General features: G+C 71.8%; 50 protein-coding genes (2 of these 50 running past the window's edge). 22 read left to right on the forward strand and 28 right to left on the reverse strand.

The genetic code is table 11. From position 1 onward, the window contains the following. The 3 genes in view from QLQ12_RS15360 to glgA are tightly spaced (at most 48 nt apart) and all read right to left on the reverse strand, a layout consistent with a single transcriptional unit that may run on beyond the window. Positions 1-40: the 5' portion of a hypothetical protein gene (locus QLQ12_RS15360; protein ID WP_282760506.1), read on the reverse strand. 698 nt of this gene lie to the left of the window's left edge; 40 of the gene's 738 nt are visible here — the first part of the coding sequence; it begins with the start codon at positions 38-40; its stop codon lies beyond the left edge, outside the window. A gap of 48 nt (positions 41-88) precedes the next feature. Continuing rightward, positions 89-1,702, reverse strand: coding sequence for a glycoside hydrolase family 10 protein (locus QLQ12_RS15365; protein WP_282760508.1), 1,614 nt, complete (start codon positions 1,700-1,702; stop codon positions 89-91). Further along, positions 1,699-2,898, reverse strand: coding sequence for a glycogen synthase (glgA, locus tag QLQ12_RS15370; protein WP_282760812.1), 1,200 nt, complete (start codon positions 2,896-2,898; stop codon positions 1,699-1,701). Before glgA ends, QLQ12_RS15365 begins: the two co-directional genes overlap by 4 nt. A 127-nt stretch (positions 2,899-3,025) precedes the next feature. Here glgA and QLQ12_RS15375 point away from each other — a divergent pair, with 127 nt between their 5' ends. Continuing rightward, on the forward strand, positions 3,026-5,239 hold the full coding sequence (locus tag QLQ12_RS15375; protein ID WP_282760510.1) for a putative bifunctional diguanylate cyclase/phosphodiesterase: 2,214 nt from the start codon (positions 3,026-3,028) through the stop codon (positions 5,237-5,239). A gap of 98 nt (positions 5,240-5,337) precedes the next feature. Next, on the forward strand, positions 5,338-6,570 hold the full coding sequence (glgC, locus tag QLQ12_RS15380; protein WP_282760511.1) for a glucose-1-phosphate adenylyltransferase: 1,233 nt from the start codon (positions 5,338-5,340) through the stop codon (positions 6,568-6,570). A gap of 426 nt (positions 6,571-6,996) precedes the next feature. Here the strand turns inward: glgC and QLQ12_RS15385 are convergent, their stop codons facing one another. From QLQ12_RS15385 to QLQ12_RS15405, 5 genes are all read right to left on the reverse strand, one after another. Next, a complete protein-coding gene (locus QLQ12_RS15385; protein ID WP_282760512.1) occupies positions 6,997-8,010 on the reverse strand; it encodes an AraC family transcriptional regulator in 1,014 nt (337 codons plus the stop codon). Positions 8,011-8,020: 10 nt separating this feature from the next. Then, positions 8,021-8,395 carry a phospholipase gene (locus QLQ12_RS15390; protein ID WP_282760513.1) on the reverse strand — a complete coding sequence of 125 codons (375 nt, stop codon included), beginning with the start codon at positions 8,393-8,395 and terminating at the stop codon, positions 8,021-8,023. A gap of 49 nt (positions 8,396-8,444) precedes the next feature. Beyond that, the gene (locus QLQ12_RS15395) at positions 8,445-9,836 is read right to left on the reverse strand and encodes a DUF4331 domain-containing protein (RefSeq protein WP_282760514.1); all 1,392 of its coding nucleotides are present in this window, start codon (positions 9,834-9,836) and stop codon (positions 8,445-8,447) included. Between the two features lie 52 nt (positions 9,837-9,888). Then, positions 9,889-10,164, reverse strand: a complete 276-nt coding sequence (locus QLQ12_RS15400; RefSeq protein ID WP_282760516.1) for a hypothetical protein — start codon at positions 10,162-10,164, stop codon at positions 9,889-9,891. Between the two features lie 130 nt (positions 10,165-10,294). Next, a complete protein-coding gene (locus tag QLQ12_RS15405) occupies positions 10,295-11,209 on the reverse strand; it encodes a lytic polysaccharide monooxygenase (protein WP_282760518.1) in 915 nt (304 codons plus the stop codon). Positions 11,210-11,341: 132 nt separating this feature from the next. Here QLQ12_RS15405 and QLQ12_RS15410 point away from each other — a divergent pair, with 132 nt between their 5' ends. Beyond that, complete coding sequence (locus tag QLQ12_RS15410; RefSeq protein WP_282760519.1) at positions 11,342-11,710, forward strand: FKBP-type peptidyl-prolyl cis-trans isomerase; 369 nt, start codon at positions 11,342-11,344, stop codon at positions 11,708-11,710. Positions 11,711-11,803: 93 nt separating this feature from the next. Here the strand turns inward: QLQ12_RS15410 and QLQ12_RS15415 are convergent, their stop codons facing one another. The 4 genes from QLQ12_RS15415 to QLQ12_RS15430 form a co-directional block, all read right to left on the reverse strand. Next, positions 11,804-12,367: a TetR/AcrR family transcriptional regulator gene (locus tag QLQ12_RS15415; RefSeq protein ID WP_282760520.1), complete on the reverse strand. Its 564-nt coding sequence runs from the start codon at positions 12,365-12,367 to the stop codon at positions 11,804-11,806. A gap of 2 nt (positions 12,368-12,369) precedes the next feature. Further along, a complete protein-coding gene (locus QLQ12_RS15420) occupies positions 12,370-12,987 on the reverse strand; it encodes a hypothetical protein (protein ID WP_282760521.1) in 618 nt (205 codons plus the stop codon). Positions 12,988-13,053: 66 nt separating this feature from the next. Further along, positions 13,054-13,956: a hypothetical protein gene (locus QLQ12_RS15425; protein ID WP_282760522.1), complete on the reverse strand. Its 903-nt coding sequence runs from the start codon at positions 13,954-13,956 to the stop codon at positions 13,054-13,056. 51 nt (positions 13,957-14,007) lie between these two features. After that, positions 14,008-14,220, reverse strand: coding sequence for an RNA-binding S4 domain-containing protein (locus QLQ12_RS15430; RefSeq protein WP_282760525.1), 213 nt, complete (start codon positions 14,218-14,220; stop codon positions 14,008-14,010). A gap of 98 nt (positions 14,221-14,318) precedes the next feature. On the opposite strand from QLQ12_RS15430, the gene QLQ12_RS15435 reads away from it, so the two are divergent. Further along, positions 14,319-15,104, forward strand: a complete 786-nt coding sequence (locus QLQ12_RS15435; protein ID WP_282760527.1) for a DUF1775 domain-containing protein — start codon at positions 14,319-14,321, stop codon at positions 15,102-15,104. Positions 15,105-15,416: 312 nt separating this feature from the next. Here the strand turns inward: QLQ12_RS15435 and QLQ12_RS15440 are convergent, their stop codons facing one another. Continuing rightward, positions 15,417-16,355, reverse strand: a complete 939-nt coding sequence (locus tag QLQ12_RS15440) for a DHH family phosphoesterase (RefSeq protein ID WP_282760529.1) — start codon at positions 16,353-16,355, stop codon at positions 15,417-15,419. Positions 16,356-16,546: 191 nt separating this feature from the next. Between QLQ12_RS15440 and zwf the strand changes: the two genes are divergently transcribed. After that, positions 16,547-18,040, forward strand: a complete 1,494-nt coding sequence (zwf, locus tag QLQ12_RS15445; RefSeq protein WP_282760531.1) for a glucose-6-phosphate dehydrogenase — start codon at positions 16,547-16,549, stop codon at positions 18,038-18,040. Positions 18,041-18,283: 243 nt separating this feature from the next. Here the strand turns inward: zwf and QLQ12_RS15450 are convergent, their stop codons facing one another. Both QLQ12_RS15450 and QLQ12_RS15455 read right to left on the reverse strand, forming a co-directional pair. Further along, complete coding sequence (locus QLQ12_RS15450; protein WP_282760533.1) at positions 18,284-18,685, reverse strand: VOC family protein; 402 nt, start codon at positions 18,683-18,685, stop codon at positions 18,284-18,286. After that, positions 18,682-19,449, reverse strand: a complete 768-nt coding sequence (locus tag QLQ12_RS15455; protein WP_282760535.1) for an arsenate reductase/protein-tyrosine-phosphatase family protein — start codon at positions 19,447-19,449, stop codon at positions 18,682-18,684. Before QLQ12_RS15455 ends, QLQ12_RS15450 begins: the two co-directional genes overlap by 4 nt. Before the next feature lie 165 nt (positions 19,450-19,614). Here QLQ12_RS15455 and QLQ12_RS15460 point away from each other — a divergent pair, with 165 nt between their 5' ends. From QLQ12_RS15460 to QLQ12_RS15470, 3 genes are all read left to right on the forward strand, one after another. Beyond that, entirely contained in the window at positions 19,615-20,874 is a 1,260-nt protein-coding gene (locus QLQ12_RS15460) for an APC family permease (RefSeq protein WP_282760538.1), read from the forward strand. A 63-nt stretch (positions 20,875-20,937) separates the two neighbouring features. Next, positions 20,938-21,516 carry a DedA family protein gene (locus tag QLQ12_RS15465; RefSeq protein ID WP_282760540.1) on the forward strand — a complete coding sequence of 193 codons (579 nt, stop codon included), beginning with the start codon at positions 20,938-20,940 and terminating at the stop codon, positions 21,514-21,516. 316 nt (positions 21,517-21,832) lie between these two features. Further along, entirely contained in the window at positions 21,833-22,171 is a 339-nt protein-coding gene (locus QLQ12_RS15470) for an STAS domain-containing protein (protein WP_282760542.1), read from the forward strand. Here the strand turns inward: QLQ12_RS15470 and QLQ12_RS15475 are convergent. Further along, on the reverse strand, positions 22,168-23,211 hold the full coding sequence (locus tag QLQ12_RS15475) for an ROK family protein (protein WP_282760544.1): 1,044 nt from the start codon (positions 23,209-23,211) through the stop codon (positions 22,168-22,170). The two genes, QLQ12_RS15470 and QLQ12_RS15475, sit on opposite strands and share 4 nt — an antisense overlap. 115 nt (positions 23,212-23,326) lie before the next feature. Between QLQ12_RS15475 and QLQ12_RS15480 the strand changes: the two genes are divergently transcribed. Next, a complete protein-coding gene (locus tag QLQ12_RS15480; protein WP_282760546.1) occupies positions 23,327-24,856 on the forward strand; it encodes a DUF1800 domain-containing protein in 1,530 nt (509 codons plus the stop codon). A 70-nt stretch (positions 24,857-24,926) separates the two neighbouring features. Beyond that, positions 24,927-26,195 carry a DUF1501 domain-containing protein gene (locus QLQ12_RS15485; RefSeq protein ID WP_282760548.1) on the forward strand — a complete coding sequence of 423 codons (1,269 nt, stop codon included), beginning with the start codon at positions 24,927-24,929 and terminating at the stop codon, positions 26,193-26,195. Between the two features lie 154 nt (positions 26,196-26,349). On the opposite strand, the gene mmsB is transcribed toward QLQ12_RS15485, so the two are convergent. The 6 genes from mmsB to QLQ12_RS15515 all read right to left on the reverse strand — a co-directional run bounded on the left by mmsB (position 26,350) and on the right by QLQ12_RS15515 (position 34,641). Further along, positions 26,350-27,603 carry a multiple monosaccharide ABC transporter permease gene (gene mmsB, locus QLQ12_RS15490; RefSeq protein WP_282760550.1) on the reverse strand — a complete coding sequence of 418 codons (1,254 nt, stop codon included), beginning with the start codon at positions 27,601-27,603 and terminating at the stop codon, positions 26,350-26,352. Continuing rightward, a complete protein-coding gene (gene mmsA, locus QLQ12_RS15495) occupies positions 27,600-29,135 on the reverse strand; it encodes a multiple monosaccharide ABC transporter ATP-binding protein (RefSeq protein WP_282760552.1) in 1,536 nt (511 codons plus the stop codon). Before mmsA ends, mmsB begins: the two co-directional genes overlap by 4 nt. 75 nt (positions 29,136-29,210) lie before the next feature. Next, the gene (chvE, locus tag QLQ12_RS15500) at positions 29,211-30,338 is read right to left on the reverse strand and encodes a multiple monosaccharide ABC transporter substrate-binding protein (RefSeq protein WP_282760554.1); all 1,128 of its coding nucleotides are present in this window, start codon (positions 30,336-30,338) and stop codon (positions 29,211-29,213) included. 26 nt (positions 30,339-30,364) lie between these two features. Beyond that, the gene (araA, locus tag QLQ12_RS15505) at positions 30,365-31,849 is read right to left on the reverse strand and encodes an L-arabinose isomerase (RefSeq protein WP_282760556.1); all 1,485 of its coding nucleotides are present in this window, start codon (positions 31,847-31,849) and stop codon (positions 30,365-30,367) included. Between the two features lie 22 nt (positions 31,850-31,871). Then, a complete protein-coding gene (gene araB / locus QLQ12_RS15510) occupies positions 31,872-33,509 on the reverse strand; it encodes a ribulokinase (protein ID WP_282760557.1) in 1,638 nt (545 codons plus the stop codon). 148 nt (positions 33,510-33,657) lie between these two features. Continuing rightward, positions 33,658-34,641, reverse strand: a complete 984-nt coding sequence (locus tag QLQ12_RS15515) for a LacI family DNA-binding transcriptional regulator (protein WP_282760813.1) — start codon at positions 34,639-34,641, stop codon at positions 33,658-33,660. A gap of 261 nt (positions 34,642-34,902) precedes the next feature. On the opposite strand from QLQ12_RS15515, the gene QLQ12_RS15520 reads away from it, so the two are divergent. From QLQ12_RS15520 to QLQ12_RS47075, 7 genes are all read left to right on the forward strand, one after another. Continuing rightward, positions 34,903-36,324, forward strand: coding sequence for a DUF2252 domain-containing protein (locus QLQ12_RS15520; protein ID WP_282760558.1), 1,422 nt, complete (start codon positions 34,903-34,905; stop codon positions 36,322-36,324). Positions 36,325-36,357: 33 nt separating this feature from the next. Beyond that, positions 36,358-36,771, forward strand: coding sequence for a PPOX class F420-dependent oxidoreductase (locus QLQ12_RS15525; protein ID WP_282760559.1), 414 nt, complete (start codon positions 36,358-36,360; stop codon positions 36,769-36,771). Next, entirely contained in the window at positions 36,768-37,700 is a 933-nt protein-coding gene (locus tag QLQ12_RS15530; protein ID WP_282760561.1) for a pirin family protein, read from the forward strand. Before QLQ12_RS15525 ends, QLQ12_RS15530 begins: the two co-directional genes overlap by 4 nt. Before the next feature lie 39 nt (positions 37,701-37,739). Then, positions 37,740-38,243 (forward strand): hypothetical protein, encoded by a 504-nt coding sequence (locus tag QLQ12_RS15535; RefSeq protein ID WP_282760563.1) that lies wholly within the window; start codon positions 37,740-37,742, stop codon positions 38,241-38,243. Positions 38,244-38,251: 8 nt separating this feature from the next. Further along, the gene (locus QLQ12_RS15540; RefSeq protein ID WP_282760564.1) at positions 38,252-38,758 is read left to right on the forward strand and encodes a DUF6292 family protein; all 507 of its coding nucleotides are present in this window, start codon (positions 38,252-38,254) and stop codon (positions 38,756-38,758) included. Between the two features lie 30 nt (positions 38,759-38,788). Beyond that, the gene (locus tag QLQ12_RS15545; RefSeq protein ID WP_282760566.1) at positions 38,789-39,226 is read left to right on the forward strand and encodes a hypothetical protein; all 438 of its coding nucleotides are present in this window, start codon (positions 38,789-38,791) and stop codon (positions 39,224-39,226) included. 4,288 nt (positions 39,227-43,514) lie between these two features. Then, positions 43,515-44,270, forward strand: a complete 756-nt coding sequence (locus QLQ12_RS47075) for a pentapeptide repeat-containing protein (RefSeq protein ID WP_407651492.1) — start codon at positions 43,515-43,517, stop codon at positions 44,268-44,270. 2,415 nt (positions 44,271-46,685) lie between these two features. Here the strand turns inward: QLQ12_RS47075 and QLQ12_RS15555 are convergent. The 6 genes from QLQ12_RS15555 to QLQ12_RS15580 form a co-directional block, all read right to left on the reverse strand. After that, the gene (locus QLQ12_RS15555; RefSeq protein ID WP_282760569.1) at positions 46,686-47,774 is read right to left on the reverse strand and encodes a GGDEF domain-containing protein; all 1,089 of its coding nucleotides are present in this window, start codon (positions 47,772-47,774) and stop codon (positions 46,686-46,688) included. 114 nt (positions 47,775-47,888) lie between these two features. Continuing rightward, positions 47,889-49,073 carry an ABC transporter permease gene (locus QLQ12_RS15560; RefSeq protein WP_282760571.1) on the reverse strand — a complete coding sequence of 395 codons (1,185 nt, stop codon included), beginning with the start codon at positions 49,071-49,073 and terminating at the stop codon, positions 47,889-47,891. Further along, a complete protein-coding gene (locus QLQ12_RS15565) occupies positions 49,070-49,738 on the reverse strand; it encodes an ABC transporter ATP-binding protein (protein WP_282760573.1) in 669 nt (222 codons plus the stop codon). The genes QLQ12_RS15560 and QLQ12_RS15565 overlap by 4 nt, the downstream gene beginning before the upstream one ends. Then, a complete protein-coding gene (locus tag QLQ12_RS15570; RefSeq protein ID WP_282760574.1) occupies positions 49,735-51,066 on the reverse strand; it encodes an efflux RND transporter periplasmic adaptor subunit in 1,332 nt (443 codons plus the stop codon). Before QLQ12_RS15570 ends, QLQ12_RS15565 begins: the two co-directional genes overlap by 4 nt. A gap of 210 nt (positions 51,067-51,276) precedes the next feature. Beyond that, entirely contained in the window at positions 51,277-51,990 is a 714-nt protein-coding gene (locus tag QLQ12_RS15575) for a L,D-transpeptidase family protein (RefSeq protein ID WP_282760814.1), read from the reverse strand. Positions 51,991-52,180: 190 nt separating this feature from the next. Beyond that, entirely contained in the window at positions 52,181-52,969 is a 789-nt protein-coding gene (locus tag QLQ12_RS15580; protein WP_282760577.1) for a CAP domain-containing protein, read from the reverse strand. A 439-nt stretch (positions 52,970-53,408) separates the two neighbouring features. On the opposite strand from QLQ12_RS15580, the gene QLQ12_RS15585 reads away from it, so the two are divergent. The 5 genes in view from QLQ12_RS15585 to QLQ12_RS15605 are tightly spaced (each overlapping or abutting the next) and all read left to right on the forward strand, a layout consistent with a single transcriptional unit that may run on beyond the window. Next, positions 53,409-53,906, forward strand: a complete 498-nt coding sequence (locus QLQ12_RS15585; RefSeq protein ID WP_282760578.1) for a chemotaxis protein CheW — start codon at positions 53,409-53,411, stop codon at positions 53,904-53,906. Next, positions 53,903-55,261 (forward strand): CheR family methyltransferase, encoded by a 1,359-nt coding sequence (locus QLQ12_RS15590; protein ID WP_282760579.1) that lies wholly within the window; start codon positions 53,903-53,905, stop codon positions 55,259-55,261. Before QLQ12_RS15585 ends, QLQ12_RS15590 begins: the two co-directional genes overlap by 4 nt. After that, positions 55,258-55,803, forward strand: a complete 546-nt coding sequence (locus tag QLQ12_RS15595) for a chemotaxis protein CheW (protein ID WP_282760581.1) — start codon at positions 55,258-55,260, stop codon at positions 55,801-55,803. The genes QLQ12_RS15590 and QLQ12_RS15595 overlap by 4 nt, the downstream gene beginning before the upstream one ends. Beyond that, positions 55,800-57,269 carry a methyl-accepting chemotaxis protein gene (locus tag QLQ12_RS15600; RefSeq protein WP_282760583.1) on the forward strand — a complete coding sequence of 490 codons (1,470 nt, stop codon included), beginning with the start codon at positions 55,800-55,802 and terminating at the stop codon, positions 57,267-57,269. The genes QLQ12_RS15595 and QLQ12_RS15600 overlap by 4 nt, the downstream gene beginning before the upstream one ends. After that, positions 57,269-57,671, forward strand: the 5' portion of a protein-coding gene (locus tag QLQ12_RS15605; protein ID WP_282760585.1) for a hybrid sensor histidine kinase/response regulator. 1,673 nt of this gene lie beyond the right edge of the window; only the first 403 of its 2,076 coding nucleotides appear in the window; its start codon is at positions 57,269-57,271; its stop codon lies off the right edge, out of view. Before QLQ12_RS15600 ends, QLQ12_RS15605 begins: the two co-directional genes overlap by 1 nt.

The following is a 57,671-nucleotide window of genomic DNA, read 5'->3' on the forward strand; positions in this document are numbered from 1 at the left end:
GCAGGGTCAAGGCCGCGGCGAAGGAGAAGATTCGGGACACACCTCACGCTAGCGCCGCAAACGCCTCAGTCGTGATGAAACGGGATAGTCACCCAGCGGTGGTGAACGGGCTGCTCGGCGGCCCCTCGTTGGCGGAGCGGTCCAGGCCGGCCAGACAATACGTGGCGGGGCCGGGCGGCGGGCTCGGGTCGGTCACGGCGGAGCCGGCACGACCGGTCGCCACCAGGGTCGCCTCGCGCTCCCCCACACGGTAGAGGGCCCAGCTCGTGCCCCCGCCGTCGGCGACCGTCAGGGTGACCGCGCCGGAGGCGGACCTGGTTCCCGCGGTGATCCGCGGCGCCGCCGGCGGCGAGGCTGGCAGGCGTGCCATCCGCGGTGGCAGCGCCGGTGAGGCGTAGTGCTTCCCGGCGTAGCGGGTGACCGAGCCGAGCCGGTCCTCGCGGACCTGCTTGGCGGAGAAGTGGACCTGGCCCTGGACGCCGTACTTGTCGTTCAGCGCCATCTGCCGGTCGAGCTGGGCCGGGTCGCTCCAGTCGCCCTTCTCGCCGACCCGGTAGTCGGCCATGCCGATGTAGAGCTGCACCGGGCTGCCCTTCATCATCGTGATCCACCAGGGCAGCACCTTGGCGTAGTCGGCCTTGTCGAACCCGATGGTCCAGTAGAGCTGCGGGACGATGTAGTCGAGCCAGCCCTCGCGGACCCATTTGCGGGTGTCGGCGTAGATGGCGCTGTAGCTCTCCAGCCCGCTGGTGTCGGAGCCCTCGCCGCCGTTGCGCCAGATGCCGAACGGGCTGATGCCGTACTTCACCCACGGCTTGATCTCGGCGATCCGCTCCTTCATCTCGCGGACCAGGGTGTCCACGTTGTCGCGGCGCCAGTCGGCCCGTGACTTGCCGGCGCCGTACTTCGCGAACGACGCCCCGTCGGGGAAGTCCTCGCCCTTCTCCGGGTACGGGTAGAAGAAGTCGTCGAAGTGGACGCCGTCGACGTCGTACTTGCGCACCGCCTCCAGCATGGCGTCCTCAACGAACCGGCGGGCCTCCGGGTTGCCCGGGTCGAAGTACAGGCGGCCGGTCGTGCCGGTCGGATAGGCGATCCGCCAGTCCGGGTGGGCGAGCAGCGGATGGCCGGGCGCCAGCTTGGTCAGGTCGGTTCCGGCGCCGGACGGCGCCGGCTGGGTGCCCCGGTACGGGTTGAACCACGCGTGGAACTCGAGGTTGCGTTTGTGGGCCTCGTCGACCATGAACGCCATCGGGTCCCAGCCCGGGTCGGTGCCGTCCAGTTTCCCGGTCAGCCAGTTCGACCACGGCGCGTAGTCGGATTTCCAGAACGCGTCACCGCTCGGCCGCACGTGCACGAAGATCGCGTTGTGCCGCTGGGCGACCGCCACGTCCAGCCACTTCAGGTACTCCGCTCGCACCTGCTCCTGCGGCAGTCCCGGCTTGCTCGGCCAGTCGATGTTGTAGACCGTGGTCAGCCACATGCCGCGCAACTCACGGGTCGCCTTGATCGGCTGGACTCCGCACATCCCCTGCGACACGGTCTGCGCCGGCCCGAAGGGCTCCGTCAACTCGGCGGCGGTCGGCGCCGGCGGCTTGTAGAACGCGGCCCGCATCAGGCCGACCCCCAGCACCGCCCCGGTGAACAACACCACGGCGAGCAGCAGGGCGACCCAGACCGGCGGCCGGCGCAGCACCGTCACAGCACCGACCGGTAGATCTCGAGGGTGTCCTCGGCGATCCTCGACCAGCTGAACTTCTCCACGGCGCGGCGGCGGCCGGCCTTACCCATCCGCTCGGCGAGCTGCGGGTCGGAGAGCACACGCGTCAGGGTGGCGGTCAGGTCGGCGACGAACTTCTCCGGGTCGACGGGCGTGCCCGTACCGTCCTGGATCTGCTCGATCGGGACCAGCAGGCCGGTCTCGCCGTCGGCGACGACCTCGGGGATGCCGCCGGTCGCGGTCGCGACCACCGCGGTCTCGCACGCCATCGCCTCGAGGTTGACGATGCCCATCGGCTCGTAGACCGACGGGCAGACGAACACCGTGGCGTGCGTGAGGACCTGGATGACCTCCTGCTTGGGCAGCATCTCCTGCACCCAGATCACGCCCCGTGGGTCACGCGTCTCACGCAGCTCGACCGCCAGCTCGGCGACCTCGGCGGCGATCTCGGGCGTGTCCGGGGCGCCGGCCAGCAGGACGATCTGCGCCTCGGCGGGCAGGCCCTGGCAGGCGCGCATCAGGTAGGGCAGGCCCTTCTGCCGGGTGATCCGGCCGACGAACACGACGCTGGGCCGGTTGCGGTCGATGCCGAGCCGGTCCACCACGTCGGTGCCGTGATCGGGCGAGTACAACGCGGTGTCGATGCCGTTGTAGACGACCTGGATCCGGTCCGGGTTCACCGACGGGTACGCCTTGAGCACGTCCCGCCGCATCCCGCCGGAGACGGCGATGATCGCGTCGGCGCTCTCGATCGCGGTGCGCTCGCAGAACGAGGAGAGCGCGTAACCGCCGCCGAGCTGCTCGGCCTTCCACGGGCGCAGCGGCTCCAGGCTGTGCGTGGTCAGCACGTGCGGCACCCCGTGCAGCAGTTTCGCGGTGTGGCCGGCGAAGTTCGCGTACCAGGTGTGGCTGTGCACCACGTCGGCGCCCGCGCAGCCCTGGGCGATCGCCAGGTTCACCCCCATGGTGCGCAGCGCGGGGTTGGCGCCGGCCAGCTCGGCGGGTTCCGGGTACGCCGTGACACCGGGCTCGTCCCGCGGCGCGCCGAAGCAGTGCACCCGCACGTCGGCGAGACCGCGCAGGTCACGGGCCAGGTATTCGAGGTGGACTCCGGCGCCGCCGTAGACCTCCGGCGGGTACTCACGGGAGATCAGGTCGGCGCGCAGTCGAGAGTCCATCACGATGGGAGCTTAGCCGCCGGCCGCCGGACCGGTCCGCACGGTGACCGCGGATGCGGCACGGCACGCTACCCGAAGCGACCGGCACGGCACCCGTAACGCAACCGGGACGCGGTGACATGACCCCGTGCACATCCATCGGTTACCGGCCTGGCAGGCCACCCTCGCGGGTGGCACTGTGGCGGTGCTCGGCGCCTACGCGCTGGACAGCACGGTCCTCTGGCTGGCCCTCCCGGCGGCCGGGACCGCGATCCTGCTGCGGACCGCCGTCCGCCACCGGTGCAGCTGGTGGCTGCACTTCGCGGCGGCCCTCGCCGGGCTGATCGCCGCCGTCTGGTGGAGCACTCGCACGGGCGTGCCGTCGAACACCCCGGCCGGGCTGTCCCTGGCCGTCCAGTACGCCCTCGCCGCGGCGGCGGCCTTCCAGTTCGGCCGGCTCAAGCAGCCGGGCTCGGCGGCCGAGGCGGGCGCGGTGGTGCTCTGCGTGGCGATGCTGGCCTGGTCGTTCGTCGTCCTGCCGTACCTGGGCGAACCCGGCCACCAGCAGGCCGACATCGCGCTGGCCGCCCTCTACGCCGTGCTGGACCTGGCGCTGCTGGCGACCGTGCTGCGCAACCTGGCCGACTCCCGACACGGCCCGGCCCGGCTGCTGGCCACCGCCGGCGCGGTCCTGCTGGCCGCGCATCTGGTCCACGTCGTCGCCGGCGGCGTGGGCGGCACGCCGTTCCTGCCCGGGGGCCTGTCCCACCTCATGGTCCAGTTCTGGTGGGTGCTGGTGGCGGCCGCCGCGCTGCACCCCGGTTCCGGCCGGTACCGCACCGGCGACGCCCAGACCGGCCGGACCGCGCTGATCGCCATGTACACCGCCGCGGTCGCCAGCCCGCTACTGCCGGCGATCGCCCACCCCATCCCGGCCGTGATCGTCCCGGCGCTGCTCACGTCCGCGCTCTGCGGGCTGCTGCTCCTGCGCATCGTCCTGCTCGCCCGGCTCGCCGGGCACCGGGCCGGGCAGGCCCGCCAGGCCCTGGACGAGCAGCGGACGCTGCAACGGCGGCTGGCGTACCGGGCCGGGCACGACGGGCTCACCGGGCTGGCCAACCGCGACCTGCTGCTGGAGCATCTGGGGCGGGCCGTCGCCGGGGACCGGCCGTACGCGCTGGTCCTCTGCGCGCTGGACGGATTCAAGGAGGTCAACGACACCTACGGGCACACCGTCGGCGACACCGTGCTGCGCCAGCTGGCCGGCCGTCTGCTGCTGTTCGCGCCCGAGGTGGAACTGGTGGCCCGGCTCGGCGGCGACGAGTTCGGCATTCTGATCACCGCCGGCGACATCACCGGCGGTGACGCCGCGGAGCTGGCCGAGCGCGTGGTGGCGGCGGTCGCGGCGGCGCCGTTCGCGGTGGACGAGCGGCGGATCCCGCTGACCGCACGGGCCGGGCTCGCGGACGGCGTGCCCGGCAACGACGCCGTGCTCGGTGACGCCGACCTGGCCCTGCGGGCCGCGAAGCAGGCCGGCGGCGCCCGGGTCGCCCGGTTCGACGAGTCGCTGCGCGCCGACCAGTCCGAGCGCGCCCGGATCGCCGCCGGGCTGCGGGAGGCGCTCGCCGACGGCACCCTGTTCATGCACTACCAGCCGGTGGTGGACACCGCGACCGGCCGGATCACCGGGGTCGAGGCGCTGATGCGCTGGCGCCGCGACGGCGAGCTCGTGCCGCCGGCCGTGTTCATCCCGGTGGCCGAGCAGACCGGGCTGATCGGGCTGCTCGGCCACCGGGCGCTGCGGCTGGCGTGCGAACAGGCCGCCGCCTGGCACCGCGAGCACGGCCTCTACCTGACCGTCAACGTCTCCACCCACCAGCTGCGCGATCCCGGCTTCGGCGACTCGGTGCTGGAGGTCCTGGCGCAGACCGGGCTGCCCGCCGGCGCCCTGGTGCTGGAGATCACCGAATCGGTGCTCATCGACGCAGCGGACACCCCGGTGCTCGGAACCCTGCGAGCACACGGCGTCCGGATCGCCATCGACGACTTCGGCACCGGGTACTCGTCACTGGCGTACCTGCACACCCTGCCGGTCGACATCCTGAAGATCGACCAGTCGTTCATCCGCCGCCACCAGGACCCGCCGCGGCCTCAGGACGTGAGTCTGACCAGGGCGATCCTGGAGCTGGCCCGCAGCCAGGATCTGCTCGCGGTGGCCGAGGGGGTGGAGACGGCCGGGCAGGCGGACCTGCTCCGGGAGCTGAACTGCCCGCTCGTGCAGGGCTATCACTTCGGCCGGCCGGCGCCCGCGGAGGCGATCGGGGCGCTGTTGCGCGAGGCGGCCCTTCGCGCCGCCGCCTGAGCGTCACCATGCCGGTAAGAGGACGGCAGGGGCAGCAAGATATTTCGAACCGCCCTTTCGGGTGGCGCGGGGGCGGCCGGAATATTAGCGTCCTCCCCATGGCTGTCAAGGTGCTTGCGATCGTTCTGGCTGGTGGGGAAGGCAAGCGCCTGATGCCGTTGACGGCTGACCGGGCCAAACCCGGTGTTCCGTTCGGCGGCATCTATCGCATGATCGATTTCGTGCTGTCGAACCTGGCGAACGCGGGCTTCCTGAAGATCGTCGTCCTGACGCAGTACAAGTCGCACTCCCTCGACCGGCACATCTCCAAGACGTGGCGCATGTCGACGCTGCTCGGCAACTACGTCACCCCGGTCCCCGCGCAGCAGCGGCTCGGGCCGCGCTGGTTCGCCGGTTCCGCCGACGCGATCTACCAGAGCCTTAACCTGATCAACGACGAGTCTCCGGACTACGTGATCGTGTTCGGCGCCGACCACATCTACCGCATGGACCCGAAGCAGATGGTCAACGACCACATCGCGTCGGGCGCCGCGGTCACCGTCGCCGGCATCCGCCAGCCGCTGTCGCTCGCCGACCAGTTCGGCGTCATCGACGTCGGCCCCGACGGCAAGAAGATCAAGGCGTTCCGCGAGAAGCCGAAGGACGCGGTCGGCCTGCCCGACTCGCCCGGCGAGGTCTACGCGTCGATGGGCAACTACGTCTTCACCACCCGGGCGCTGTGCGAGGCGGTCAGCGCCGACGCGCAGAACCCCGACAGCAAGCACGACATGGGCGGCAACATCATCCCGATGCTGGTGGAGAAGGGCGAGGCGAACGTCTACGACTTCCGCGACAACGAGCTGCCCGGCGCCACCGAGCGCGACCGCGGCTACTGGCGCGACGTGGGCACGCTCGACTCGTTCTACGAGGCCCACATGGACCTCATCGCCACCCTGCCGATCTTCAACCTCTACAACCACGACTGGCCGATCTTCACCAACTACGGCTCGTGGCCGCCGGCGAAGTTCGTGCACGGCTACGACGACCGCCAGGGCCGCGCCATCGACTCGATGATCTCCCCCGGCGTCGTGGTCTCCGGCGCGCTGGTCGAGCGCTCGGTGATCTCCCCGAACGTCCGGGTGAACTCCTGGGCCCACGTCGACGGCGCGGTGATCATGGAGGGCGTCTCGGTCGGGCGGCGCGCGGTCATCCGCAACGCCATCATCGACAAGAACGTCATCATCCCCGAGGGCGCCCAGATCGGCGTCGACCTCGACCGCGACCGCAAGCTCTACACCGTCAGCGACAACGGCGTGGTCGTCATCGGCAAGGGCCAGCGGGTGGAGCTCTGAACCCCTTTCCCCCCTTCGGGTACGGGACCGGCCGCCCCCAACCGCACCGGTCCCGTCCCGGACCACGACGCGACGAAGGCGCCACCACCGGGCCGCCCCGCGACCACCGGGCTGTTGCCCACCTCACGGCCACCCCAGCCCCGGCCGTAGCCCGGACACGCCACCCAGCCGCCGTGACACGCCCGAACGACGGCCGGCCCCGGTCCCAGCCCCGCCAGCCGTAGCCCACACACCCCACCCAGCCGCCGTGACACGCCCGAACGACGGCCGCCGTGGGTTGGCGGGTGCGCCGCGGCGCTTTCGTAGGCGCGCGACTGGTGAAGCGGCCGGCGTTGCGGGTGGAGGCGGGCCGGCGGAGGGGTAGGACGGGGACGGCGATGGTGCGGTCGGGGGCGGGCTGGGCGTACCAGGGAATGGGTGAAAAGGTCAGGCGCGGTCGCGGAGGGTCTGGGACGGGGTGACGCCGAAGCGGACGCGGTAGGCGCCCGCGAAGCGGCCCAGATGGGTGAAGCCCCAGCGGTAGGCGATCTCGCTGACGCTCGCCTGGCCGGGATCCGAGCGGGACAGTTCGGCGTGGACGCCGTCGAGGCGCAGCCGGCGCAGATAGGTCAGCGGCGGCATGCCGACGTGCTGGCGGAACGACTCCTGCAGGACGCGGACGCCGACGCCGGCCACGGCCGCCAGGTCGTGGATCGTGTAGGGGCGCCACGGCTCGGTGTGCATGGCGTCGAGGGCGCGTTTGACGGTGCGCGGGCGGTGCGGGCCCTGCAGGCCGGCCGGTTCCTCGCCGTAGGGATGCTCGACGGTCAGTGCCAGGCCGCTGACCACCATGTCGCGCCAGCGGGCCGCCATGCGGGGCTGGCTGGCCAGGCCGTCGGGGCCGCACAGCTCGTGCAGCAGCAGGCGGACCAGGGCGGCCCAGGTGCGGCCGGGGCCGTCGACCAGGTCGAACGTGGCGCCGAGCGGCAGCGGCGACACCAGGCGGTGGTCGAGGGCGGCGTCGAGTTCGCGTTCCAGGGCGGCGCGTTCCACCTTGACGCTGAGCAGGCGGCAGGAGCCGGGCCACTCCAGCTCGATGGCGCCGGTGGGCCGGTAGACCACGGCGCGGGTGGGATCGGCGAGGACCACCGCGCCCCGATGCTGGGAGCGGACCATGCCGTTGAGCGGGACCAACACGTGGTACGCCGTCTCCAGCGCGCCGATCGTGATGCGGATGTCGGTCCCGTACATCACCTCGCCGAGGGTGATCGGGCCGAGCAGCACCACGTCGGCGCTGAAACGGAACCCGCCGGGGTCGCCGACGGGTTCGATCTGGAGCGGTCCGTAGTACAGCTTGCGACAGAACTCCCGGGCCTCGTCCATGTCGGTGGTGCGCAGACCGACATGGACCGGGACGTCCGCGCCCGGCGCTGCCGGGCCCGGGAGCCGACCGCCTGCCATGGCGTCCAGACTAGACCGAGACCGGCGCCCGTCCGGGAACCACATTCGCCGGCCAGGTGACCTCCGCGACGGCGCCGCCACGCACGTCGACCTGGGCGATCGGGGTGTCCTCGTCCTGCCAGACCACGTAGCGGCCTTCGGGAAGGCTGTCGATGACCACGCAGAAGGTGACACCGGAACGGACGTAACGGGCGCGGACCGCCGCGTGCGTACGCCGTCCGGTGTCCTCCACCGGGGACACCTCGATCTCGTGGCCGAGCAGCTGGGACGGCGTGGTGATGATGATCGCGCCGATCGAGCCACCGATGTTCAGCATCACCGTGCCCTGCCCCGACGGGGCGAACGTGTGGTGGTGGTGACCGTGATCAAGATGCCCGTGGCTCATGCCACCCCTCCGCTTCGCTCCGCACTGTCATGGTTGGTGACGCCGAACCTCATGAGGGGTTTCCGAATCCGTCGAACGGGGTGCCGAGGAACGGGAACTTCTTCAGGAGCTTGGCACTGGCGTCGTTGATGCTGAGGCCCTGCTCGACCAGGCCGGCCGCGGCGTCCGCCTTGAAGTCCTTGTTGACCAGCGGGACGGTGGCGCCGGCGATGGCCCGCAGCGAGATGGAGACCACGTCGTCGGCGATGCGCCGCCCGTTCGGGAAACCGGCGATGTCACCGCCGACCACGCCGAACTTGTTCTCCTTGTCGGCCGGGGGAATGGCCGTGTTGAGCCGCAGCATGTCGGCCTGCAGCGCGCCGGTGTTGTTCTGGAAGCCGTCGATCAGACCGTCCGGGATGCCGGTGAGCAGGATCGCCAGCAGGTCGGCGCGGGGCTCCTTGGTCTTGTTGAGAGCGGCCAGGTTGTCGAACAGCCCCGGGTAGAGCACCGGGAGCAGCGCACCCAGCTCGGGCGTGGCGACGAACTCGGCGAACCGCTTGTCCTCGCTCGGCGGCAGGCTGTTCCACTTGTCCTTCTGCGCCATCGGGACGATGACCTCGTTGAACAGCGGGTTGCCGAGCCGGGAGACCTGCACGGCGGGGCCGACGACCACGTCGCCGTCGCCCTTGTTGCCGCGGACCTCGACCTGGCGGCGGCTCGCGGAGGTCCAGACACCGATGACGGCGCCGGCGTCCTTGGCGCGGACCCGCTTCTTGCCGTCCCGGCGGACCATGTGCAGCGGGATCTGGATCGCGATGCTGTGCACGTTGGTCTTGTCGGTGGCGTTGACCGCCTTGCCGGCGTAGTTGAACAGGTTCTTGCCGACCAGGTGCTTGTCCTGGAACGGGCGCAGCGTGCCGAGGTCGAAGATGGCGCCCAGGTCGACGAAGAACGCGTCGGCCCGCTGGCCGGCGAAGACCTTCTCGCCGGACTTCAGGTGCTTCACGGCGTCCGCGGCGAGCTTGTCGTAGTCCGGGATGCTGATCTTGCCGACATTGCACGGCGGGCACGGCAGCTTCGAGGCGAGCACGGTGCTCTTGCCGTGGCTGTCCACCTTGGTGACCGAGTAGAACTGGCGGCGGTTCCAGTTCTCGCTGTCCAGCGACTCGATCGGGCCGGTGTTGTAGAGGAAGGTCCGGTCGTTGCGCAGTTCGGTCCGGAACCGGAACTGGTACGTGATGTCCGGACGGGCGTCCCCGTTGGCGTCGATGTGGATCTCGTACAGCACGTCGTCGCCGAACTCGAAGAAGTTCGGGCCGCTGGCGGGAATCTGCAGCGGCACGTAGTTGGCGATGATCGTTACGGTTTCCGGATCGTCCGGGCTGACGAAGGCGTACAGGTCGGAACTGTCAGCAACGGGGTCCTTGCTGATTTCCGGCGCTTCGCGGTGGGAAGACATGTTCGGGGGATCTCCTGTCGAGAACGGCGGAAGGTCGAGACGTGGGCGAAGGTCAGCGGCCGGCGGCTTTGAGCAGGCTGGCTACGAGCTTCTTGTCGGTGATCGTCTTGACCTTCTCACCGGAGAAGACATCGATCGTGCCCTTCTTGACGTCGCGCAGCGAGATCACCAGCGGCGCACCGTCGTCGTCGCTTTCCTGCTCACCGGCGAGGCTCAGCCCGGCCACCGAGGCAGCGGAGACACCGACACCGGTCGCGGCGAGGGCCAGCACGCGGCGGCGGGACAGCCACGAGGAGCGACCCTGTGCGCGATAACGAACACGACTCATGCTTGGCCTTTCGTCGTTGAGGGGAGGGGCCTGACAGGCAATTCATCGTCGACGCCCGTCAGTACGAGATCCACAGTCCGGCGGTTCAACAAATTTCTGAAAGCCGCCTGATGAGTTTCGGACGCGGCGGCTACGGGGTATCCCGGCGGCGGCGCAGTCGGGCGGCGCCGGCGGCGATCGCGGTCAGCGCGGCGACCACCACGGCCCCGCCGACCAGCCAATGTCCGAGAGTAACCGTCCCACCGTCGGCCGCGGCGAGTTGCGCAGTGACACTGCGCGCCGGCTCGGGTTCGTCCGGCGCGGAAGCGGACGGGGAAATCGCCGCGAGCGCGGAGGCGGCGGCGGGCGAGGGCGCGGCCGGGGAGGCGGTGGCCGCGGGCGTCGTGGGCGTGGGGAGCGCGGAAGGCGCTGTGGGCGCCGTCGTCGCCTCCACCGCGGCGAAGACCAGGTCCGAGCACGAGTAGTAGGTGTCCGGGGTGCTGGACGTCTGCCACACGACGTAGAGGATGTGCCGCCCGGTCCGCTGCGGCAGTCGCACCGCCATCTTGTACGCCCCACCGGTCAGCGGCGGATCCTTGATCTCGTCGAGTCGCCCGAGGTCGCCCCAGGCCAGTTCACCGGTGGGCGAGAAGCCCTCCTTGGTGAGGTAGAGCCGGAACGACCCCTGATGCGGGATCGTCCCCCGGTAGGAGATCTTCAGGTTCTGCCCGGACCGTACCGTCGTCGACGGGAAGTCGTCGCGCGGCAGGTCGAGGCCCCGGTAGGCGTCGAGGCCACCGCTGCAGAGTTTCCCGTCCGGCACGCGGGCCCGGTCGTCGCCGTTCACGTTCGCGAGCCGCAGGTTGTCGTACGCCCCCAGGAATCCGCCGGTGGCCTTGAGCGCGGCCTCGCAGGCCGCCGTGGCCCGGCGCGTGCCGTTGCCCGCGCAGGCCGTGTTGCGGCTGATCGGTGTCGTCGGTGACCCGTGCGCCGACGCGGGTGCGGGAACGGCGGGCACAGCGGCGGCGGCCAGCAGACCGGCGGCGGCGAGACGGCGGACGAGCATGGGATCTCCCGGTGCGGCGAGGTTTGGCGCGTACTGCGGACCACCCGGAGGTACGGAGTTCAGGCACCGCTCGTTCACCCGCCATCGGCCTGTGGTTGCATGGCCGAGTCAGGTAAGAAACCAGGAGGATTCATGAGCAAGCCCGATGTCGGCCCCATTCCCGACGCCCCCGCCACCGAACTGGTGATCGAGGACATCCTCGAGGGCGAAGGCCAGGAGGCGAAGGCCGGTGACTTCGTGAGTGTCCACTACGTGGGTGTCGCCCAGTCCACGGGCAAGGAGTTCGACGCCTCCTACAACCGTGGCGAGCCGTTCGGCTTCCGGGTCGCCGGCGAGCAGGTCATCGCCGGCTGGGACCAGGGCGTCGCCGGGATGAAGGTGGGCGGCCGCCGCAAGCTGGTCATCCCGCCGCACCTGGGCTACGGCTCGCGCGGCGCGGCCGGCGCGATCAAGCCGAACGAGACCCTGGTCTTCGTGGTGGACCTGCTTCAGGTCCACTGATCGTCGCCGGTGGGGCGGCCTGCCGGACGGGCCGCCTCACGGTGGGCGCGAGGAACCCTGACGTGCGACTGGCGCGAGAGCGACGTCCGGTGATCAGCGGCCGGCGTTCCACAGTCGCTCCAGCAGGAGTCTGAGCGCGGGGGTGACGTCGTCGCCGGGACGGTCCAGCGCCAGGCCGTCGGCCACCCCGATCACCGCGGCGGTCGCCGCGGTGACGAACGCGATGCCGGGCGCCGGGTCGATCAACCCGATCCGTACCCCGTTGGCCACCATCGCCGTGATCCACGGATCCTCCGCTCCGGCGGGCCGGTCGGCGGCGGCGAGGACGGCCCGGTCGCCGGGGTGGTTCCGCAGGTGCGCCCGCAGGCGCGCGCTGCCCTCGGTGAGCCGTTTCCACAGTTCGTCCGCGGTCGCGGCCTCCGGCCAGGCTCCCAGCACCGCGACGGTACGGGCGGCGACGTCCCCGGCCACCGCGCCGAACAGGTCCTCCTTGCCGTCGAAGTAGTGATAGGCGCTGGTCTTCGAGATCCCGGCGTCGGCGATGATCCGGTTGAAGGAGGCGCCGTCCCGGCCGTCGCGCGCGAAGTGCTCGCGGGCCACGGCGAGGATGGCGGCCCGGGCCTCGGGCGCCAGCCGGTCGAATCGGGGCAGCGGCATGGTCAGCTCACCTCTCGCCGGTCCGCCCGCACGCCCGGGAACGGGCCGGCGGCCAGGGCGCGGTTGACACGGACGGTCAGCCACCAGTGGGCGGCCCACACCGGCAACGCGGCGGCTCCCCCGGCCAGCCCGGCCGGCCCGGGGACCAGCGACACGATCTGCAGCACGCACCAGCCGTAGCCGAGCACCGTCCAGCGCCGCACCGTCCGGGCCCCGGCGCCGTCGGCCGTGAGGGAGGCGGCGACCGCCCGGACGATGAAGAAGTCCTCGATGAAGTTGTGCGGGATCGCGAACATCCACCACACCGACCGTGGGCCGGCCCGCCGTGCCCCGGGCCGGACCAGGGTCAGGGTCCGTTGGAGGGCACGGCAGTAGAGCGCGACCAGCCCGAGGAACCCGGTGACGATCGCGGCGCTAGCCCAGAGGGGCCGCCCGGCTATCTCCCCCAGCAGACCGCTCCCCCACCGCGGCGCCCAGACCGGATGGCTCAGCAGGACCACCACGCCGGCCGTCCCCACGATCCGCACCGCCGTCCTCGGGTCGCGCAGCGCCGGGAGACGTGGCCGGCTGACCGGCTTCGGTGAAGGGGGTTTCAGGGACGGTGTCGGGCCCGGCTTCATGACCGGGAAGTGTACTGCCAGTGTGTACCACTGGTACACCCTCGAAGAGGGCCTCGCCGATGGGCCTCACGCCTGCCTCTTGAGCGAGTCGCAGCCGGTCTCCTCGGGGAGCAGCGGGCGGAACACCACCTGCCACTTCTTCCCGGCGGACTCCCACGGCGTCCGCTGGTTGGCCTTGGCCGCGGCCGACCAGACGGCGTCCTTCGCGGCGCCCTCGACGATCAAGCAGTTGATCTTCAGTTGCTCGTTGAGGTGGCCCCCGGGCAGATCGGCGGCGGGCCACTTGACCGGGTCACCGCCGAAACCGTCGCCGGTCTCCTGGTAGGGCTGAGCGAGCACCGCGATCTTCGCCGGCTGGTAGGCGACCGCGGGCGGGCTGGCCGCGTCGGCGAACATCTTGGTCAGCGAGGCGAGCCAGGCGCTGAGCCGCTTACGGGCGGCGTGCTGCGCCGGGGTGAGCGCGGTGTCGTCGGGGCTGGCCTCGTTGAGCGCCATCACGTCCACGACCTGTTCGCCCTGGTCGGTGCGGACGCTGATCCTGGTGCTGGGGGTGTCGGCGACCCCGGGGACGCCGAAGTCGCCACCGGGCTTGACGCCCGCCGTGACCGCGGAGGCGGCCAGCTCCCGGACCCGCTCCTGGCTGATCCTGATCTCCTGCAGGTTCGGCAGCGCCGGGCCGGGATAGATGGTGGGCACCGGGCCCTCGCTCAACGCCCGCCCGTCGGCGTAGACGCTGACCAGCGGGATGCGCGAGGGGATGCTCTCGGCGGGGACGAAGCCGCCGCGGTACTCCACGCGCAACGCGAGGGTGCTGGAGTCCGCCGCGGCCGGAGCGGTGGTGGCTCTCTCGGTGACCGGCGCGGCGGAACCCGGAGCACCCGGGTCGCCCGCGGCGCCGGGCTGGGCGCAGGCGCCCAGCAGCAGAAGGGGAACGGCGGCGGCGGTCATCAGGCCGCGGTTTCTGGTCATGATGGGTACGACGAGACAGGTCCCGCCCAGGTTCCGGCCGTTTCGCGGACTTTATTCGGCGACCACCCGCGCCCGGCGCCCGAGAACCTCGACGACGTCACCCGGATGGAGTTGCCGGCCCCGCCGCAGGTCGACCTCGCCGTTGACGGCGACGTCGCCGGAGGCGATCAGAATCTTGCCCTCTCCGCCGGTGTCGATGAGATCGGCGAGTTTGAGGAACTGGCCGAGCCGGATCATGTCGCCGTCGATGGGCACGTCACGCATGGGTTCATCATCCGGCACGAGATCCGGCGGAAATCTTCCGGGCTGGTTTGAACCATCGGGGCCGGTGATCCGAACTACATGTCGTGAGGCATCTGGGGATGGCCCGCCGTGCGGGCGTGATGACCGCGGTGACCGCTGCCGGCGTTTTCTTCGCCGCCGGCCCTGCCGCGGCGGACGTGACGGTGAGCCCGGCGAGCGCGCCGCAGGGCAGTGGAGCGAACCTGAGCTTCCACGTGACCAACGAGGGCACCGCGCCGATCACCGAGGTGACGCTGCGAATTCCGGCGGACACCCCGGTGGCCGAGGCGTACCCGTTGTCCGTGGACTCCTGGGCTCCGAGGATCACTTATCGGAAGCTGACGGTACCGCTGGGCACCATTCACGGTGGCACTCCGGCGACCGAGGCCGCCGACTCGATCATCTGGCTCGCGGTGAACGGCGCGGCGATCCAGCCCGGACAGTCGGCCGATCTGACCGTCGCGCTGGGACCGCTGCCGACACTGAGTTCGATGCGGTTCACCGTGGACACGAAGTACGCCGACGGCCGGGCCGGGCCGGCGATGCCGGCGACGGTGACGCTGACCCCGTCGAACGGCGCGGCGCCCGCCACCCATCACGGTGGCTCCGCCACCGGCGCCGCCGCGGCCGCCGAGAACGTCGTGTTCGCCAATCTCGTGGGGTCTGTCGACGACGGCCCGACGTGGGCCTCGATGTCCGGCTGGCTGGTGGCCGCGCTGGCCATGCTCGCCGCCGGCTGGGTGGTGCTGCGTGGCCGGCACCGCGCGACGGAGGAGCCCGAGCCCGACGAGTCGCCCACCGGGGACGACGGCGGCGACAAGGAACCCGTGGCCGCGGGCAGCAGCAAATGGGCCTACAAGGGCTGAGACTCCCACTGCAGGCCGGGTCCTGCGATTGGGAAGATGAGGATCGTTCACGACAGCGGAGGTTGTGCGGCGCCCTCGCGGGGCCGCGCGATGCGAGGCAGGCCGTGAACGGCCCTCACCTCACGCGGGTGGGCGTGAGGACGTCGTGGCAAGCGCGTGGGGCGCACAGCCACGACCGGCGGGTGGGGCCCGGGCAAGGCCCGTGATCCGCGTGCCGTGGGGGGGGGGCAGATCAGCCCCGCCCGCACGGTCAAAGCAGCGGCCGGAAGAGCAGTCGAAGCAGTGGTCGACGCGGCAGCGCCGGAGCGGCGCTCAGACCGGAACCACCCGCTCGGTGCGCAGCGCGTCGATGATCTCGCGTTCCACCCGGTCCGACTCGTCGTGCGGAACCTGGCAGGTGCCGGCCGCGAGGTGGCCGCCGCCGCCGTAGCGCAGCATCACCTCGCCGATGTCCACCGGCGAGGTGCGGTCCAGGATCGACTTGCCGCAGGCGAAGACCGTGTTGAGCTTCTGCCGGCCCCAGATGATGTGCACCGACACCCGGGCCTCGGGAAACAGCGCGTAGACCATGAACCGGTTGCCGGCCTCGATCACCTCCTCGTCGCGGAGGTCGACGATCACCACGTCGCCGTCGAGCCGGCAGACCCGGTGCAACTGGTCGACGAACCGGGCCGAGCAGTCGTGGAACAGCTGGGAGCGCTCGATGACGTCGGGCAGGGCGAGGATCTCGTGTACGTCGTTGTGCTCGATGCACGCGTCGATGAGCTGCATCATCAGCTGGTAGTTGGAGATCCGGAAGTTGCGGAACCGGCCCAGGCCGGTGCGGCTGTCCATCAGGAAGTTGAGCAGTGTCCAGCCGGTCGGGCTGAGGATGTCGGTGAGCGAGTAGTCGGCCGAGTCGGCCTGGTCGACGGCCTCCATCAGCTCGTCGGAGACCTTCGGAAAGCGGTCCCGCCCGCCGAAGTGCTCGTAGATCACCCGGGCGGCCGACGGCGCGTCGGGGTCGATGACGTGGTTGCTGCGGTCGCCGTCGTTGCGCAGCGTCTCCGAGTGGTGGTGGTCGAACACCATGTTGGCGCGGCCGTCGTACGGCAGATTGGTGAGGATGTCCCGGTCGGTGACGTCGACGACGCCGTCCTGCACGTCTTTCGGGTGCACGAAGAGGATGTCGTCGATCATGTCGAGATGGCGCAGGAGCACGGCACACACGAGACCGTCGAAGTCGCTTCGGGTCACGAGCCGGTACTTCACGGGGTCCCCCTCGGTTGCCAGACCTTTGAACCCAGTTTGCCACTTTTTTCGTAATGGTCCGGCCCGCATCGGCGGATGGACGTGTCCACCGCCACTTCGTCCCGCTTTCCAGGAAGCGGATGAACTCTGCGAGGGCCCTCGGCCGTAAGGTTCAGACGACGGTCACAACCCGCTCGGAGGACTCGCAGAAGATGGACCACGCACCTCAGCTCATCCAGGAGCGCAGCGCTCCACCGGCCACGCTGGTGATCTTCGGCGCCTCCGGTGACCTGACCCGCCGGAAACTGCTGCCGGCGGTCGAGAACCTGGCCCGCCACGGCCGCCTGCCCGACCAGTTCGCGCTGGTGGGTGTCGCCCGGACGCCGATGACCGACGACCAGTTCGCCGAGAGCGCCCTGGGCGGCCGCAGCCTCTCCGAGAAACGCCAGCTGGCGGGCGGCGTGCGCTATGTGGCCGGCGGCTACGACGACCCGGACACCTTCAAGCGCCTCGCCGAGACCCTCGACGAGCTGGACGCCGCCCGCGGCACCTCGGGCAACCGGCTGTTCTACCTCTCCACCCCCGCCGGCGCGTTCGAGCCGGTGATCAACGGGCTGGCCGGCGCCGGCCTCAACCAGCCGCGCGAGGGCTCCTTCTCCCGGCTGGTGATCGAGAAGCCGTACGGGCGCGATCTCGCCACCGCCCGCGAGCTCGACGGCATCGTGCACGGCGCGTTCGAGGAGCACCAGGTCTTCCGGATCGACCACTACCTGGGCAAGGACACCGTCCAGAACGTGCTGGCGCTGCGCTTCGCCAACTCGATCTTCCAGCCCATCTGGGACCGCTCATGGGTCGACCACGTGCAGATCACCGTGGCCGAGACGCTCGGCGTCGGCACCCGCGGCGGCTTCTACGAGAACGCCGGCGCGATGCGTGACATCGTGCAGAACCACGTGCTCCAGGTCCTCGCGCTCGCGCTGATGGAGCCGCCGGCCTCGTTCGAGTCCGAGGGCCTGCGCAACGAGAAGGTGAAACTCCTCCAGGCGATCCGGCTCCCCACCGACCGGGACATCGCCGACGCCGCGGTCCGCGGTCAGTACACCCGCGGCGGCACCCGTGAGGAACTGATGGCCGGCTACCGCGAGGAGGTCGGCGTCGACCCGCTGTCGCGCACCGAGACCTACGCCGCCATGCGGCTCAACGTGGACAACTGGCGCTGGGCCGGAGTGCCGTTCTACGTGCGCACCGGCAAGCGCTTGCCGGCCCGGCTCACCGAGGTGGCGCTGCAGTTCCAGCGCCCGCCGCACCTGCCGATCCCGACCGACCAGCTCACCGGCCTCGAAGCCGACGCGCTGATCCTGCGGATCCAGCCCAACGAGGGCATCTCGCTGCGCTTCGGCGCCAAGGTGCCCGGCCACTCCTTCCGGGTGCGCACGGCCACCATGGAGTTCTCGTACGACCAGACGTTCGTCGAGGAGTCCCCGGAGGCTTACGAACGTCTGCTCCTGGACGCGCTGATCGGTGACGCGTCGCTGTTCATCCGCAGCGACGAGGTGCAGCACAGCTGGCGGATCGTCGACCCGATCATCGAGAACTGGAACAAGGACCCGTCGCCGATCCCGACCTACGAGGCCGCCTCGTGGGGTCCCACCGACGCCGACCGGTTGATCGGCCGCAACGGCCGTAAGTGGCGCAACGCCGCCTGACTGTCGAAACCGTTGGCGGGGCGCACGAATCTCGTGAGCCCCGCCCAACTGTTCGGCTCGTGGGAGGTTCCGCCGCAGGCGTGGTGCTGTCGCGGGTACACGCCGAGACAGCGCCGGTGGGTGGAGTCGAACCTGAACGGGGAGACCACCGACGCCCCGGTAGCCCGGCGGGCCGTGCCGTGGCCGAATTCTCAGAATGGCCGCGGAGCCGGACCGCGGACCGGCTTGGCTCCGCAGTCCGCGTCAACTGCTGGCGGGGACGGCCTCGCGGGCCGGTTGGAACAGTTCGACGAGGTTGCCGGCAGGGTCGGCGAGCAGGATCTGACGGCCGCCGGGCCCGGAGACCAGCTCGCTGCGGAACGTCAGGCCGGCGCCGCGGAGCCGGCCGATCTCGGTGTCCAGGTCGTCGACGATGAGGTGGATGCGGTTGCGGCCGGGGCTGGTGGCGTCGTCCGGGGTGGCGCGGGCACCGGAGCTGGCGGGTCCGGACAGCAGCAGCCGTAGGCGGCCGCGGACCACGTCGGCGAAGGCGGGGGCGGCGCTGCTGTGAAGGTGGAAACCGAGGTGGGTGGTGTAGAAGCCGACGGCGGCGTGAACATCGTCGACGAGGTAGCGGACGCTGACGTACTGCTCGGGTGTGCTCACGGTTTGGTCTCCTGGGGTTCGGTGGCGAGGACGGGCAGCAGATGCCGCACGCGGGTGTCGATGTCGGCGGCAATCCGGAGGAAGGCGGGGTAGTCGTCTCGGGTGCCGAGTGCGGCGGGGTCGGGGATGCTCCAGTGCCGCCGGCCGGCCGGGTTACCGAAGTCGGGGCAGACTTCTCGGGCCTTGTCGCACAGGGTGATCACGTAGTCGAAGCGGCGGCCGGTGAGCGTGTCCAGATGTCGCGGGTGCCGGCCCGCGACGTCGACGCCGAAGTGATCGTGCAGCGCCCGCACGGCATGGCGATGTAGTTGCGGCCGGGGGCGGCTTCCCGCGCTTGTCACCTGCACGTGGCCGGCCGTGTAGCGGCGGAGCTGGGCTTCAGCGATGGGTGAGCGTGCGCTGTTGCCCGTGCACACGAACAGCACGGTTCGCGGCTGGTGTACCGGCGAGGCCGGTGGAGTGCTGTCCCACCGCAGGGCGGGATGCAGAGCGGTGCCGGTGCCCGCCAGCGCGTGGGCGCACCTGTCGAGGTCGAGATGGTAGTAGCTGTCGCGGCCGTCGAAGCTGCTGCGGGTGGCGGTGACCAGGCCGCCGTCGCGCAGCAGCCGCAGGTGGTAGGAGACCAGGTTTTGCGGCTGGCCCAGGAGGCTGACCAGTTCCCGGACCCGCAGGTCACTGTGGGCGAGTGCGGTCAGGAGCTGCCAGCGCAGCGGGTGTGCGGCCAGCCGGACGAACGGCGGCGCGGGGTGACCCGGTGGCCCCATGACCATGAAGATACATCAAAACAGATTGATCGGTCCGCACCGAGGCAGGAATCCCGCCGGTCGCTGGATGTTCACTGCACCGGCGGAGCCGAAAGCCCATCGGCTGCCGTATCGTCGGCCGATATCGGCCGGCGTAACAGCGCCGGGCTCATCGGAAGGTTGGTTGTGAGCGCGACATCCACGGCGGCCGGGGGCCAACTGGCGAGGCGGCTGGGGGTGTTCGACGCCGTGGTCATCGGCCTGGGGTCGATGGTCGGTGCGGGCATCTTCGCAGCCCTCGCGCCCGCGGCCGCGGCTGCCGGTTCGGGGTTGCTGCTGGGTCTGGCCGTAGCGGCGGTGGTGGCCTACTGCAACGCCACGTCATCGGCGCGGCTGGCCGCCCGCTATCCGGCGTCCGGCGGCACCTACGTCTACGGCCGGGAGCGGCTCGGTGCGTTCTGGGGATACCTGGCCGGCTGGGGTTTCGTGGTGGGTAAGACCGCCTCCTGCGCGGCGATGGCTCTCACTGTCGGGATGTATGCCTGGCCGCAGCAGGCACACGCGGTAGCGGTGGTGGCAGTGGTGGTGCTGACCGCGGTCAACTACGTGGGCGTGCAGAAGTCGGCGTGGCTGACCCGGGCGATCGTCGCGGTCGTCCTGGCGGTGCTGGCCGGTGTCGTGGTGGCCTGCCTGAGCGCGCCGCCTGCCGACCCGGGCCGGCTGTCGGGCGGCGGTGACGCCACCGTCCTCGGCGTGTTGCAGGCGGCCGGGCTGCTGTTCTTCGCCTTCGCCGGGTTCGCGCGTATCGCCACACTCGGCGAGGAGGTCCGCGACCCGGCCCGCACCATTCCCCGGGCGGTGCCGCTGGCTCTGGGGATCACCCTGGTCGTGTACACGATCGTGGCGGTCGCGGTGCTGGCGGTGCTCGGCGATCGGCTCGCCGGTGCGGCCGCGCCACTGGCGGACGCGGTACGCGCCGCCGGCTGGCCCGAGCTGGCCCCGGTGGTACGGGTCGGTGCGGCCGTCGCGGCGTTGGGTTCGCTGCTCGCGCTGATTCTCGGGGTGTCGCGCACCACCCTGGCGATGGCCCGGGACCGGCACCTGCCCCATGCTCTGGCTACCGTGCATCCGCGGTTCCAGGTGCCGCACCGGGCGGAACTGGCCGTCGGTGCGGTGGTGGCCACGGTCGCGGCCACCGCCGATGTCCGCACCGCGATCGGGTTCTCCTCCTTCGCGGTGCTGGCCTACTACGCGATCGCCAACGCCAGCGCCTGGACGTTGTCCGCCACCGAAGGCCGCCCGCCGCGGGCCATCCCGGTCATCGGCCTGGCCGGCTGCCTGACACTGGCCTTCGCCCTGCCGCTGCGCTCGGTGATCGCCGGCGCCGCGGTGCTGGCCGTCGGCGCCGCCGCCTACGGCATCCGCCACCGGTTGACCCGGCGCTGACATCCGGCCCGGGGCGGGTGGGTACACGGCCTTCCCTGGACAGGTCCGGGAAAGGACGACGCCGTGCCGCTGCAACTGGACGCCACCTCACCGTGGGCGTTCGTCGTGATCGCCGCCTCGATCGCCGGGTCGGCGGTGTTCCCGCCGCTGCCCAGCGAAGGGATGCTCGCCACCGCGATGAGCCTGGCCGCCGCCGGCAGGCTGCCCCTGGCCTGGGTGTGCGTCAGCACCACCGCCGGCGCCGTGCTCGGTGACCTGGCCGCCTACACCCTCGGGCGCGCCCTGAGCCGACCCGGCCACGCCCGTGCGGCGGGGTCTGCGCGGCTGCGCACCGCACTGGCCTGGCTGCACGCCCGGGAGCACACCTGGGGCCCCGGGATGATCGTCACCGGCCGGTTCGTCCCGGGCGGCACCACCGCTGTCGGGATCAGCGCCGGCCTGCTGCGCTTTCCGCCGCGCCGCTACCTGCTGTTCTCCAGCATCGGGGCGGCCCTGTGGACCGGCTACGGCGTCGCCGTCGGGATCGTCGGCAATGCCGTCTTCCCCGACAACCCCCTCGCCGGCGCCGCGGCCGCCGTCGGCCTGGCCCTGGCGATCGGCGCCGGCGTGCAGTGGCTCAGCCGCACCCGCCACCGCGAATAGCTTCGACGGCACGGCATCGCCCGCCTCAGGCGCCGGGTCGCCGAGCACCTCCCGCGCCAACTCGGCCAATGCCCGCCGGTCCTCGGCCAGCACCCGCAGGCCGGCATCCGAAACCGATATCGACCCCCGACTCTACGTGAGACCGACCATCAGGACCGGGCCGTGCGCGCTGAGATGGTCCGCCGTCAACCTGTCGCTCAACACTGGCGCCGACTTATCGCGGCGGCACCTGCACGGGTCGGCGGGCTCGCATAGGGTGGTCATCATCCTCGATTTATACGAGCCCGCCCCAGACCCGACGGAGAGACAGACACACATGCAGGTATCGGTCGCGCACCATCCACCGAACACGGCCGTCCTGGTCCTACGCGGATCCCTGGACATCGACACCGCTCCGGCCCTCAAGGCCAACCTGAGCCGGCTCGTCGAGCGTCCCTCTCCACGCGTGGTCGTCGACGTCTCCGGCCTCGACTTCTGTGATTCGATGGGCGTGGGCGTGCTGGTCACCGCGCACGGGCGGGCCGGGGAACGGGGCGGCTGGGTGCGTCTCGCCGCCCCGTCGGGCTTCCTGCGCAGGCTCTTCGACACTCTCGGCCTCAGCGATTACCTGCCGATGTTCCCGGACGTGGCGGCAGCGCTGAAGGAGGAGTCCTAAGCGGCCGTCACCGTGTTGAGGGCGGCCACCGCGGCGCCGCGGGCGCCGGCCATGTCCCGGTCGGGGACCAGGGCGAAGGTGGCCACCGCCTTCTGCTCGTCACGCAGGTCGGTGCTCTCCCGCACGCTGTTGAGGAACCACTGCCGGAAGTGCGGCGCCGCCTCGACCACCCCGCCGCCCAGGAAGTAGGCGGCCGGGTCGGTGAAGTTGGCGGCGATGGTGAACAACTTGCCGATCGCCTTGGCCTGCTGACCGAAGACGGCGAGGGCCATCGCGTCCTCCTTCTCGCCGTAACCGCGCAGTGCCTTGGCCGCCGTGGCGAGCGGCTCGTTCGCGAGCGGGTGGTCCGGGAACCGGGTCAGCCAGTACGGCAGCAGGTTGTTCTTGATGCCGGTGAGCGAGGCGATGCTCTCCACGTCCCCGGCGAACCCGCAGTTGCACATCGGGACGGGCTGGTCGTCCTCGATCACGCCGTGCAGCGGGATCTGCACGTGGCCCAGCTCACCGGCCATCCCGGCGACGCCGCGAACCACGGCGCCGGACTCGACCACGCCGCCGCCCAGGCCGGTGCCGACGATCGCCGCGACCGACGAGTTCAGCGGGGCGGCGGCGCCGAAGTGCTGGTGGTGCGCGTAGAGGGCGGCCGCGTTGCCGTCGTTGTTGTACACCACCGGCAGGCCGAGCCGGGCTTCGAGCGCGCCGCGGATGTCGAAGCCGTGCCAGGAGACCTGATTGAAGTTGGTCGCGCCCTTGGAGGAGATCACCCCGTGCGCGCTGGCCGGGCCGGGCGTGTCCAGCCCGACCGCACGGACCAGAGACAACGGGGTGCTGGTCAACTCCAGGATGTTGGAGAACGCCTCGGCCAGCGCCTCGACGGCCGACTCCGGGCCGTCGAGGACCCGGCTCGGGTTCTCCACGAGGTTGTTGACGAGGAACTGACCCGTCGCATCGAGGACGGTCGCGTTGTTGCAGGTGCCGCCGTTGTCGAGTCCGACGACCACCCAGGAGGACGGGGTGCGTACCGTTTCAGGCTGATCCACGGTCTTGAGACTAGGTCAGGACGGGGAATCCGGTAACGGGTGCGTCCGGATTGCGAACCCGTTAGTCATGGTTGCAGCCGTGACTCGACCCGCGGATCGGGCCGAACCGTCTGGCATGACAAAGCCGACCCGCCGTACCGTGCTCGCCGGTTCCGTCGCCACCGCCGCCCTCGCCGCGACCGGCCTCGCCGTCGAGGCGCCCGCCGCGGCGGCCGCGCCCGCCGCCGGCAGCCTCGCCGCGGGCCTGGGCAACGACCCGATCGCGCACCTGCTGCGCCGGGCCACCTTCGGCGCGACGCCGGAGTCGTACGCGGAGGCCGCGAATCTGGGTGTGGCGGGCTGGCTGGACCGGCAGCTCGACCCGGCGCGGATCAGCGACGCGACGTGCGACGCGGTGCTGAAGCGGCTGCCGCTGGCCGGGGCCGACGCGGCGACCGTGCGGGCGAAGTCGTCGAAGAACTCCTACGACTCGTTCAAGCAGCTCGGCCGGGCCGTGATCGCCCGCGCGGCGTGGAGCGAGCGGCAGCTCTTCGAGCAGGCCGTCTCCTTCTGGTCGAACCACCTGCACGTCACCGCCCCGTCGTCCGGCGTCTGGGACACCCGCGCCGACTACGACCGGACCGTGATCCGCAAGCACGCCCTCGGCAAGTTCGCCGACATGCTGAAGGCCAGCGCGCGGCACCCGTCGATGCTGACCTACCTGGACCAGCGCTCGTCGACGAAGGCGCACCCGAACGAGAACTACGCCCGCGAGCTGATGGAGCTGCACACCGTCGGCCTGGTCTACACCGAGGCCGACGTGCTGGCCGCGGCCCGGCTGCTCACCGGCATGACGGTCGGCAAGTCCGGCGGTTACGTCTACGACGCGTCGGCGCACGCCACCGGCGCGGTCGCCATCCTCGGCTTCCAGCACGCCAACGCCGCCGCCGACGGTGAGTCCGCCGCGTTCGCCTTCATCGACCACCTGGCCCGGCACACCGCGACCGCTGAGCGGATCGCCCGCAAGCTGTGCGTCCGGTTCGTCGCCGACGAGGCGCCGGCCTCGCTGGTCACCAAGCTGGCGAAGGTCTACCTGGACAACGACACCGCGATCGCGCCGGTGCTGCGCGCCCTGTTCACGTCGCCGGAGTTCGCCGCGTCGGTGGGGCAGAAGATCCGCACGCCGTTCGAGGACACCATCGCCGCGATCCGCGCGCTCGGGCTCGGTCCGGACGCCTCCGGCGTGAAGTCGCTGGACGCGCTCTACAACCACCTGGTGTCGGCCGGCAACGCGCCGTTGCGGTGGAGCGCCCCGAACGGATACCCGGACGTGGCCGCCGCCTGGGCGTCGCCGTCGGCGTTCCTGCTGCGCTGCAACCTGCACCTGAACCTCGCCACCGGGTGGTACCCGAAGCAGCTCACCCGGCCGGCCGACCTGCTGAAGTCGCTGGTGCCGGTGCTGCCGGGCACGTACGGCGCGCTGGTCGACGCGCTCGCCACGCGCCTGGTCGGCGCGAAACTGCCGGCCGCGCACACCGCCGCCGTGCTCAGTGTCGCGGGAAAGGTGCCGACCAGTCCCCTGACCGTCAAGGACAAGTCGCTGGCCGGCTCCGCGCCGTACCTGATCGCTCTCGTCCTTGACTCGCCGTCCTTCCAGCTTCGGTGATCGTCACGACTTGACCACCGTGGCTCGCCGGAGGCGCGGCAGGGCCGGAGGGCATGACAAGGGAGGCACTATGACAACGGTGCTGTGTTGTGACGAGAACGAGAAGGCACAGCTCACCCGGCGCGGCCTGATCCGCCGTGGTCTCGCCGTCGGCGCCGGGGCCGCGCTCACCGGACTGGCCGGCGAGGCGCTCAGCACGAGCCTCGCGTTCGCCGCCGGGAAGTACACCGGGGACGTCCTGGTGGTGGTGTCGATGCACGGCGGTTTCGACGGACTGTCGGCGTTCGCGCCGATCGGCGACACCGCGTACTTCCAGGCCCGCCCCGGCATCGCCGTCCCCACCGCCAAGGTGATTGCCGGCGACGGCATGTTCGGGCTGCACCCGGCGATGGCCCCGCTGCTGCCGCAGTGGAAGGCCGGAAGACTCGCCGCGGTGCACGCGGTCGGGCAGTCGAATCCGACCCGGTCGCACTTCGCCGCGATGGAGGCGATGGAGAACGCCGCGCCCGGCACCTCGATCCGCAGCGGATGGCTGGACCGGATGCTCGGCCTGACCGGCGCCTCCGGACCGCTCTCCGCGGTGTCGATGGGCGACGCGATGCCGGCCCGGCTGCTGGCCGGCCCGTCGGCCGACGTGTCGATGAAGGGTCTCGACGAGTTCACCCTCGCCGCCGATGGCAAGAAGCCGATGGCCGCCGCGCTGCGGGCGATGTACGCCGACGCCCCGCCCCTGCTCGCCGGCCCGGCCATGGCCGCCGACCGGGCCCTGGCCGCCACCGCCTCGGCGAAGGGCGCCTACCGGCCGGCGAACGGCGCCGAGTACCCCGACAGCGACCTGGGCGGCGCGCTGCGCGACGTGGCCCGGCTGATCAAGGCGGACTCCGGCCTGGTCACGGCCGCGGTCGACTGCGGCGACTGGGACATGCACCAGGGGCTCGGCCCGGCGGTCAAGGGCCAACGGATGTACGACAACCTGGCCGACTTCTCCGCCGCGTTGGCCGCCTTCGTCACCGACCTCGGCGAGACCGCGATGAAGAACGTGACCGTCCTGACGATCAGCGAGTTCGGCCGCCGGGTCAAGGAGAACAGCTCGCGCGGCGTGGATCACGGCCACGGCAACGCGATGATGCTGCTCGGCGGCGGGATACGCGGCGGCAGAGTCTACGGCGCGTGGCCCGGCCTGGACCCGGCGTCGCTGGTCGCGGGAGATCTGGCGGTGACCACCGACTACCGGTCGGTGATCGGCGAGGTGCTGCAGAAACGGTGCGGCGTCGGCGCGCTGAACGATGTGTTCCCGGGCGTGAAGCCCTCCTCGTTCGGCCTGGCCGCCGCCCGCTGACCGACCCCGGCCCGGCCGCCGCCCGCTGACCGACCCCGGGCGGAGAAAGAGTTCAGGGCCGGCGCCTCTCCCAGGAGGCGCCGGCCCTTGTCAGCCGCCCCGGCTCAAGGCCCTGTGCCGGGACGGCGTGTTCTCTTCACCACTGGTCAGCTCGTCACTTGGCGCCGGCCGTGCGGCGCTTCGACCAGACGTCGAAGGCCACCGCGGCCAGGAGCACGCCGCCCTTGACCAGCATGACCTCCTTGGGCTCCGCGCCGAGCAGGCTCATGCCGTTGTTGATGACGGCCATGATCATGCCGCCGGTGATCGCGCCGACCACCTTGCCGACGCCGCCCTGGACGGCGGCGCCGCCGATGAACGCGGCCGCGATGGCGTCCAGCTCGAAGCTGTTGCCGGCGGTCGGGCCGGCCAGGTTGAGCCGGCCGGCGAAGATGATGCCGGCCACCGCCGAGAGCACGCCCATGTTGACGAACAGCCAGAACACCACCGACTTGACCTTGACGCCGGAGAGCGTCGCGGCCTGCAGGTTGCCGCCGACGGCGTAGATCTGCCGGCCGAACACGGCCCGGTTGGTGACCAGGGTGTAGCCGACCACCAGCACGGCGAGCAGGACGAGCACCCAGGGCAGGTTCCGGAAACGCGCCAGCTGCACGACGAAGAACATCACCAGGATCGCCGGGACGGCCACCTTGAGCGCGAACAGCCACATCGGGTCGACGGCCTGGCTGTAGCGGATCCGGGCGGCCCGGGCCCGGACCTGCACCAGGGCCATGCCCACGACCACGGCGACGCCGAGGATGATGCTGAACAGGTCGGCCCCGCCCAGCGCCTCACCGAGGCCGATGTTGCCGAGGAACCCGGGGATGAAGCCGTTGCCCAGCGTCCGGATCTCGTCGGGGAACGGGCCCTTGCCCTCGTTGCCGAGGATCCACATGGTCACCGCACGGAACAGCAGCATGCCGGCCAGCGTGACGATGAAGGCCGGAATGTTGAAGTACGCCACCCAGTAGCCCTGCCAGGCGCCGATCATCGCGCCGAAGACCAGCGTCGCGATCACCGCGACCGGCCAGGGCAGATCCCAGTCGACCATCATGACGGCGGCGAAGGCGCCGGTCGCGGCCACCACCGAACCGACCGACAGGTCGATGTGCCCGGCGATGATGATCAGCACCATGCCGATCGCGAGCACCAGGATGTACGAGAACTGCACGATGATGTTGCTGAGGTTCTGCGGGCCCAGCAGGTCGCCGCCGGTCAGCGCGGTGAACAGCACGACGACCAGGGCGAGCGCGATGTAGATGCCGCTCTGCTTGATGTCGAAATTGACTCTGCGGGGGGCGGTGTCGCCGTGCGGCGCGGCCGGGCCCTTGCCGGCCTGCACACCGGTGCTGGTGGGTGCGGCCGTCACGGCGCTACCTCCTGTGCTTCCTTCGTCATGAGGGTCATCAGGCTCTCTTGCGTGGCCTCGGCGCGCGGCACCTCGCCGGTGATCCGGCCAGCCGAGAGGGTGTAGATGCGGTCACAGATCCCGAGAAGCTCGGGGAGCTCGGACGAGATGACCAGGATGGCCTTCCCCTCGTCGGCGAGCCGGTTGATGATCGTGTAGATCTCGTACTTGGCACCGACGTCGATGCCCCGGGTCGGCTCGTCGAGGATCAGGATGTCCGGATCGGTGAGGATCCACTTGGACAGCACGACCTTCTGCTGGTTGCCGCCGGACAGCTTGCCGACGACCGCCTCGACGCTCGGCGCCTTGATGTTCATGCTGGCGCGGAACCCGTCGGCGACCCGGAACTCCTCGTTGCCGTCGACCCAGCCGGCCTTGGCCAGCTTGTCCAGCGCCGCCGCCGAGATGTTGCGCTTGATGTCCTCGATCAGGTTCAGGCCGTACCGCTTGCGGTCCTCGGTGGCGTACGCCATGCCGTGGTCGATCGCCTCGCGGACGGTGCGCGCCTGGATCTCCTGGCCGTCCTTGACCAGACGGCCGGAGATGTTGACGCCGTACGAACGACCGAAGACGCTCATCGCCAGTTCGGTGCGGCCGGCGCCCATCAGGCCGGCCAACCCGACGATCTCGCCGCGGCGCAGCGTCATGTTGACCCGGTTGACCAGCGGCCGGTCGGGCTGGCTGGGACTGAAGACCGTCCAGTCCTCGATCCGCAGCGCCTCCGCGCCGATCTTCGGGGTGTGGTCCGGGTAACGGTGTTCCATGTCCCGGCCGACCATCCCCGAGATGATCTTCTCCTCGGTGAGTTCCGGGGTGTTCGCGGTCCAGATCGTCTTGCCGTCCCGCAGGATGGTGACCCGGTCCGAGATTCCCATGACCTCGTTGAGCTTGTGCGAGATGATCACGCAGGTGATGCCCTCGTCGCGCAGCCCGCGCAACAGGTCGAGCAGATGCGCCGAGTCCTCGTCGTTGAGCGCCGCGGTCGGCTCATCGAGGATCAGCAACTTGACCTGCTTGGAGAGGGCCTTGGCGATCTCGACGAGCTGCTGCTTGCCGACACCGAGCTCGATGACCGGGGTGACCGCGCGCTCGGACAGGCCGACGCGGCGCAGTAGCTCGTCGGCCGCGGCGTTGGTCCGGTTCCAGTCGATCCAGCCGCGCTTGGCCTGCTCGTTGCCGAGAAAGATGTTCTCGGCGATGGAAAGGTTCGACGCGAGCGCGAGCTCCTGGTGGATGATGACGATGCCCCGGTGCTCGCTGTCGCGGATGCCGGAGAACTTGCAGGGCTCGCCCTCGAACTCGATGTCGCCCTCGTAGGTCCCGTGCGGGTAGACACCCGACAGCACCTTCATCAGGGTCGACTTGCCGGCCCCGTTCTCACCGCAGATGGAGTGGATCTCTCCTCTGCGTACGTCAAGATTGACGTCCTGCAGCGCCTTGACGCCCGGGAACGTCTTGGTGATGCCGCTCATCCGCAGAATCGTGTCGGTCATGCAGACCCTCCTAGTGGGCCGATGAGGCCCGCGCCCCGCCCGCCTCGAAAGGTGGGCGGGGCGCGGAAACCTACATCACTTCAGCTGGTCAGCCGTGTAGTAGCCGCCGGTGACCAGTTCCTTCTCGTAGTTGTCCTTGGTGACGATGACCGACTCCAGCAGCTGGGCCGGGACGACCTTCACACCGTTGTCGTAGTCGGTGGCGTTGTTCGTCTTCGGGGTCTGGCCCTTGAGCACCGCGTCGGCCATCTCGCCGGTGACCTTGGCGAGCTGACGGGTGTCCTTGTAGATGGTGGAGTACTGCTCACCCGCGATGATCGACTTGACCGAGGCGAGCTCGGCGTCCTGGCCGGTGACGATCGGGTACGCCTGCGAACCGGTGCCGTAACCGCCGGACTTCAGCGCGGAGAGGATGCCGATCGAGATGCCGTCGTAGGGCGAGAGAACACCGTTGACCTTGGCGCCGTCCTTGTAGGTCGAGGTCAGCAGGTTCTCCATGCGCTTCTGCGCGGTGGCCGGGTCCCAGCGCAGCGTGGAGACGGTGTCGAAGTCCTTCTGGCCGCTCTTAACGACGACGGTGCCCTTGTCGATGTGCGGCTGCAGGACGCTCATGGCGCCCTTGAAGAAGAAGGTCGCGTTGTTGTCGTCCGGCGAACCGGCGAACAGCTCGACGTTCAGCGGGCCCTTGGCGCCGGCGTCGGTGCCGTCGGCGTTGAGGACCTTGAGACCGATCAGCAGCGAGGTGGCCTGCTGCACGCCGACCTTGAAGTTGTCGAAGGTGGCGTAGTAGTCCACGTTCGGGCTCTTGCGGATGAGCCGGTCGTACGCGATGACCTTGATGCCGGCGGCCTTCGCGTTGTCGAGCTGGCTGGTGATCGCCTCGCCGTCGATCGACGCGATGATCAGCAGCTTGGCGCCCTTGGTGATCTGGCTGTCCAACTGCTGGGTCTGGGTCGGGATGTCGTCCTCCGCGTACTGGAGGTCGACCTTGTAGCCCAGGGTCTCGAGCTGCTTCTTCAGGTTGTCGCCGTCGTGGATCCAGCGCTCCGAGGAGCGGGTCGGCATGGTGATGCCGACCAGCGCGCCTGCGGTGACACCGCTGGCGGCTTCCTTGTCGACGGACTTCTCAGCGTTACCACAGGCCGCCATGGTGGCGACCATCGTGGCGGCGGTGAAAACGGCCGCGAGCCGGGTCAATTTCACGGTGGATCTCTCCTTTGAGAACGGTGTTACAGGGGGCGAGCCAGGCGGTGGTACGCCTGGTTCCAGCGCACCCGGTCGGAGAAGCCGGCCGGGGTGGTGCGCTCGTCGATCATCAGAAGCTCGGTCTGCGCCATCTCCGCGAAATCACGCAGAGTCTCCGCGTCGACCGCCTGGGTCAGCACGGTGTGATGCGGTCCACCAGCCATGATCCAACATTCGGCGGAGGTGGAGAGCGAAGGTGCGGGCTTCCACACGGCTCGGGCCACGGGCAGTCTCGGCAGCGGCTCGTCCGGGGGGATCACCTCGATCTCGTTCGCGACCAGCCGGAACCGGTCGCCCATGTCGGCCATGCCCATGACCACCGCCGGGCCGGGGGCCGCGTCGAAGACCAGGCGCACGGGGTCCTCCCGGCCGCCGATCCCCAGGGGATGGATCTCGGCGCGCGGCTTCGCCGACGCGATGGACGGGCAGACCTCGAGCATGTGCGCGCCGAGGATCTTAGGCTCGCCCGGGCCGAAGTGGTAGGTGTAATCCTCCATGAATGAGGTGCCGCGTCCGGTTCCGGAATCCATCGCCTTCACGGTGGCGACCAGGACCGAGGTCTTCCAGTCGCCTTCGCCGCCGAAGCCGTAACCGTCGGCCATCAGGCGCTGCACCGCCAGGCCGGGCAGCTGGCGCAGCCCGCCCAGATCCTCGAAGTTGGTGGTGAACGCGCCGAAGCCGCCGTCGGTAAGGAACTGCCGCATGCCGGCCTCGAGCCGCGCCGCGTAACGCAGCGAGTCGAGCCGCTCGTCCAGCAGCGCCGCGTCGACGTCGAAGACGTCGCGGTACTCCGCGACGAGCTTGTCGATCTCGACGTCCGGCACCTGGTCCACGACGGCGACGAGATCGTTCACGCCGTACGTGTTGACCGAGACGCCGAATCGCAGCTCGGCCTCGACCTTGTCGCCCTCGGTGACCGCGACGTCGCGCATGTTGTCGCCGAAGCGCGCCAGCCGCAGGGTGCGCAGGTGCTGAAGGCCGGTCGCGGCCCGGGCCCAGGCGCCGACCCGCGCGACGACCACCGGGTCGGCGGCGTGCCCGGCGACCACCTTGCGCGGCACGCCGAGCCGCGCCTGGATGTACCCGAACTCCCGGTCGCCGTGGGCGGCCTGGTTGAGGTTCATGAAGTCCATGTCGATGGTCGACCACGGCAGCGACGCGTTGTGCTGGGTGTGCAGGTGCAGCAGCGGCTTGCGCAGCGCGTCCAGGCCGCCGATCCACATCTTGGCCGGGGAGAACGTGTGCATCCAGGCGATGATGCCGATGCAGTTCCGGTCGGCGTTGGCGTCCAGCATGACCTGCTTGATCGCGCCCGAGTCGGTGAGCACCGGCTTGCCGACGACCTCGACCGGCAGACCGCCGGCGGCCAGGGTCCGCTGGATCTCGGCGGACTGGTCGGCGACCTGCCGCAGAGTCTCCGGGCCGTAGAGATGCTGGCTTCCGGTCAGAAACCAGATCTGCGGGTTCATCGCTGTTCCTTTGCTCGTGGTATCAAGCGGACCCGGAGACCCGGCGCTGGATCGCGCGCAGTTTCCGCATCACCCGGTTGCCACCCCGGCCGAAGTAGTCGTGCAGCTCCGAATACTCGGCGTAGAGCTCGTCGTAGACCGCGGCGGCCGCCGGGTCCGGCTGGTAGACGCCACGCGTGCAGCGGCCCATGACGGCGGCCGCGGCGCGGACATCCGGGTACGCGCCGGCGGCGGCAGCGGCGTGGATCGCCGAGCCGAGAGCCGGGCCCTGCTCGGATTCGAGCAGCGAGAGCGGCATGTTCAGCACATCCGCGTAGATCTGCATGAGCAGGCGATTCTTCATCAGGCCACCGGCGACGACGAACTCGTGGACCGGTACGCCGTTCGCGTTGAACGTCTCAACGATCTTACGTGCACCGAAGGCCGTTGCCTCGATCAACGCCCGGTACACGTCCTCCGGCTTGGTCGTCAGCGTCTCGCCGACCAGCAGCCCGGACAGCTCGTGATCGACCAGCACCGAGCGGTTGCCGCTGTGCCAGTCGAGAGCCAGCAGGCCGTGCTCGCCGGGCTTCTGGGCGGCGGCCAGCTCGGTCAGGCGCTGGTGGGTGTGCTCGTCCTTGAGCGTCGCGACGTAGTGGCCGAAGATGTCGCCGACGCCGCTCTGGCCCGCCTCGTAGCCGTACAGGCCGTCCACGATGCCGCCGTCGACGACGCCGCACATGCCGGGGACCTCGCGGATGTCGGCGCCGTTCATGACGTGGCAGGTCGAGGTGCCCATGATGGCGACCATCTGGCCGGGCTCCAGGGCCTGGGCGGCGGCCGAGGTCACGTGCGCGTCCACGTTGCCGACCGCGACGACGACGCCCTCGGGCAGGCCGGTCCACTCGGCGGCCTGCTTGCTCAGCGTGCCGGCGGCCGAACCGAGCCGGCCGATCGGCTGGTCCAGCTTGTCGGCGACGAAGTCGGCGAAGGCCGGGTTGAGCTGGGCGAGGAAGTCCCGCGACGGGTAGGCGCCGTTCTGGAGGATGCCCTTGTAGCCGGCGGTGCAGGCGTTGCGCACGTACTCACCGGTGAGCTGCCAGACGATCCAGTCGGCGGCCTCCACCCAGCGTGCCGTCGCCGCGTAGACCTCCGGGTCCTCCTCCAGCAGTTGCAGGGCCTTGGCGAACTCCCACTCCGAGGAGATCAGGCCGCCGTACCGGGGCAGCCAGGCCTCGCCGCGCGCGGCGGCGAGCCGGTTGATCCGGTCGGCCTGCCCCTGGGCGGCGTGGTGCTTCCACAGCTTGACATAGGCGTGCGACCGGGAAACGAACTCCGGCAGATCGCTCAGCGGGGTACCGTCACTGAGGGTGGGCACCATCGTGCACGCCGTGAAGTCGGTGCCGATGCCGATCACCTGGGCGGGGTCGATGCCGGCCGCGGCGACCGCCTGGGGCACGGCGATCTTCAGTACGTCGGTGTAGTCACCGGGCACCTGCAGCGCCCAGTCGTGACCCAGCGGGGTGCCGTCGGGCAGGGCCTCGGTGAGCACCGCATGGCTGTACTCGTGCACCGCGGAGCCGAGTTCCGCGCCGTCGGAGACCCGGACGACCACGGCCCGGCCCGACAGGGTGCCGTAGTCGACACCGATGACGTACGTCGCGGACGGATCAACGGACATGGGGCGTACCTCCGGTGGGTGGCCCGGGAGGTGGCCGGGGCCACACCCCAGCGGGAGCGAACCCCAGTGTTATCGCTAACAAATGAGGTGTCAACGCATGTCGGCAACAACGAGGTAACGGCATATTAACGAAGGCGGGCCGAACCGGTCAGAGGCGACGCGGAGCGCTTTCGCGGATCACCAGCTGAGGCGGGACGACGATCTGGTTCGCGGCGCTGGAGATGTCCCTCATCTGGCCCAGGAGCAGGGTCAACGCGGCCCGGGCCACGTCGCCGAAGGCCTGCCGGACGGTGGTCAGCGGCGGAATGAAATAGGCCGCCTCGGGCACGTCGTCGAAACCGACCACGGCCACGTCGTGCGGCACCCGGCGGCCGCGCTCGTGCAGCGCCCGCAGGATGCCCAGGGCCAAGTGATCGTTCGCCGTGAAGATGGCCGTCACCTCGGGCATCCGGGCCAGCATCTGACCGGTCCGGTAACCCTCGGAGGCGGACCAGTCGGCCGACAGCAGCGGCGGCACCTCGGCGCCGGCCTCCAGCAGGGTCTGCTTCCAGCCCTGGATGCGGCCGGCCGAGTCGAACCAGTCGGTTGGCCCGGAGACGTGCCAGACCGTTTCATGACCGGCGTCCAGCAGGTGCTGCGTCGCCGCACGGGCGCCGGCCACCTGGTCCACCGTGACCAGCGGCCGCCCGCTCGACGGGTCGCCGTCGATGAAGACCACCGGCACGTCACCGGGGATCTCGGCGAGGGCCTCGGTCGCGGAGGCGGTGTTGGCGATGACCACCAGGCCGGCCACCCGCTGGTCCAGATGCCGGTCCACCACCGCGGAGATCGAGGAGCGGTCCAGCTCGCGGACGCTGCCGACGCTGACGGCGAAACCGGCGTCCGCGGCGGCCTGCTCGAACTCGCTCAGCATGGTGGCCGGGCCGAACAGCGTGCTGTTGCGGGCGACCACGCCGATCAGCTGGGAGCGCCCGGTGACGAGTGCGCGGGCGGCGCGGTTGGGACGGTAGCCCAGCTCGGCGATGGCGGCCCGGACCCGCATGCGGGTCTGTTCCTTGACATTGGGATGATCGTTGAGAACGCGCGAGACGGTCTGATGGGACACACCCGCCAGCCGGGCCACATCCGTCATCGCCGGGCTACGGGAGATCTTGTCCACTTGCGCACCTCGTCTGATCCTGTGAACCTTTTCAACCCTGGCATTGAGCCTGACGGTGCGAGACGATCGGGCGGCGACACGCGGTTCCGGCCTCGTCATGTTGAAAAAAGTTCAGTTCTCATGGAGCGTAGCGGAATCCCACACCTGCCCGCGCAACCAGAAATGTTATCGATAACATCCGCTTTTTACGAGCCCCGCGCGGGCGATCTTCGGCGGCACGTACCCTCGGCAGCGATGGAACCGTCAGTGACGTTCAACAGCCCGAGTGTGCTGGGCAGCCTAGCCGACGAGGGGTTCACCTCGTTGCGCCGGGCCGCCGCACCGCGCGCCGAGCGGTACGAGGCCGGCCGCTCGCTGCGTGACCGGTCTCCCCGCTCCGAGATGGCGCACTGGCGGGCCCGTGACCGCCGCCCCGACCCGGTCGCCCAGGTCGTCGCCACCCACGAGGGGCGGCTGGAGCGGCTCATCCCGGTCCGCATCGGCCGGATGATCCAGTCGCCCTACACCTTCCTGCGCGGCACCGCCGGCCTGATGGCCGACGACTTCGCCGGACTGCCCAGCACCGGCATCACCCCGGTGATCTGCGGCGACGCCCACCTCGGCAACTTCGGGTTCTACGCCTCTCCCGAGCGTGAGCTGGTCTTCGACCTCAACGACTTCGACGAGGCGCACCCCGGCCCGTGGGAGTGGGACCTGCGCCGCCTCGCGGTCAGCGTGCACGTCGCCGGCCGGGTCAACGGCTTCCGGGAGAGCGCCTGCTCCGAAGCGGTCCAGCACTGCGTCGAGGAGTACCGCGTGCAGATCGGCCACCTCGCCGAACAGCCGCTGCTGCGCCGCTCCTTCGACCAGCTCAACGTCGACGCGATGCGCTCGGCCGCCAGCCGGGACAGCTTCCGCGACGAGATCGAGCGCGCCGCCCGCCGGGCCCGACGCCGCACCAGCGACCGGGCGCTGCCCCGGTTCACCGAGCGCAACGACGGCGCCATGCGGCTCGTCGAGGAGCCGCCGCTGATCACCCGGCTGCCCGCGGAGGAACGCGACCAGCTGGCCGAGGGCCTGGACGGATACCTCAGCACCGTCCGGCCGCACTGGGCGCGGATCCTCGGCGGGTACCGGATCGTCGACATCGCGCACAAGGTCGTCGGCGTGGGATCGGTCGGGCTGCGGGCGTACGTCGCGCTGTGCGAGGGCAGCAGCCCCGACGACGTGCTCTTCCTCCAGCTCAAGCAGGCCCGCCGGTCGGTGGTCGCGAAACACCAGCACGGCGCGCTCGCCTGGCACCGGCATCAGGGCCAGCGGGTCGTCGAATACCAGCAGGCCCTCCAGACGGTCAGCGACCCGCTGCTCGGCTGGACCACGGTCGGTGACCACCAGTACTACGTGCGCCAGTTCCGGGACATGAAGGGCGCGATCGTCGTCGAGGACATCGACGCCGGAGCGCTCGCCGACTACGCCCGGATCTGCGGCTACCTGCTCGCCAAGTCGCACGCCCGCACCAGCGGGGCGTCGATGATCGCGGGCTACGTCGGCAGCGGCGACAAACTCGACGAGTCCCTCGCGCGCTTCGCGCGGGCGTACGCCGATCAGGTCGAGAGCGACCATCAGGCGCTGCTGGCCGCGGTCAACCGCGGCGAACTGCCGGCCGAGCCGGCGTGAAACCCTCTTCCCACCCCCCCCGGAGGTACGTCCGTGAGCGGCGCGATCCCGATCGACTCACCCCTGCTCGCCGAGTTCTGGACCGAGCGCCACCTGTGCACGCTCACCACGCTGCGCGCCGACGGATCGCCGCACGTGGTCGCGGTCGGCGCCACCCTGGACCCGGTCGCCGGGCTCGCCCGGATCATCTCGTCCGGTGGCTCCGCCAAGGTCCGGCACGTCCTGCGCGGGCAGCAGCGGGTGGCGATCTGCCAGGTCGACGGCCCCCGCTGGAGCACCGTCGAAGGTCTCGCCGTGATCCGCGACGACCCGTCGTCGGTCACCGAGGCCGAGCAGCGGTACGCCGCCCGTTACCGCACCCCCCGCCCGAACCCGGAACGCGTCGTCATCGAGGTCAAGATCACCCGCATCCTCGGCTCCGCGTCGCTACTACCCTCGGGGACATGAGCAACCCGCCGGGCACCGCCGATCACGTGCTGCTGCCCGGGCACGACGTGCCGCTGGGGCGGTACACGACGGTGCGCCGGCTGCTGCCGCACCGGGACCGGCGCATGGTCGGCGCCTGGTGCTTCGTCGACCACTTCGGGCCCGACGACGTCGCCGGGCGGCCCGGCATGCGGGTGCCGCCACACCCGCACACCGGGCTGCAGACCGTCACCTGGCTCGTCGACGGGCTGGTCGAACACCGGGACAGTCTCGGCAGCCACCAGTTCATCGCGCCCGGCCAGCTCAACCTGATGACGTCGGGGCACGGCATCGCGCACTCCGAGCACACCCCGCCGGAGCACCCCGACAGCGCACACGGGCTGCAACTGTGGATCGCGCTGCCGGAGGACGCCCGGCACGGGCCGGCCCGGTTCGAGCACCACGCGGAACTGCCCTCCTACCAGGAGGGGCCGGTCACGGTCACCGTCGTGGCCGGCGAACTCGGCGGGCGCCGCTCCCCCGCCCGCGTGCACTCGCCGCTGGTCGGAGCCGAGCTGATCTACACCGCGGCGGGCCGGCACCGCCTCGGCGTCGATCCGGCGTTCGAGCACGCGGTGCTGGTGATGTCGGGGGCGGCCACGGTCGCGGGAACGGAGCTCCAGCCGGGATCGCTGCTCTTCGTGAGCGGTGGGCGTACCACGCTGGATCTGGAAGTCGCCGGAACGGCGCGGTTGTTCCTGATCGGCGGCGAGCCGTTCGACGAGCCTCTGGTCATGTGGTGGAACTTCGTGGGCCGGTCGCACGACGACATCATCCGGGCGCGGGAAGAGTGGATGGCCGGCGCCGAGCGATTCGGGGTCGTCGGCGGGTGCGAGGCCGACCCCCTCCCGGCGCCCGAGCTGCCGACGGTGCGGCTGAAAGCGCGTGACCGGCACGGCCGGACGTGGTGACCTTTTGTCTTTCCGGCCGGTGATTGCCATGATCATCCGATGACGCCCGAGCGACTCCTCACGGCGCTGGCCGGCGTTCCGGGCCTTCATCCCCGCGCCGGACAGCGGGTTCCGTCGATCTTCACCTGGGACGACGGCCCCTCCGGAGCGACCGCCGCGGCCGCGTTGACCGCCGCCGGATTCGAGGTGACCGACCCGTTCTGGGCCGGTGGACTGGTCGACGTCCGCGACCGGGAACCCTGCCTGTTCCAGCGGGTCCTGCGCCCGGAGACGGCCGCCCTGCTCTGGCTGCACGGCACCGAACCCGACGACCCGGCCGGTGACCGGCTGCTGGCCCGGCGCGCCTTCGCGACCGACCTGCCCGGCGAAGGACTGCGGCCCGGCGACCACTCCGCGGAGCTCGCGGCACACCTGCTGGCCGGGGAGATCAGCGAGTTCGACTTCGGCGGGGACACCCTGTTCACCCAGATCGGCGAAGCGGCACGGCGTGCCTTCGGCGGCCGGGCCGGGCTCTTCGAGATCGCCCGCCGGGCCGTCGTCTGAGGTTCACGGTGGCCGAGAGCGGACTCGCGCACGCGGGATACATCCGGGCCGTGGCCGGGGCGCTGGAGGCGGCCGGCGTGCCGGTGGCGGACTGGCGCGCCGACCCCGGCCCGCCACGGGACGGCTGGATACCGTTCGATCTCGCCCGGCAGACGCGCCTGCACGGGCGGGTGGTGTGGGACCACGACGCGGCCGGCGCCGGATGGTCCGAGGAGCGCGGCTGGTATCTGCTCACCGTCGACGATCCGGCGGGGCGCGACGTCCGTACCGTGCGGGCCCTGGAGGTCCCGGTGATCGCCGCGCCGCGCGCGGTGGCCCGGGCCGTCGCCGCCGTCGCGGGCCTGGCCGACAGCGTCGCCACCGGACCGCCCGCCTCCGGCCCCGCCGATCCGGAGTTCTCCGGCCACCGTGCCGGGGTCGTGGATCCGGCGTTCGAGGAGGCGCTGCTCCGCTATTCGCCGAGTCGCACAAAGTCCGTTGACGGGTGGCGGACGGCGGCGGAAGGTCGAGGGTAGACCGACCGAACCTCCCGGCGGAGGAATCCCGTGACCCTCCTCGATGCCAGCCGACTCGCCCTGATCTTCGCCGCCCCGGGCGTCGTGATGGCCGGAATCCGTTACGTCCCGCGGTGGTGCGCGGCCCTCGCCGAGCTCCGCCGGCAACGCCGCAGACCCGAGCCGGCGCCGTACGGGCCGCCGATCCAGCAGCTCGCCGCCGACCTGCGCCGCCTGCTGCGCCTGCACGGCGAACTCGCCGCGTCCGCGCACTCGGCCCTCTGCGCCCACCGGCTGTGGGCGGTCGAGGCGGCGATCGGCACCCGGGCGATCGAGACCGCGACCGCGCTGGCGGTGCCGCACCCGCACCCCGACCGGGCCACCGCACTGACCCGGACCGAACTGTCGGCGCTGCTGAGCGCGCTGGCGGCGGCCGGGCTGGTGCTGCCCACCCGGGTCGGCGGCTTCACCACCGACGGCCGCCTCTGAGACCGGCGCCCACCGGCCGGAAGGGCCGGGAGCAGGGTCGCCACCGCCTCGCCTGCCCGGCGGGCGGCACGCGACGACTTCGAGGGGGGTCTCGTCATCGCGGGCCACCCGCCGGGAGGAGCGGGAGAGACAGCGGCGGGAGATGGGCTCCCGCCGCCGCCTCCCGTCCCGACCCGCACGCCAAGATCCATCAACCGCGGGAGGGCGAGGGGGGATCGCCTCCACGGATCGTCTCGGGCGCGGTGCGGCCGCCGAATGACTGGGGGGCGGCGGCCGTGGGCCGGGAAGTCCTTCAGCCGTGCCTGCTCCGTGGTGGGGGCCACGTGGCGCCGGCCGGGCTGTCGCCGGCCATGCGGTGCGGACCGGGCGGTTACCGGCCGCATGACGCCGGCCGGGGTGTTACCGGCCGCACATTGCCGGCCGGGGTAGTACAGGCCGCATGGTGCCCGGCCGGGTGTGCTCCCGCCGGGACGTCGTTGGCCGCAGCGGGACGCCCGGTCCGCGGACCGGGCGTACATCCACCGTGACAGACCGGGTGTCCATGATCCGCGGGCGCGCGGGGTGTCCTTCGCCACCCCGACGGGGCCGGCGTCATCACCTGTTCAGGGTCGCCCGCCAGTCCGTGGTTGCGATGAAGGGAAGCTTAAGAAGTCCTTAAGTCGAGGCCCGGCCCGTCACCGCGCCGCAACGATCCTCGTTGATCGGGACAGCCACCGGGACCCCTCCGGGACCTCTGCCGAAACATCGTCATAGTCACTGCTCAACCTGTTGAACCGGCAGCCCCCGCAAGACGTATACCCCGTTGGTCGGGCACCATCGGCGGACTGCGGCGCCGATCCGATCGACGCTCGCGGGCCGGCCGCGACGCCGGTGACAGAGTTCCGCAGGGCGGTGGCGCACTACGCAAATCCGTGGTTAACCTTCCACATCCACCACGTGGCAGGCGTTGATCGCAGAGGCGCGCGGGGGCGGGCACCGGGGGGTGCGGAGGTGGTCCAGGGTGAGGACGGTGGCACGGATGCGGCGACGGGGCTGTAGGCCTTTGCCCTGCCGATTCGGGGCCCCCTCATGAGCTTCGAGGACGACGAGTACTGGGCGGACGAGTACGACGACTACTCGTTCATGCCGAGCTCCGCGGTCAAACAGGAGAGGCACTACACCAAACGGACAGCGCCCGACCCGGTCATGCCGACCCGCCGCCGGCCCGCCGGAGGTAGCCCCGACGAGGTCGCCGCCCGCCGTCAGAAGAAGGCCGCGTTCGACTCGGAGCGGCCGAGCTGGCTGGACGACCCCGACTTCGAACCGATCGACACGTCCGTCGAGAACCTGGCCGGCGACGAGTTCGACGACATCGACTTCAACCGGCCCGAGCTCGGCATCGACTTCGACAAGCCCGACTTCCCCATCATCGACCCCGCGGCGCGCCCCGACCTGCGGCGCGGCGCCGCGCCGCAGCGCCGCGGCGGCGACAACCGCTATGAGCGTACGGTCGGCGAGCGCCGTGACGCCGCCCGCCCCGACGGCCGTCACCCGGCCCCCCGCTACCGGGGCGACACCCCCGCTCCCGACAGCGCTCCCCGCTTCGACGACGGTTCGGGCTCGCGGGACAGGCGGCGCGACGAGACCGGTGGCCGCCGTCGCCGGGAGGACATGCCCGCCCGCCAGGACAACCGGTGGGACGACGCCCCACCGCGCCAGGGCGACGCGCTCGCCGGACGGGACGGGCGCGATCGCCGGCCCGCCGGCCTCGACCCGCGCGACGACCCCCGAGCCCCGTTCCGCGACGAGCGCCGCGAGCCCGCACGCGACGACCGCCGTGACGGTCCGCGCGCCGAACCCCGTGAGCCGTCCCGCGACGTCGGCCGTGCCGCCCCGCCTCCCGCCCGCGACATCGGCCGTGCCACGCCGCCTCCCGCCCGCGACGCCGACCGTGCCGCGCCGCTCTCCGCACGTGACGACAGCCGTGGTCCTTCGTCGTACGACGGCCGCCGGGACGATCGTCGCGAGCCGATTCCGGACGACCGTCCGGGCCGCGGGCGGCGCGTCGGCGAGATCCGGTCCGACGAGCTGTGGCCCGACGCCGACCAGGGCCGGGGGCGCAACGGCGACCGCTGGGAGACCGCGGAGCCCCTCCGCGACGACGACCGGTGGGAGAGCGCCGAGCCCCTCCACGACGACGAGCGGCAGCGCTCCGGGCGCACCATCGAGCTGGGCGCGGACGAATACTGGGAGGAAGCCGACCGCTCCGGGCCGAACAACGGCCGCCGTGACCAGCCGGGCCGCCCCGGCGGTGAGCGTGCCCGCTCCGACGACGGCTGGGCGAACGACGAGTTCGGGCCGATCCGCCCGCACGGCGGACGCCGCACGCGGCGCGACGACGTGGACGCCGCCCGGCCCGCTGCGGCCCGCCGCGACGAGGTGGACGCCGCCCGGCCGGCCCCGGTCCGCCGCGACGACCTGGCGGCCACCGGGCGCGCGCAGGTCCCGGCGCAACCCGCCGAACGCGCCGACGGCTTCGACCAGATTTCGGGTACGGGTGGCCGGCCCTACGACATCGACCGGCCCGACCTCGGGACCGCCTTCCCCGCCGACGGGGACCCCCGTCCGGTCTTCGAACCCGGCATCCGGCCGGATGGCCGCGACCAGGGCGAACGCCGTGCCACCGCGGGCGGCGCCTGGGCCGGCGACCTCACCGTGGGCCGCAGCGAGCCCGCCACGACCGGCGACGGCCCGGCCGGCCGCACCGGCGGCGCCGGCCACGACCGCGACCTCACCGAACGCCCGGATGGGGAACTCGCGGCCTCGTCGCGCGCCGCCACCGATGGCCCCGCCGCCGACCGCGACGCCGCCTTCGGACCGGGCCCTCGCAGCGGTACCGAGCACGCGGATGCCGCCGCCCGTGGAGTCGTGCCGCAGAGCGATGCGGCGGCCTCACCAGGAGTCACGGACCGCGGGACGCTTCCCTCGAGCGGGGCGGATCGCGGGACGCCTACCCTGAGCGGGGCGGATCGCGGAGCGATGTCGCCGGGAGCGGCAGAGCACGGAACACGTCCCCACGATGCGGCAGAGCACGGAACGCGTCCCCACGATGGGACGGATCGTGGAACGCTCGCGCCCGGTGTGACGGATTTCGGCACCCTGTCGCCGCGCTCGACGAATCCCCGGATGTCCGCGGCGAGCACGGCCGGACACGCGGCGCCTTCGCCGAGTGGGGACGGACGCGACGTCCTGGGCCAGGGTGCGGTCGATCGTGGTGCGTCAGAACGAGGGGCTCCGGCGCAGGACTCCCGGGAACGAGACGCTTTCGAGCCGGAAGGCTCGGACAGCACGGAACACAAGGGCGCCGACAAGCGGGGCGGAGGCTGGCGGTCGGCTGTGGCCCGGCTCGTGCCGGGGCAGCGGGGAGCGGCCAACGGTGCGCCCGCCGAACCGGCGACCGACCGCGACGGCCGGGAGCGGCCGGGTTCGGACGCTGTTCAGGGCCAGAGCATCGGCCCGGCACAGCGGACCGAGGACCGGTCCACGGACACTGGCTCCGGCAACGGGGACACCGGTCCTCGGGTGCTACGGCGCGCTGAGGCTCCCGTACCCCCGAGGGTTGTCAGCAAAGCCGCGCCGCCACCCGTGCCGCGCGTCATCAAGGCCGAACCGCCGGTGACGCCGCGTGTGGTGGGCGCGTCGGCGCCGGTTCCGCCGGCGCGGATCATCGGCCCGAACGGGACACAGCCGCCTGCCGAACCGGTACGCCCGGACGCGAACGCCGCCCCGGCGGCCCGCTCCGGCGATGCGGGCGCGGGCGCTGCCCCAGGTCATCGCGACACACACGCGGCCACCGCGCATGGTCATCGGCCGGGTGTCTCCTCCGGCCCCGTTTCACCGGGACCGGCTACTCACCGCGGGCCGGACGCGGGCAGTCCGGCGGGTCACGCCCCGATGGGGGCGGGAACGCCGGCAGGTCACGGCCAGACCGGGGCGGGAACGCCGGCTCACCACGGCGAGACCGGGGCCGGCACGCCAGTTGGTCACCCCGGCACAGGTCCGGCCAACCCCGGTGACGGCCGGCCGGCATACTCCGGTTCGGACAACCGGCGGGCGGCCGAGAGCAACCCGGCCGGAGAGTCCGGGTGGGCTCGGGGCCCGGCCTCCACCGGCGAAATCCTGCGCGATGACCTCGGCTACCCCGGTGACGGCGGGCGGACGGACGTTCCGCAGCAGCGGTCGCGGCGCACGCCGCGGACCGCGCATGTGTTCCTGCCCGAAGGCGACGGACCGTGGGCGATGGTGCCGGATGCGGCGCAACCTTCCGCTGAGGCTCGGCCGGTGTCGCCGGCGCGGCCGTCCGTTCCTGACGAGTGGGTTCCCGGGCAGCCCGCGACCGGTCGGCCTGTCGTCATTCCCGGCACGGTCGCTGGTCCTGCCGGGCAGCCATCGCCGGCCGCGGCATGGCCGCCCGCTACGCGGCCGCCCGTCCACGGCGAGGGGGCTCCTCCGGCCGGAGATCCGCTCCGGGCCGGAGGCCCGGCTCAGGCAGGCCCGACTCAAGCAGGCCCGACTCAAGCAGGCCCGACTCAAGCAGGCTCGCTTCAGGCAGGCCCGGATCAGGCGGCGAGCGCGCTTCGTGCCGGAGCTCCGGACGGCGCCGTGCAGCCGACCGCGGCGACAGCCTGGCCGCCTCCTGCCAGGCCCGCGCCGGTCCCCGGCCGAGCGGTTCCCGCGCTGCCGCAGAACGCACCGGGCACTCCGGAGGATGCCTGGCCGCCCGTCCCGCGGCAGGGTCCGGCCGCGCCCGCCAGGATGGCCCCGAACCCGGCTTGGCCGGGTCCGCCGGCCGACGCCGCTCGTGCCGAGGGTCCGCACGCGGACGACGCCGGCCGTGCGGGCGGTCACGCCGCGCCCCAGGGCGTCGGCGGCGCCGGCGCCCCTACCGGTGGATGGCCGTCGATCCCGTCCCAGGGTTCGGGTCCGGCATGGTCCGGCGAGCAGCGGACGTCCCGTGCCGCCGATCTCAGTGGCGACCAACGACAGGGTGCCGCCGGCCCAATAGGGTCGGATGGCCGGCCGCAGAGTGTCCCGCAGGGCACCGCGGGCTGGAACGGCCCGGCGCAGCCCGCCACCGCTGGTCCGCGCTCCGCTCCCCCGGCACAGGAGCAGATCCCCCCGTCCGCCGCCGCGTGGAACGGTTTCGGCCAGCAGCCACCGGCGGCTCCCGGAACGGCACCTCAGTCAGGCGCGGGCTGGAACCACGCCACTTCAGGGCAGACGCCCGCCGCCACCACACCGCGATCGGCGCCACCCGCCCACGCCGCGACCGAACCACAAACCACGAACGCGGGCTGGAACAGCACCACACCGGCACAGACACCCGCCGCCACCACACCGCGATCGGCGCCACCCGCCCACGCCGCGGTCGAGCCGCACGCCGGAGCCGCTGGTCCCGGCGGTGGCGGTGCCGTGCAGCAGGCATCGGCGGGAACCGGCGACGCCTCGCGGCCGGAGTGGAACGGTGTCGCGCCGCAGTCCGCGCCTCCGGGTTCGCCGATGGCGGGCCGGAATGCGCCCGCGTCCGCTCCGCCCGCCGCGGCGTGGCCCGGCGAAGGCCGGCAGGCGACGGACGGTGGATGGAACGCCGCTACTCCGATCTCGGTGCCGCCGGTAGCCGGCGACCAGGTAGGGAACGCCTCCGCCCCGCGATCGGCTCCGCCCGCGTCTGCCGGCGTGTCCGGTGGCCGGCCGCAACCGGCGGGCCGCGGTGGCGCCCCCGCGCACGGCGCGAGCGGTCAGCCGCAGCAGGCCGCGGGGAGCCGGCTCGCCCCTGCCGACGGAGCCCCTGAACAGGGTCAGCACACCGCACGGCACGGAGCATCCCGGCTGGATGCGGCCGATGAGGGAGGTCAGCACGCCGCGCGGGACGGGAACATCCCCACGGGTGCGGTGGCCGAGCACGGCCAGCACGCCGCACGGGCGGCGGATGTCCGCGGGGAACGGCCGGCCGGGCCGGCGGCTGAGAGTCCGACGGCTGACCGGCCGACGTTGGCGCTGCCCAAGCCCGACGCTGCGCGGGATGCCCGGACCGTCTCCGGTGCGGCTGAATCCGGCGGAGCCGGGCGGGAGAAGATCGGGTTCCCGCTCGCGCGGCCCACGCTGGAGGGCGCGGAGGAGCAGCAGCGGCCGTACATGGATGCGGACGGAACCCTGCACAACCTGCGGCCGATCGGACGGCTTGAGGTGGCGGGTCCGGATACCGAGCCTCGGCGGTACGCGGATACCGCGATGGGCAGCGGGTGGTTCGTCAGCAAGGCGGCCGCCACCGGCAGCGGAGACGCCGTGGAAGCGGTGGACACGGACACCTCCGGCGCGGATCCGGACAGCGCCGGCAGCGCGAACCCGAGCGGCGAGCTTCCCACCGTCGGCGCGGATGATCATGGCGGCGCCGGAACGGAAGACGGTGACGCCGGGACGACGCCGAGCGGTCCGGGCGGTGCCGGCACGGCCGCGCCCGTGGGCACGGCCGGAACACCGTCAGGCACGGGCGACGCCGGTGGTGCCGGCGCGGGTCCTGGAGTCGTTGGTACGGGAGATCCGGCGGGTTCCGGCGCGCACGCGGCCGGAACGGACGCGATCGGCAGCGCCGGAGCAGCCGGAACGGATACGGCTGGTGACGCGGGAACCGGCCAGACGGAAGCCGGCAGCCGCGGAACGGCGGCCGGCCAGGTGCCGGCCGCGGGCGCTCGCGACGGTGGAACGGGCGCGGAACGACCGGCCACGGCCGGCCTCGCCACGGAGAGGCCGCAGGGCCCGGATCTGGCGCCGCATCTGCCGCTGACCGCCGCGGACCTGTCGGCGATCCGGTGGCGGCTGGACGGCGGCACCCTGCGCGAGGTCGTCGACGACCGGAACGCGCTGCGGGCGCTCGGTGAGCGGCTGGACGGGCCGCTCGCCGACGAGGCGGACAACATCGTCAAGGCGGGGCTGCTGAGCGTACGCGCGGAGGTCTACCGCCTGCTCGGTGAGCTGGGCATGGCCGCGGCGGCGAGCCGGCTGGCGCTGGCGCACGCCGAGTCGGCGCACGATCTGCAGTCGATGGTGATCGCCCAGGCGGAGTTGGCGCATGTGCTGCGGCTGCGGGGCGACTACATGGAGGCGGACCGGCTGTTCCAGCGGGCGGTCGACGCGGACGTGTCGCCGGCGGTGCGCAGTGTGGTGCACGAGAACGCCGGGCGAAGCTGTTTCGATCAGGGCCGGCACATGGAGGCGCTGGACCATTTCGCGCGGGCGATCCGGCTGGGCGCTCCGGACGACACCGATCTGGTGGAGCGGGTCGGGGTGTGCCTGGAGGCCGTCTACATTCACGTGCTGCGGGACGGTTGGGGCCCGTACCCGCGGAAGTCTCCGGTGATTCTGGCGCCGCTGGGTGGGCGGCCGGCGGAGGACGGTGAGCCGGGTGAGCCGGGTGGCGCTCTCACCGGGGAGACGGCCGGGCATCCGACGGCGCCGCCCCACAGGTGATTTCGGGGACCTGGTCGACGTTGCGGCGGGCGGTTGCCGGCCGGGCCATCATGCTGCGCCCGCGGCCGCCTTCCTTGGCCTGGTAGAGGGCCGCGTCGGCGACCCGTTGCAGTTCTTCGGCGCTGGTGGCGTGGTCGGGGGCGACGGCGATGCCGATGCTCAGGCTGGGCGGCCCGCCGGGCAGGTGGCCGGCGGCGCCGATGCGGGTGCGGGCCAGTTCGGCGAACTGGAGCGCCGCGTAGGGCCCGGCCCGCAGCAGGACGGCGAACTCGTCGCCGCCGAGCCGGGCGACCAGGTGCTCGCGTCCTTCGGTGGCCTCACGGAGGGCGTCGGCGACGGCGCGCAGCGCGCGGTCCCCGGCCGCGTGGCCCCACGTGTCGTTGATCGTTTTGAAGTGGTCGACGTCGATCATGACGAGCGCGAGGGGATCGTGGAGGCCCGCGCGGGCGACGGCCCGGCCGAGTTCCGCGTCGAAGGCCCGTCGGTTCGCCGACCCGGTCAGCGAGTCCGAGGTCGCCTGGGTCTGCAGGACGTCACGGAGCTTGTCGTTGCGTTCCCGCAGGCCGGTCACCACGAGCGCGGTCATCGTCATCGCCACGGTGAGCGCGATCCAGTCGTTGAGGGCCTGGTCACCGGTCTGGAGCTGGTAGGCGACCAGGCCCTGCCCGGCGGAGATCTGGGCGACCGTGAGGGCCACGATGCGGCGGCTGACGAACGACGCGGCGTAGAGCAGCGGCCAGAGGTAGAACAGCTGCGCGCCCATGCTGGCGTCGGCGGTGGCGATGTTGAGCCCGGTGATCACGCCGGCCGACACGAGCGGGAGGAGCGTCCAGAACAGGCGCGGCAGGGCTTCGGGGCGGCGCAGACAGATCAGGCCGAGGACGAAGAGAGCGCACGAGATGACGCCGATGGCGATCACCTCGAAGGCGGGCTCGCCGAGTTTCATCAGCACGCCGGTGATGAGGTTGTACGGCCCCGCCGCCAGCATCAGGTAGGCGACGGCACGGGCGGCGCCGTGCAGGTCACGCAGCTGATGGGGCATGACGGTCTCCTCCGCTCCGCCCTCTCATTCGGTTGGGCCGGGCGTGACCTGAGCGCCGGGCGCCGTTTCGCCGGGGAGCACGCCGCCGGCCCGGTTTCCTCGGCGGAGCGGGGGTCACTCGGTGCGCAGGGCGACCACCGGGTCGAGGCGGCCGGCCCGCTGTGCCGGCACCACGCCGAAGACGATGCCGACGGCCGCGGACACTCCGAAGGCCAGCGCCATCGACCACCAGGTGAGCGCGGCGGGGACCGGGGTGAACCGGTCGACGAGCAGCGCGGTGGTGCCGCCGAGCAGCATGCCGAGGATGCCGCCGGTGGTGGTGAGCAGCACCGCTTCGAGGAGGAACTGGACGCCGATATCGCGGGGCCGGGCGCCGACCGCCTTGCGCAGGCCGATCTCCTTGGTGCGTTCGCGAACCGACACGAGCATGATGTTGGAGACGCCGACGCCGCCGACGAGCAGGCTGATCCCGGCGATCGCGGCGAGCACGCCGGTGAGCACGCCGAGGATGTCGCCGAGCACACCGAGGATCTGTTCCTGGGTGACGGCGGAGAAGTCGGTGTCCGGGTGCCGGTCGGTGAGCGCGGCTACGACGGCGGCGGAGAGTTCGCCGATGCGTTCCCGGTCGGGGGCGCGGATGGCGAGGCCGTCGATGCGCTCGGTGCCGAGGAGCCGCTGGGCGGCGGTGACCGGCACGTGCACCTCGCCGTCCCGGTCGACGCCGAGGCTCTGCCCGAGTTGCTCGAACGTGCCGACCACCCGGAACCGCACCCCGCCGATGGTGATCTGCCGCCCGATCGGGTCGCGGTCGCCGAACAGGTCGCGGGCCACGCCGGCGCCGAGGACCACCACCCGCCGGCCGGTGCTCACGTCGGTCCGGGTGAGGTAGGCGCCCCGGTCGAGGCGGCGGACGAAGACGGTCGGTGTGGTCTCCAGGACGCCCTGCATGCTGGCGAATCCGGTGCGGGAGCCGGCGCGCACGGCCTCGCCGGAGCTGATGGTGACCGCGACCCGGGACCGGTCACCGACGATCCGGTTGACCGCTTCGACGTCGTCGAGGGTGAGGGGCGACGAGGTGGGCGCCGCGCCGGCCTCGAGGCGGCCGGGCACCACGATGAGCAGGTTGGAGCCGAGACCTTCGACCTGGTTCTCGATCTGGTTCTTGGTGCCGGTGCCGATCGCGACGAGGGCGACGACGGCGGCCACGCCGATCACCACACCGAGCATGGTGAGCATGCTGCGCAGCCGGTTGGCGCGTAGCGCCTCGAGCGCGACCCGCCAGGCCTCGGCGACCCTCATGCGATCAGCCCGTCCTTCATTCTGATCTGCCGGTGGGCCCGGGCCGCCACCTCACGGTCGTGGGTGACCAGCACGACGGCCACGCCGTCGGCGTTCAGCGTCTCCAGCAGGGCGAGGACGGACTGGCCGGTGGCCGAGTCGAGGTTGCCGGTGGGTTCGTCGGCGAGTAGCACGGACGGGCCGGTGACCAGGGCGCGGGCGATCGCCACCCGCTGCTGTTCGCCGCCGGACATCTGGTTGGGGCGGTGGGTGACGCGGTGGCCGAGGCCGACGCGGTCGAGCATGGCGGCGGCTCGCTCGCGCCGTTCCCGGCGGCCGACGCCGCGGTAGACCAGGGGCAGGCCGACGTTGTCCTGGGCGGTCGTGCGGGCGAGCAGGTGGAACGACTGGAAGACGAAGCCGATCGTGGTGTTGCGCAACTCGGCCATCTCGTCGGGGGTGAGGCGGGCGACGTCGCGGCCTCCGATCAGGAGGGTGCCGCCGGTCGGCCGGTCCAGGCCGCCCAGCAGGTGCATGAGGGTGGACTTGCCGGAGCCGGAGGTGCCGACGATCGCCACGTAGTCGCCGGTCTCGACGGTCAGCGAGACGCCGCGCAGAGCGTCGACCGAGACGCCGTCGAGCTGGTAGGTGCGGCTGACGTTGTCGGCGACTATCGCGGCGGTCATGGGGCTTCACCGCCGGCGGTGACCTGGTCGGCGCCGGCGACCACGACGCGTTCGCCCGCGCGGACGCCGGAGACGATCTGCACGGTGTCCTCGCCCTGGACGCCGAGCCGCACCGGCACCGCGGCGAACCGGCCGTCACGGACCGTCCAGACGGCGTCCTTGCCGTCGGTGCTGACCACGGCCGACGCCGGGACGGTCACCGCGCCGGACGCCTGCCGCACCTTCAGCCGGGTCACCGCGCTCATGCCGGGGCGTGGGGTGGGCGCGTCCTCGCCGCTGTCCGGATAGTTGCCGGCGGCCAGTTCCAGCCGCACCTTGTAGGAGACGCCGCCACGCGCCGACGTGGTGGGCAGCAGGTCGATGGCCGTCACCGTGGCCGGGTAGACCGCGCCCGGCGCCGCGTCCAGCTCGACGTCGGCGGCGACGCCCTCCTTGATGAGCAGCACGTCCGTCTCGTCGACCTCGGCGACGAGGCCGAGGCGGGCGGTGTCCACGACGGTCACCACCGGGGTTCCGGGCGCGACATAGCCGCCTTCCGGGACGGCGGCGTCCACACCGGACGAGCCGGAGGCCCCGGCTCCACCGCCGGAAGCGGGCGGAAGCAGGCCGGCGAGGGAACCGCCACCGGCCTGCGCCGGGCCGCCGAGCTGCACCACGCCCGCCACCGGGGCCCGCAGGGTCAGGGCGTCCACGGCCGCGTCGGCCAGCTCGTACGCCTGCTTGGCCTGAAGCCGCTGGGCGGCGGAGAGGGCGCCCATCGCGCGCCCGAGCGAGGCGACGCCGCGCTGCACCGACCGCAGCGCCGCCGCGGAGGCCGCCGACGCCGTCTCGTAGCTCGCCTCGGCGGCGTCGACCTGATCCGTCAGCGCTTTTCTGACCTGCGGGTCGGCGATCTCTCCGGCGGCGGCCCGGGCCTGCTCGAACGCGTCCGCCGCCTGCCGGTCGGTGCGTTTGCGGACCGCGGTGAACTCGGCCGTCCCGCCGGCGCTGACGCCGCCGCCGGACGGCGACTTGTCGAGGGCCTCCTGCGCGGCGTCCCGGCGGCGGGTGAGTTCCGGCGCGTCGATGACGGCGAGCACGTCGCCCTCGCGCACCCGTTGCCCCGGCTCCACCCGCAGGTCACGCAGGGTGCCGGCGGCGGGCGCGGTGAGCGTGGCGGCGGTCCGGGCGGTCACCGTGCCCGGTGCCTCGACGATCTCGCCGACCGTGCCGATCTCGGCGTTCCCGAGCCGCACCGGGCTCGTCTCGTCATCGCACGATGCCCCGGTCAGCGCCAGGAGAAGAACACCGGCGGCGATGATCACTGCACGTGAGCGGGCGCGATACACAGAGGCCACTCTATGCCGCGGTCCCCGCGATCTCCCATCAAACCCCGCCGATGGCCGGGTGGGCGGCCGGCTCCCGCTGGAGATTCTTCTTCTCGTACGGCTACGCGAAAGCGCCGTGGCATCCACCCGGCCGCCGGGCTGGGACGTGGCGACGCGAAACGGGCCGCCCCCGGTGAGGGACGGCCCGTTCGTCAGCGAGAGCTGGACGGATCAGGTGCCGGGACGGCGCCCGATCGTCTTCACCGTCATGCCGTACTTGCCGATGTTGTAGTACGCCTTGGCGTCGGCCGGAAGAAGGTTCACGCAGCCGTGCGACCCGCGCCACTTGTCGTGGATGTAGGTCGTGGTCTGGTGGAAGCCCATCCCGCCGTGGAAGCGCTGCCAGTAGGGCAGCCACACCTCGTACGGGTTGGACCATTCCTTCTTCGTCCGCTTGTTGATCTTGAAGGTGCCGGCCGGCGTCCGGTAGCCCTTCATGCCGGTGCGCACCACGGTCGGCTTGTAGTGCACCTTGCCGTTCTTCATGACCCAGGTGGTCTGGTTGGTCAGGTCGACACAGAAGGTGATGCCCGACTTCTTGGCCTTGCAGGCCGCCGTCTTCGTCGCCGCGAGTCGCTTGGCGACGTCGAAGGTGCTCGGTCCGGCCAGGCCCTTGGCCGGCTGGATGCCGAACCGCTTCTGGAACTTCACGATCGCGGCACAGTCGGCGGCGGACTGCTTGCCGTCGACCGTGACCGCCCCGTACCCGCCGAGTTGCTTGAGGTAGCCCTCGACCTGCTTCTGGTACTTGCCGGTCGCGCACGACGCGGCAGCCGCCTTGGTGACCACCGCGGTGGTCACGGTCGCGGGGGGCGGGGGGGGGGCCCCCCCGGCCGCCCGCGGGAGCGCGCCCGCACCCCAGCCCCCCCCCACCAGCGCCGACAGCGCGACGCCGGTGAAGCGGGCGGAAACCCGTCCACTTGCCAAAACATCCTCCCCAGAATGGTGTGCGCACATCGAAGCACAGCCGTTCCATCCGTGGTGACCGGGGAAGGGCCGTGACACGAAACCGGTATGCCATCGGTGTCCGCGGTCACGGCTCGAGGCGATTCGGCTCCGGGGAGTCAGCAGACGGTCAACGGGGAGTCGCGAAGTCCTGAACCCAGTACGGTGTGTCACCGGAGTCCAGAGCCAGTCCGACCCCCATCTGGTCGAGGCGGCAGTCCAGGATGTTCTCCCTGTGGCCGGGGCTCTCCATCCAGTCGGTCATCACCCGGTACGGGCTCTCCTGTCCCTTGGCGATGTTCTCGCCGTAGCGGCTCCACACGTAACCGGCGTCGGTGACCCGGCTGCCGGCCCGGTCCCCGCCCGGCGACTCGTGGTCGAAGTAGCCGCGCCGGGCCATGTCCGCGGCGTGCCGGTTGGCCGCGGCGACCAGCCGGCGGTCCAGAGTGAGCGGTTCGCAGCCGGCTCGGCGGCGGTGCTGGTTGACCAGGGCCAGCACCTGCTGCTGCACCGGAGCCTGCAGCCCGGGCGCCACGGAGGCCGCGCTGATCTCCTTCCGGGAGGCCTCGATGACGTCCTCGGCGGGGCCGGCCTCGGCGACCGCGCGGCGCACGAGGCGGTCGCCGGTCGCGCCGCGCGCCGGTTCCTCCACCGGCGTCCCGATGGAGGACGGTGGGCGCGACGACGTCCGGAGGGCCGCCGACGGGACCATCCGCACGGGTGCGGCGCCCCAGCCGTCCGCCGTCACCGGGGGCGAGATCTCGTCCGGGGGGGTCGACGGCGCCGGATCTCCCTGCCACGGTCGTGTGTCCGTGGTGTCCGGTGCCCGCGACGGCTCGTGCGCCAGGGCCTGAGCGGTCAGGCCGCCCGTCACCAACGTCACGGCGGCCAGGCCGAACACTGCCAGAGGTTTCCGCATGCCCCGTCGATCCCCTTTGCTCCGTGCGCTCCGGCCGTTCCGGGGCGCTCACCGGTTGACCAACGGCGCCGCCAGCGAAAACGCAACGGAGGGGCGATCACGGGTGTCGCACAGTCGCACAGGGATCCGGCGTTCTTCCCCCTATCGGGGTAGACCGCTCAGGCTTATCTACCGACCGCGCGGAGGGCCCTGGCGCGGCCGGGCCGTCGCTACGGTTTCGCGGTGCGCAACCCGCGGCCGAACCTCGGTCACCCGCTGCCACTGCGTTTCACCGGGCGCGACGGCGTCCCCTGAACAGGCTGGTCCCGGCGTGAGGAGGGCGGCCCCGCGCCGGGACCGGCCGACCCGCCGAATCCCATCGACTGGGACAGCGCGGGACGTACCATCGGAAAGCTTGATAAGCGAGCGAAGCTCGCAAAACGGTGACTAACCTGAGGCCGTGGGAGGGCAGCAGGGCGGTGTTCTGGCTCCGGCGCTGGACGCCGGAGTCACCGCGCTGGTCTTCCGGGCCGGCCCGCTCTACTGCGCGCTGGCGCTCGGCGAGGTCGTGGAGATCATGCGCCCGCTGGCGACGCGACCGCTCGCCGGCACTCCACTCTACGTCCGCGGCCTGGCCATCCTGCGCGGCGCTCCAGCGCCGGTGATCGACATGACCAGGCTGCTGACCGGCATCGACGGGGAGATCGACCGGTACGTGGCGGTTCGTGCCGGCCGCGGCCCGATCGCCTGCGCCACCGGCCCGGTGCTCGGGGTCCGGGAGATCGACGTGGAGCCGCCCGAGGGGCCGGCAGCACTGTTCACCGGGGTCTCCAAGGCCTTGATCGCGGCCGTCGGCACGGTCGGCACCGAACCGCTACTGCTGCTGCACAGCCTCACCGCGGTGCCGGACGAGGTGTGGGAGGCGGCCGGCGGGGCGCCTCCGGAGGCGCCCTCATGATCAGCGCGGCGTCGTTGACCCGGTTCCGGGAGCTACTGCAGAAGCGCCTCGGCTGGACGTTCGCCGACACCGACCTCGGGCAGACCGCCGAGGTGCTGGGCGCCCGGGCGAAGGCGCACGGCATCAGCGTCCGGGAGTACCTGGACCGGCTCGCCGGGCGCCGGTGGCACACCGAGGTCACCGAACTGGCCGGCGCCCTGAGCATCACCGAGACCTACTTCTTCCGGCACCCGGAACAGTTCCGGGTGCTGCGTGAACGCGCGCTGCCGGAGCTGATCGAGGCGCGGGCCGGGCAGCGGGTGCTGCGGCTGTTCTCGGTCGGATGCTCGTCCGGCGAGGAGGCCTACTCGCTGGCGATCACCGCGGTGCAGGCCTGCCCGGGGCCGGACTGGATCGTCACGGTCACCGGGGTCGACGCCAATCGTGAGGTGCTGCGCCGGGCCCGCGGCGCGACCTACTCCCCGTGGTCGCTGCGGGACACCCACGAGGACGTCCGGCACCGCTGGTTCGAGCCGGCCGGCGACGACTTCCGGGTGATCGGCGAGGTGGTCTCCACGGTGCGGTTCGTCGAGCACAACGTGGCCACCGACGATCCGCAGCTGTGGCACCCGGCCCGCTACGACGTGATCTTCTGCCGGAACCTGCTGATGTACCTGACCGAAGAGGTCCGGGCCGACCTGGTCCGCCGGATGACCCGGGCGCTGACCGACGGCGGTTTCCTGTTCCTCGGGCACACCGACTCGCTGGGCAGCCGGCCGGACGGGCTGGAGCTGTGTCACGCCGACGGAACGGTCTACTACCGGCGGCACAGCACGCCCCCGCCGGCGGCCACCCCGGCGCCGCGGCGGACGGTCCCCGTCGCACCCCGCCCCGCCACGGTCGAGGACACCCACCGGCAGGTGCTCGGGCTGATGCGCGACGACCGGTTCGCCGAGGCGCTCGCCGCGGTCGGCCCCGGCGACGTGCTCGCGCGCGGGGTGCTGCTGGCCCAGCTCGGCCGGCTCGCCGAGGCCCGCGACACCGCGCTGCGGCTGCTCGACACCGGCGGGCCGCAGGCCGACGCGCACCACCTGCTCGGCGTCTGCCACGAGCTGGACTGCGCGGACCAGGCCGTCGGGCAGTACCGGCTGGCGGCGTACCTGGACCCGGAGTTCGCCATGCCACGGCTGCGGATGGGGCTGCTGGCGCGGCGGCGCGGCGACGACCGCGGCGCCGCCGACCATCTGGAGGCGGCGCTGCAACTGCTGATCACCGAGGACGACGACCGGCTCGTGCTGTTCGGCGGTGGGTTCGGGCGGCTGGCGCTGAGCACGCTGTGCCGTACCGAACTGGACGCGTGCGGAGCCCGGCGATGATCCGGGTGTCGGTCGCGGAACGGGTCGCCCAGTTGCGTGACGACTTCGACCGGTCGTTCGCCGAACCGGCCCGGGTCTTCGACTCCGACAGCGTCGAGCTGCTCGCGATCCGGGCGGGCGAACGGCCCTACGCCGTCCGCCTGGCCCAGTCCTCCGGTGTGCACCCCGACCGCCCGGTGACCGCGCTGCCGACCACGGTGGGCGCCCTGCTCGGGGTGGCCGGTTTCGCCGGGACCGTGGTTCCGGTCTACGACCTGGCCGCCCTGCTCGGCCATCCGATCCCGCAGCGGCCCCGCTGGCTGCTGCTGACCACCGGGGCCCCGCCGCTCGCGCTCGCCTTCCACGAACTGGACCGGCACCTGCGTGTTCCGGTCGCCGACGTGCTCGACGGTGTCACCGACGACGACGGCGTACGGCGCGGCAGCCTGCGCGGTGTGGTCCGGCTGCCGGACGGCAACCGGCCGATCGTCGACGTGCCGGCCATCCGCGTGCTCGTCCACCAGCTGGCCGGACACCGGCCCGTAACCGAGGAGAACCGATGATGGCCGGACGTACCTTCGGCGGGAAGCTGGCGGTCGGCGTCGGCGTCACCGTCCTGTTCACCCTGTTCACCATCATCACCTCGGTGGTCGGCATGATCTTCGTGGTCAACGCCAAGGACGCCGCCATCCGTTCGGCGACCGAGGATCTCACCGGCGCGGAGAACCTGAGCCGGACCATCGAGATGCGGATCGCCGAATACCGGGCGTACCTGCTGGAGGGGACGGCCGAGAGCTCCCGGCTGACCGAGGAGAATCACCGGCTGTTCCGCCAGCAGCTCGACGACCTGAACCGCGGCGCCACCAATGCGAGCATCAGGGAGCTGCTGGCGGCGATCGCCGGCTACGACGACGAGCACGCGGCCGCGGTCCGGAAGATGATGGCCGTACGGGCCGAGAGCGCCGACATCCCCGCCATCACCCGCATCAACAACGTCGACGTAGTGCCGCCCCGCAGGAAGCTGCAGGCGGCGATCACCGACCTGACCACCCGGATCCGGGAACAGGTGCACGCCGACCGGCAGGCGTCCTCGCGACGCGCCACCCAGGCCATCGCCATGATCATCGGGCTCGGCACGCTGACCACGATCAGCGCGGTCCTGGTGGCCTGGCGGCTCAGCCGCGACCTGCGGCGCGAGGTGGGCGCCGCGGTCGGGCACATCCAGAGCTCGTCGGCACAACTGGAGGCGGCCGCCGCGCAGCAGGTCAGCGGCGGTCGCGACCAGGCCAGCGCGATGAGCGAGATCACCACGACGATCAGCGAGCTGCTGATCACCTCGCGGCAGATCGCGGACGCCGCGCAACGGGTCTCGCGGATCGCCGAGGAGACCGAGGCCGCGGCCCGGGCCGGCGACTCGAACATCGACCAGACCCGGGCCTCGATCAGCGCGATCCGCTCCCAGGTCGACCAGATCGTCCAGCACATGCTGGCGCTCGGCGAGAAGTCACAGCAGATCGGCCAGGTCGTGGACCTGGTGTCGGAGCTGGCCGAGCAGACCAACATCCTGGCCATCAACGCGACCATCGAGGCCAGCGGCGCCGGCGAGTGGGGCCGCCGGTTCGCCGTGGTGGCCGAGGAGATCCGGAAGCTGGCCGACCGGACCGCCGCGTCGGCCAAGGAGATCCGGACGCTCATCGACGACGTCCGGGGCGCCGTCAACACCACGGTGATGGCCACCGAGATCGGGGCGAAGGCGGTGGACACCGGAGCCCGCCAGTTCGACGACGCCACCAACTCGTTCCGCGAGATCGTGCAACTGGTCTCCACCACCAACGACGCCACCCGGGAGATCGAGCTGTCCACCAAGCAGCAGACCACCGCGGTGGAGCAGGTCAACGTGGCCGCCTCGGACACCGCCCGGGTGTCGCGCGAGACCGAGTCCAGCGCGGTGCAGACCAAGCAGACGGCGGCGCATCTCTCCACCCTCTCCAGTGACCTGCTGGAACTGGTCGGCACCGGGCGTCACTGATGGCCGAGGGCAAGGACCCGCTGCGCTATTTCCGGATCGAGGCGCGGGAGCTGATCGACCAGATCAGCGCCGGGGTGCTCGACCTGGACCAGCGGGCCGGGCCGGAACCGGTGGCACGGCTGCTGCGGGCCGCGCACACGCTCAAGGGTGCGGCCCGGGTGGTGAAGCAGAAGGAGATCGCCGACCGGGCGCACTCCTTCGAGGACGTTCTGGTCCCGCACCGCACCGGCGAGACGCCGCTGCCCGCGGAGGAGATGCGGGAGCTGCTGCGCCTCAACGACGAGATCGCGGCGTACGTCGCGGCGCTGGAGAGGCCACCGGAGGCGCCGCCGCCGGTCCCCGCGTCACCAGGATCCGCGTCACCGGGATCCGTGCCGGAGCCGGTCGACACGCCCACCCACC

It is taken from the genome of Actinoplanes sandaracinus, from assembly GCF_030009775.1.
Classification (GTDB): Bacteria; Actinomycetota; Actinomycetes; order Mycobacteriales; family Micromonosporaceae; genus Actinoplanes; species Actinoplanes sandaracinus.

Coding starts and splice junctions, on each gene's coding strand:
- glgA (WP_282760812.1), bottom strand. CDS start 2,898: ATGGACTCTCGACTGCGCGCCGACCTGATCTCCCGTGAGTACCCGCCG.
- glgC (WP_282760511.1), top strand. CDS start 5,338: ATGGCTGTCAAGGTGCTTGCGATCGTTCTGGCTGGTGGGGAAGGCAAG.
- QLQ12_RS15385 (WP_282760512.1), bottom strand. CDS start 8,010: ATGGCAGGCGGTCGGCTCCCGGGCCCGGCAGCGCCGGGCGCGGACGTC.
- QLQ12_RS15390 (WP_282760513.1), bottom strand. CDS start 8,395: ATGAGCCACGGGCATCTTGATCACGGTCACCACCACCACACGTTCGCC.
- QLQ12_RS15395 (WP_282760514.1), bottom strand. CDS start 9,836: ATGTCTTCCCACCGCGAAGCGCCGGAAATCAGCAAGGACCCCGTTGCT.
- QLQ12_RS15400 (WP_282760516.1), bottom strand. CDS start 10,164: ATGAGTCGTGTTCGTTATCGCGCACAGGGTCGCTCCTCGTGGCTGTCC.
- QLQ12_RS15405 (WP_282760518.1), bottom strand. CDS start 11,209: ATGCTCGTCCGCCGTCTCGCCGCCGCCGGTCTGCTGGCCGCCGCCGCT.
- QLQ12_RS15410 (WP_282760519.1), top strand. CDS start 11,342: ATGAGCAAGCCCGATGTCGGCCCCATTCCCGACGCCCCCGCCACCGAA.
- QLQ12_RS15415 (WP_282760520.1), bottom strand. CDS start 12,367: ATGCCGCTGCCCCGATTCGACCGGCTGGCGCCCGAGGCCCGGGCCGCC.
- QLQ12_RS15420 (WP_282760521.1), bottom strand. CDS start 12,987: ATGAAGCCGGGCCCGACACCGTCCCTGAAACCCCCTTCACCGAAGCCG.
- QLQ12_RS15425 (WP_282760522.1), bottom strand. CDS start 13,956: ATGACCAGAAACCGCGGCCTGATGACCGCCGCCGCCGTTCCCCTTCTG.
- QLQ12_RS15430 (WP_282760525.1), bottom strand. CDS start 14,220: ATGCGTGACGTGCCCATCGACGGCGACATGATCCGGCTCGGCCAGTTC.
- QLQ12_RS15435 (WP_282760527.1), top strand. CDS start 14,319: ATGGCCCGCCGTGCGGGCGTGATGACCGCGGTGACCGCTGCCGGCGTT.
- zwf (WP_282760531.1), top strand. CDS start 16,547: ATGGACCACGCACCTCAGCTCATCCAGGAGCGCAGCGCTCCACCGGCC.
- QLQ12_RS15455 (WP_282760535.1), bottom strand. CDS start 19,449: ATGGGGCCACCGGGTCACCCCGCGCCGCCGTTCGTCCGGCTGGCCGCA.
- QLQ12_RS15470 (WP_282760542.1), top strand. CDS start 21,833: ATGCAGGTATCGGTCGCGCACCATCCACCGAACACGGCCGTCCTGGTC.
- QLQ12_RS15480 (WP_282760546.1), top strand. CDS start 23,327: ATGACAAAGCCGACCCGCCGTACCGTGCTCGCCGGTTCCGTCGCCACC.
- QLQ12_RS15485 (WP_282760548.1), top strand. CDS start 24,927: ATGACAACGGTGCTGTGTTGTGACGAGAACGAGAAGGCACAGCTCACC.
- mmsA (WP_282760552.1), bottom strand. CDS start 29,135: ATGACCGACACGATTCTGCGGATGAGCGGCATCACCAAGACGTTCCCG.
- araA (WP_282760556.1), bottom strand. CDS start 31,849: ATGAACCCGCAGATCTGGTTTCTGACCGGAAGCCAGCATCTCTACGGC.
- araB (WP_282760557.1), bottom strand. CDS start 33,509: ATGTCCGTTGATCCGTCCGCGACGTACGTCATCGGTGTCGACTACGGC.
- QLQ12_RS15515 (WP_282760813.1), bottom strand. CDS start 34,641: ATGACGGATGTGGCCCGGCTGGCGGGTGTGTCCCATCAGACCGTCTCG.
- QLQ12_RS15520 (WP_282760558.1), top strand. CDS start 34,903: ATGGAACCGTCAGTGACGTTCAACAGCCCGAGTGTGCTGGGCAGCCTA.
- QLQ12_RS15530 (WP_282760561.1), top strand. CDS start 36,768: ATGAGCAACCCGCCGGGCACCGCCGATCACGTGCTGCTGCCCGGGCAC.
- QLQ12_RS15535 (WP_282760563.1), top strand. CDS start 37,740: ATGACGCCCGAGCGACTCCTCACGGCGCTGGCCGGCGTTCCGGGCCTT.
- QLQ12_RS47075 (WP_407651492.1), top strand. CDS start 43,515: ATGCGGCGCAACCTTCCGCTGAGGCTCGGCCGGTGTCGCCGGCGCGGC.
- QLQ12_RS15555 (WP_282760569.1), bottom strand. CDS start 47,774: ATGCCCCATCAGCTGCGTGACCTGCACGGCGCCGCCCGTGCCGTCGCC.
- QLQ12_RS15560 (WP_282760571.1), bottom strand. CDS start 49,073: ATGAGGGTCGCCGAGGCCTGGCGGGTCGCGCTCGAGGCGCTACGCGCC.
- QLQ12_RS15565 (WP_282760573.1), bottom strand. CDS start 49,738: ATGACCGCCGCGATAGTCGCCGACAACGTCAGCCGCACCTACCAGCTC.
- QLQ12_RS15580 (WP_282760577.1), bottom strand. CDS start 52,969: ATGCGGAAACCTCTGGCAGTGTTCGGCCTGGCCGCCGTGACGTTGGTG.
- QLQ12_RS15590 (WP_282760579.1), top strand. CDS start 53,903: ATGATCAGCGCGGCGTCGTTGACCCGGTTCCGGGAGCTACTGCAGAAG.
- QLQ12_RS15595 (WP_282760581.1), top strand. CDS start 55,258: ATGATCCGGGTGTCGGTCGCGGAACGGGTCGCCCAGTTGCGTGACGAC.
- QLQ12_RS15600 (WP_282760583.1), top strand. CDS start 55,800: ATGATGGCCGGACGTACCTTCGGCGGGAAGCTGGCGGTCGGCGTCGGC.